Origin of the sequence: Asaia sp. W19 (assembly GCF_003994335.1) — a bacterium.
Classification (GTDB): Bacteria; Pseudomonadota; Alphaproteobacteria; order Acetobacterales; family Acetobacteraceae; genus Asaia.
Window position 1 is genome coordinate 115,344 of the sequence record NZ_PNQZ01000061.1, and the last position, 57,671, is coordinate 173,014.

Below are 57,671 nucleotides of genomic sequence, written 5' to 3' on the forward strand. Positions count from 1 at the left end.
AGACGATCGACGGTGCCCATGACATGCTTCAGCGTGTGCATGATCTCGGCTTGCCGATCCGTATCGGCTCGAACTCCTCCGGCGCGGAAATGGAAGCCAAATTCTCGAGCACCGGCCTCGACGAATTGCTCGAGGAAGAGCGTATCCATTCCGGCCGTGATCTCGACATGCCAAAGCCGCGCCCTGATCTCTATCTGCACGCTGCCGAGCTTGAAGGCGTAGGGCCCGAACATTGCATCGTGCTGGAGGACTCCGACACGGGCGCTGAAGCCGCGCGTCGCGCGGGAATGGCCTGTGTGCTGCTGCGCGATCTCAGCAAGCCTGCCCCGTCCTGGCCTGGATTGCTGCGCATCGGCCATCTGTCGGAATTCCCCGGTATCCTCAAGCAGATCTTGGATGTTCAGAGCGCGCGCAATCCGGTTGCGGCCTGATCTGCGTAGAAAAGAACACCCCAAAAGCCGCCCCTCACCGGGCGGTTTTTTTTTATGCCTCGGTCCTTCGGTTGTGAGGCAACATCGTGCCCTGCTGCCGCGTTCGGCCTGTTCACCCAAAGGCTCTCGCATGGGCGAGGCCTGCTCAAGGCAAGGACAGGCATCATGTCGGCAAAGGACTTCAAGAAAGGTGACGATGTCACCTGGAAGACGAGCAATGGCGAGACCGAGGGGCACGTGGTCAAGACGGTGACCAAGCCCATGAAGATCAAAAGTAATGAGATCAAGGCCTCGAAGGACAACCCCAAGATCCTGGTCGAAAGCGACAAGACGGGGGCAAAGGCCGCCCATAAGCCTGACACGTTGCACAAGAAATGAGCGCCGCTTCCAAAGGGTTTCCGCTTCACCCGATTGAGACGGATTCCCGTCGCCGAACCGGTTCCTTGATCGGTGCATCGGGCCTGGCTGTGCTGGGCCTGGTGATCTTGGCCGGAACCCCTTTTGCGCGGGCGCAAACCGTGGGAGGGGCGCCGACCGGGTTAGCCCCGACCCAATGCGACAACCGGAAGTTTCTGTCAGATCAGGCGGGATTCATGCAGACGGGACCCACACGCGTGGATCTGCCCGAGCATATCTGCGGGCAGGTGGTCTCCGTTACGCGGCGTTCGCGCAGGACACGCAGTGGGGTGCATGGTTACTTTATCCTACAAACTGCGCCCGGTCACAGCATCCGTATCGTCTCGGATCTGGACAGGATGAATGCACCGAACTGGCCTTGGGTGAAGCCGGGCGATCAGGTGGACGTCGTCGGGCGCTATTATTTTGATTCAGAGCGAAGCCAAGGCATAGACTGGACGCACCATGGTGCGGGGCGTCACTGGGCACTCCCCGGTTTCGTGCAGGTCAACGGCACACGCTACGAATGAGAAAAGGCGGTGGGGTAACCCACCGCCTTTTTCGTGCCGCACTGACTAAGCGCCTCAATTGTCGCTGGTTGCCTCCGATTTCTCATCGGAGTCTTCCTCTCCACTCTTGGGGGCGGAGGGGGTGACTTCGAGGAAATCGAAATGCAGGGCGTTATCCTTGAGACCGATGCGTACTGCACCGCCATTGGCCAGAGCGCCAAACAGAAGCTCTTCCGCCAGGGGCTTCTTGATCGTGTCCTGAATGACACGTCCAAGTGGGCGTGCGCCGTAATGGCGGTCATAACCACGCTCTGCCAGCCATTCCTTGGCCGCCGAGGTGATCTCGATGGTCACGTGACGATCTGCGAGTTGCGCCTCAAGCTGAAGCACGAATTTTTCTACGACACGGCCAACGGTCTCTGGCGTCAGATTAGCGAACGGAATGATCGCGTCCAGACGGTTGCGGAACTCGGGGGTGAAAAGACGCTTGATCGCATCCTCATCCTCGCCCACGCGGTCCGTCCGTCCAAAGCCCACTGCCTCCTTGCTCAGATCGGCGGCGCCCGCATTGGTCGTCATGATCAGGATCACATTGCGGAAGTCGATCGTCTTGCCGTTGTGGTCCGTCAGACGGCCGTGATCCATGACCTGGAGCAGGATGTTGTAGAGCTCCGGATGCGCCTTCTCGATTTCATCGAGCAGCAGCACGGCGTGAGGGTGCTGGTCGATGGCATCGGTGAGCAAGCCGCCCTGATCGAACCCGACATAACCCGGCGGGGCACCGATCAGGCGTGAAATGGAGTGACGCTCCATATATTCGGACATATCGAAGCGGATCAGCTCGACGCCGAGAGAGGCCGCAAGCTGCTTGGCCACCTCGGTCTTGCCCACGCCCGTCGGGCCGGAGAACAGGTAATTGCCGATCGGTTTTTCCGGATCGCGCAGACCAGCCCGGGCCAGCTTGATGGCCGAGCTGAGGGCTTCGATGGCCCGATCCTGACCGAACACCATGTTCTTGAGATCGCGCGACAGCAGGCGCAGTGTCTCGCGGTCATCGGTCGAAACTGATTTGGGCGGAATGCGCGCGATCTTCGCGACGATTTCCTCGATATCCTTGAGTGTCACCGTCTTGCGACGCTTGCTTTCGGGCAGAAGCATGCGGGATGCCCCGGCCTCGTCGATGATATCGATCGCCTTGTCCGGCAGCTTGCGGTCATGCATGTATTTTGCCGACAGCTCGACGGCCGCCTTCAGCGCGTCATCGGTGTAACGCACCTTGTGATGACGCTCGTAACTACCCTTCAACCCGCGCAGGATCTTGATTGTGTCGCTGATTGAGGGCTCCGGTACATCGATCTTCTGGAAGCGCCGGACCAGAGCGCGATCCTTCTCGAAATGCTGGCGGTATTCCTTGTAGGTGGTCGAGCCGATGCAACGCAGCGTGCCTGCAGCCAGCGCCGGCTTGAGCAAATTCGATGCGTCCATAGCGCCGCCGGAGGTTGCGCCTGCACCGATCACGGTATGGATCTCGTCAATGAACAGAATGGCGCCTGGCGTCTGGTCGAGTTCGGTCACGACGGCCTTGAGACGTTCCTCGAAGTCACCGCGGTAGCGGGTTCCCGCAAGGAGCGCGCCCATGTCGAGAGAGAAGATCGTCGCATCGAGCAACACTTCAGGCACATCGCCCTCGACGATGCGCTTAGCCAGGCCTTCGGCGATAGCGGTCTTGCCCACCCCCGGATCGCCGACATAGAGCGGGTTATTCTTGGTACGGCGGCAGAGGATCTGGATCGTACGCTCGACCTCGCCGTCACGGCCGATCAGCGGATCGATCTTGCCTTCTTCGGCGCGCTTGTTCAGATCGACGCAATAAGCCGCGAGGGCTTCCTGCGGCTTGGCGGCTTTGCCCTGCTTTTCCTCGCGCTCACCCTCTTCCTTGTCGCGCGACCCGGTTGGGGTGCGGCGGCTGGAGCGGTCAGGTGCCTTGGCAATGCCATGCGAGATGAAATTGACCGCATCAAGGCGCGTCATGTCCTGCAATTGCAGGAAATAGACAGCATGGCTCTCGCGCTCGGCAAACAGGGCGACGAGCACGTTGGCACCCGTCACTTCATCGCGGCCAGTAGATTGTACGTGAATCGCCGCGCGCTGGATCACGCGCTGGAAGGCCGCAGTCGGTTTGGGTTCGGTGGGGCGGTCCGAGGCCAGCCCAGCCAGATCCTTGTCCAGAAACTCCGTCAGGTCGGCACGCAGTTTCTCAAGATCGATGCCACACGCCTTGAATACTGTTACCGAATCGGTGTCTTCGGTTAGGGCAAGAAGCAGATGTTCGAGCGTGGCGTATTCGTGGCGTCGCTCACCAGCCAGGGTGAGGGCGCGATGGAGCGTCTGTTCGAGCATACGAGACAACATGAGGGCGCTCCTTTGGGTCAGGCGTGACGGGCCAACGAGACAGGATGTAAGCAGATCTTGATTTTGTAAAAGGGTCTCATGCGCTGTTTCTGCGCCAGCTTCTGGTCGGGTCTGAGGTTCAGGCCTTCTCGATCATGCATTGCAGCGGATGCTGGTTCTGCCTGGCGAGGTCCATCACCTGCGTTACCTTGCTCTCTGCCACCTCGAAGGTGAAGACGCCGCAAACGCCGACACCCTTTTTGTGGACATTGAGCATGATATTCGTCGCTTCCTCCCGCGACTTCGAGAAAAAGCGCTCGAGCACATGAACGACGAACTCCATCGGGGTATAATCGTCATTCAGCATCAACACCTTGTACATCGCCGGACGGCGCGTCTCGGGTCGGGTCTGGGTCACCACGCTTATGTGCGAGTCGTCTCCGGTGCCATTCTTGCCAGGGGGTTCATCGGGGCCGGAATCCTGCGCGCCGCGTACGAAAAGGGGGACTTCCCGGACGAGAAATGGCGCGCCGGGTGCAACACCAGGCGTTGTGGAGGTTTCAGGAGGTGTTGCGCGGGTATCCATGGTCACGACCATATGGGATCGAAATAGGGATCGCAAAGATCTAACAGGCCACAAAGCAGCAAATTACCGGATAAGCCATTCTTTACCTTATTTTTCCCGCAATTGAGTCAGATGATCATGGACGACAGGAAATGCGTCTGTCTATGATGGGAAAACCGCCAGAAATCCGGGGGCACGAGTGACCTACTGCACGCAGTCCGAAAAGAAGAAGAGCCTGTCGAAGGCGAAGCGAACGGGCAAGGCGCGCAAATGGACCGTGTTCACCCGGACCGCTCTCGGCATCGGCCTGAGCGTCGGCATGGTCGCGACGCCCAAGTTGGCTCGTGCCCAGTATGCAGGGCATGTCAGCTCCTATGTTGTCGATGTGAATAGCGGTGCGGTGCTGTCGCAGGTCGACCCCGATCTCCAGCGCTACCCGGCCTCGCTGACCAAGCTGATGACACTCTACATGGCGTTTCGCGCTTTGCGCGCCGGGGATATCACGCCGGACACCGCCGTGCCGGTCTCGATCCACGCCTCTACACAGGCACCCTCCAAGCTTGGCCTCGTTCCGGGTACGCGTTTCACCGTGCAGCAAGCCATTCTAGGCCTGGTCACCAAATCGGCCAATGACGCTGCCTGCGCCCTCGGGGAACTCATCGGTGGGGGCGACGAGGTGCGTTTCGCCAACATGATGACGCAGCAGGCCCGTGCTCTCGGTATGTCCAACACGACATTTCGCAATGCCTCGGGTCTTCCGGACCCCGATCAGGTGACGACCGCGCGTGACCTCTCGATGCTGGCGCAGCATCTGGTTCAGGATTTTCCTGAATACTATCATTACTTCTCGACGCCGATGTTCGCATTTCACGGCCGCATGATTCCGAACCACAACCCCATGCTCAAGACCTATGCCGGGGCTGATGGCATGAAGACCGGGTATACCGATCTTGCTGGCCATAATCTCATCACCTCCGCCATGCGCAGCAATGTGCGGCTGGTCGGAGTAGTGCTGGGCGCACGGTCGAACCCGCAGCGTAATGCCATGATGGCCTCGATCCTCGATCAGGGCTTTGCGGCTGAGGGCGTAGCGCCCATGGCCCCGCTCCACCCTCCCGTGGTGCTGGCTCGGAATGCACGTCGTCACGGTCATGTGGCCGGAGGATCGAGCGCAGTGTTCGAGGTGGCCGAGGCACCTACGGGGCCGCGCCGCTATCAGCCCGTCAGCCATGGCGCGAAGCGTCACAGTGTCGCCTCAGCCAAGCTGCGCATGGCCACATCGCGTCATGTCGTTTCAACCAAGAAGACATCGCGTCACCAGAAGGGCTAATGAGCCAGGGCTGAATAGCCTGGCTTTTGGGGGTGGCACGGAAAAACCGCGCCATCAGCCTTGCTCCTTGCGCTGTCAAAGCGCATTTTCACTCATCTCCGATAATTAGAGACAATGAGTGGAGGCAGGAACAGGGCATGGATAGTATGGCGCATGATCACGGTATCACCATCTACACCGAAGAGGATTTCGTCGGTCTGAGAAAAGCGGGTCAGCTTGCCGCGGCGACTCTCGACATGATCACGCCTCATGTGGTGCCGGGCGCCAAGACAGATGACCTTAACCGCCTTATTCACGCGTTTACCCTGGATCACGGAGCGATTCCTGCGCCGCTGAATTATCGCGGCTTCCCCAAATCCTGCTGTATCTCGATCAATCATGTCGTTTGTCATGGTATTCCGGGTGAGCGCTGCCTGAAGGATGGGGATATCGTCAATATCGATGTGACCTCGATCCTGGAGGGCTGGTACGGCGATACGTCGCGTATGTATCTGGTAGGCAATGTCCCCAAGAAGGCTGTCAATCTCGTTGAGGCAACGTACAAGGCGCTGATGCTCGGCATCGCAGAGGTGGCGCCGGGCAAGACGCTTGGCGATGTCGGTCATGCAATCCAGAGCTTTGCGGAAGGCAAGCGGCTTTCGGTCGTGCGTGATTTCTGTGGTCATGGCATCGGGCGCGAATTCCATGCCGAGCCGCAGGTCGTGCATTACGGTACTCCAGGCAAGGGATTGAAGCTGCGCGAGGGAATGGTCTTTACCATCGAGCCCATGCTCAATCTGGGCAAGGAAGGCACAAAGACGCTCGAAGATGGATGGACAGCCGTTACGCGCGACCGCTCTCTCTCTGCACAGTTCGAACATATGCTTGCCGTAACAAGCGATGGATGCGAGATTTTCACGCTATCGCCCGCTGGCTTTACGAAGCCGCCTTACGTCTGAAGCTGATTGCTTCTGCCTGATCTGCAAGGAACGATCCACGTGAAGCATGTCTGCATCCGGACGGCAGCCCTGTCGCTCCTCCTCGCTGGAGTTTCCCTGCCGAGTCTCGCCTCGGCAGCTCCTGCATCTGCGGCATCCCCCGCTCCCATGCCCTTCGACCCTCTTGCTTTCGGGACGGTCAATCCTGAGCTCAAGCCGGTCAAACCCGTCATGGGCACGCGCGGCATGGTGGTTTCGGCCCAGCATCTTGCCTCCGAGGCGGGCCGCAAGATCATGGCATCAGGCGGTAACGCGGCCGATGCCGCCGTTGCGGTAGGCTACGCGCTTGCAGTGGTCTATCCGGCCGCCGGTAATATCGGCGGCGGCGGTTTCATGACCCTGCGCCTGCCGGATGGCAAGACAACCTTCATCGATTTTCGCGAGCGCGCGCCTCAGGCCGCGACACCCACCATGTATCAGGACGCGCAGGGCAAGGTGGATGCGAAAGCCTCCATCGAGGGCTGGCGCGCCATAGGTGTTCCGGGCACGGTCGCGGGCCTGGACGAAATTCATCGTCGCTGGGGCAAGCTGAGCCGCGCCAAGGTGATGGCGCCCGCCATCGAACTGGCCGAGAAGGGGTTCGTGATTGGCCAGGGCGATGCGGATCTGCTGCATACCAGCACCGACGCGTTCCGCAAGGACCCGCACGCTGCAAAAATCTTTCTGCGCCCTGATGGCACGCCGCTTCAGCCGGGGGACCGACTGATTCAGACCGAACTGGCCCGCACATTGCGCAGCATCGCGAGCAAGGGGCCGGATGTCTTCTATAAGGGGGATATCGCCCAGCGCGTGGTGGCGGCCAGCCAGAGCAATGGCGGCATCCTGACCCTTGCGGATTTCGCCGCCTATCATCCGCGTGAATTTGCGCCGATTCATTGCCAGTATCGCGGCTATGATATCGACACGGCCCCTCCGCCGAGCGGGGGAGGCGTCGCGCTGTGCGAGATGCTCGATATCCTCTCGGGCTATGACATGAAGCAACTCGGACTGAGAAGCGTCGCGGGGGTGCAGCGTCAGGTTGAGGCCATGCGTCACGCCTATTCCGATCGTCGCGATCTGGGCGATCCGGATTTCGTCAAGAATCCCGTGGCTCATCTGATCGACCCGGGTTACGCAGCTGAAATCCGCAAGGGTATTCCCCTGGATCACGCCCTGAACTCCGATGCGCTCGTCGCCGGTGCTGCTTTGCCAGGTGCCACGCAGGCACAGCCAGCCGCAGATCGTGAAAAGCACGAGACGACCCAGTTCTCCGTGGCGGATCGTTCAGGATTTGCCATTTCGGCCACCTACACGCTCAATGGCTGGTTCGGGGCTGGGGTGATTGGCGGCGATACGGGCTTCTTTCTCAATGACGAGATGGATGATTTTGCCGCCAAGCCGGGCAGCGCGAACATGTTCGGCATTGTCGGATCGGAGGCGAACGCCATCGCGCCGGGCAAGACGCCGCTTTCGTCCATGGCCCCCACCATCATTTCCCATGAGGGCAAGCCGTTCATGGTAATCGGCAGTCCGGGCGGCTCACGCATCCCCACCATCGTGTTGTCTGTGGTGCTGGGCGTGATCGATGGCGGGCTCGATATCCAGCAGGCCGTCGATCTGCCGCGACTCCATGAGCAGTGGAAGCCCTCCGCCATCGAACTCGAGCCGCGCGCGCTCAGTACGGATGTCATGCAGCAGCTTCAGCTCGAGGGATACGCACTCTCGCCGCATCGCCCCTGGGGCGTGGCGGAAGGGATCCTCTTCGGGCGGCCCTCTGTGGCGGCCCCCGCAACCGGCAAGCTCTATGGCGGCTGGGATCGTCGTCATGAGGGTGGCGGAGCGAGCGGATTGTAAAAAACCTGATTCTGCCTCTTGCGTAGCAGAGGCAGAATGGTGTTAACCCTGCACCGGGAGGTCGGCCTTGGACGGACGGCTTGCGAACCCGGTCAGGTCCGGAAGGAAGCAGCCGCAGTGAGTTTTGTACGGGTCATGTGTTCGGCCTCCCACCCTCTGAAGCAGCCGGTCGCGCCACGCGCCTCATGACGCCCTCAGACCCCCCTCTTCATGACGATGAAATTCCGCTCCCCCCGGCCGAGGCGGGAGGGTTTTTCGATGAGCCCCCTGCAGCCCCGTCGACGCCGACGCCTGCTGCTCCTGCCAGGACAACATCCGAGCGGAGCGGGCCATATCGCGTTCTCGCGCGCAAATACCGTCCCCAGCATTTTGATGACCTGATCGGACAGGATGCGACGGTACGTATCCTGCGTCGCGCTTTTCAGCTCGGGCGTGTGGCGCATGCCTTCATGCTCACCGGCGTGCGTGGCGTAGGCAAGACCACCACGGCCCGTATCATTGCGCGTGCACTGAACTGCATCGGGACAGACGGGCAGGGCGGCCCCACGGCCGATCCATGCGGCGTCTGCGCCAATTGCACGGCGATTCTGGCAGACCGTCATCCTGACGTGCTGGAAATGGACGCCGCCTCGCGTACCGGCGTGGACGATATTCGTGAAATCATCGAGGCGACGCGATTCCGCCCGATGCAGGGGCGTATGAAGGTCTTCATCATCGATGAGGTCCATATGCTCTCGCGCAATGCGTTCAATGCATTGCTCAAGACGCTGGAAGAGCCCCCTGAACAGGTCACGTTCATTTTCGCGACCACCGAATTGCGCAAGGTACCGGTTACCGTGCTGTCGCGCTGCCAGCGTTTCGATCTGCGTCGCGTGCCGCAGGAAATGCTGATGCAGCATTTCGCCGGGATTGCGGAGAAGGAAGCGGTCGCGTTTTCTGAAGAAGCGCTTTCTCTCATTGCACGGGCTGCGGATGGTTCGGTGCGCGACGGTCTCTCGCTGCTCGATCAGGCGATTGCGCAAGGCGAGGGCGAAGGCGCTGCGCAGATCGAAGCGCCGATGGTCAGCGCCATGCTGGGACTGGCCGATCGTCAGCTCGTTTTCGACCTGTTCGAAGTACTTATGCAGGGCAAGGCCGACGAGGCGCTGTCCATCTCGGGGCAGGCCTACGCGCAGGGAGCCGATCTCGGTATCCTGCTGGCAGATCTGCTCGACCTGATTCATGTGATTTCGCGCCTCAAGGCGATTCCGGCGTTGCGTCACAGCCGTGAACTCCCTGAGGCCGAGCGCGATCGTGGGGCGTCTCTTGCAGACCGCCTGCCCAATGCCGAGCTCGGTCGTGCCTGGCAGATCCTGCTGAAGGGCATTCAGGAAGTCGAACAGGCCCCGGATCGTCGTGCTGCTGCCGAGATGGTGCTCATCCGCCTTTGCTATGCGAGCACCCTGCCCACGCCCGATCGTGTGGCGCGGATGGTCCTTCAGATGCCCGTCGAGAAGCGCGCATCCGATCCGTCCAGCGTCGGCGGTGAGGCTATGCAGGGCGGTACTTCCTTGGGCTCGAACGGCGCGTCTTCGGTTTCCGGCCCTTACGCTGCTGCGCAGCACGGGGGAGATGCCGGGGGGGATGATCGCCCCCGCGCAGCGCTGCGGCTCGTGGCCAATGGCGGCGTTGCTTACGATCCCGTGACCTCCGCACCGGCGCAGGCTCTGGCACCTACCCCTGTACTGGCCCCTGTCCCGCCGGTCCCTGAGGGAGAGACATCCGAAGCTCCGCCACCCCCTTTGAGGTCATGGCGGGAGATGGTTGCTTTCGTGGCGCGCCAGTCCGAAGCCATGCTGCATGGGACATTGCGTCACTCCGCCCATCTCGTGCGCTTTGAGCCGCCTCACGTGGCTTTGCGCATGGCGCGCGGCACGCCGCCCCGTATCGAGACGCGTCTTCAGGCCTTGCTGGAGAAAACCTATCCCGGCCAATGGCATGTCGAAGCCTCGCAGGAAGAAGGCGAACCGACACTCGATGAGCAGGGCGCCGAGATTGTGGCGCTTCGGCGTGAAGAGCTTCACGCCCACCCTCTGCTGCGCGCCATTCTTGATGTGTTTCCCGATGCTCGTGTCGGCGAGCCCAAGGATCTTTCGCTCGATGAGTATGGACTTCCCCCTGAGGAGCTGGAGGAACCGGCGAGCTGGACAGCAGAACCCGCCGCGCCGGATCTGGACTTTGCCCCGCTGGATGCCGATCTGATGGATGACGATGACTGGCACGATTTCGGTGGCGGCTCCTCTTTCTGATTCGAAGGAAATGAACAGATGAAAAATCTTGCCGGTCTCATGAAGCAGGCCTCCCAGATGCAGTCGCGCATGGAAGAGGTGCAGAACACGCTCAACGCCCTCACTGTTGAAGGGTCGTCGGGGGCGGGTCTGGTCAGCGTGACGCTGAGTGGCAAGGGCGATATGCGGGCGCTGCGCATCGATCCCAAGCTCGCCGATCCGAATGAGGTCGAGATGCTTCAGGATCTGATCGTAGCTGCTTTCGCCGATGCGCGGAGCAAGGTCGAGGCCGCCAATGCCGAGGAAATGCGCAAGGTGACTGGCGGGATCGATCTGCCTGCTGGGCTGAAATTTCCGTTCTGATCACCCCGGACAGGAGGCAGCAGCCATGATGGGTGGTGGGGATGTCGAAAGGCTGATCCAGCTATTGTCCCGCCTGCCCGGGCTGGGGCCGCGCTCGGCGCGTCGCGCGGCACTCACCCTCCTGCGCGCCCCCCAGACACGGCTTCTGCCTCTGGCCCATGCCATGGAGCAGGCGGCCCAATCAGTACGAACATGCTCCGTCTGCGGCACACTCGACAGTAGCGATCCCTGCTCTATCTGCGCCGATCCATCGCGGGATCACGGGTTGATCTGTGTGGTCGAAACCGTGGGGGATCTCTGGGCGCTCGAGCGCTCTCGTCTGCATCCGGGGACCTATCAGGTTCTTGGCGGTGTGCTCTCGGCGCTTTCTGGGATCGGTCCCGAGGACCTTAATACGGCTTCCCTCCTGTCTCGCGTGTCTTCGGGTGAGGTACGCGAGGTCATTCTGGCGCTGGGAGCCACGGTCGAGGGGGCGAGCACCGCGCACTGGCTCCAGGAGAAACTGGCGGCCCATGAGGTGACCGTCACGCGTGTGGGTCATGGTGTGCCGATCGGAGGCGCATTGGACGTGCTTGATGACGGGACCTTGGCCGCAGCGCTTTCAGCACGGCGTCCGGCCCTATGAAGTCTGCTTCACCATTCGCGCCTGTGCCGTCTGATATCCCACGCGTCGCGTTGATCACAGGGGGCGCGCGTCGTATCGGGCGTGCGCTGGTCGAGGCGCTTGCCCATGAGGGCTTTGCCATTGCGCTGCATTGCCGCAGCCATGCCGATGAGGCGCGTGCGCTTCTGGCCACTCTCGATGTAACTGGTTGTGTGCTCGAGGCTGATCTGATGCGGGAGCACGAGACTGCCCGTCTGGTGAGCGATGCGACGAAAGCGCTTGGACCGATCGGCGTGCTGATCAACAACGCCTCCGCTTTCGAACGCGACGAATGGCAGGATGTGACGCGCGAGTCCTGGGACCGTCATCTCGAAACCAATCTGCGTGCCCCGTTCATCCTGATGCAGGAATTCGCCCGCGCCTTGCCGAAAGACGCTCGGGGCTTGATTCTCAACCTGCTCGACCAGCGTGTCTGGAATCTCACCCCTCATTTCGTCAGCTATACCCTCTCCAAGGCGGGGCTCTGGACTCTGACCCAGACCATGGCGCTCGCACTCGCGCCACGCATACGGGTCAATGCCATCGGCCCCGGTCCGGTTCTGCCCGCCATTGGACAAAGTCAGGAGCATTTCGAGGCGATGCGTCTCAGGGCACCGCTCCAGACCGGCGCCGACCCGCAGGAAATCGTCACAGCCGCGACAGCTTTATTGCGAATGCCTTCAGTAACCGGGCAGATGATTGCGCTCGATGGCGGCCAGCACTTACAATGGCGCGCTTAATCAAGAAAAAGAGGCGTACAGGGCGAGATGGCATCAATGACCTGCCGGATGGCAGATGGTGAGCGCATGACCTGCACCATTTTCCGCGTTGTAACCCATCATCGGACACTGATCTCTCTCGACCCGCAGACTCGCGAAATGGCGCATCTGGCTCCCGGGGCTGTAACGAGCCAGACGATTGCCATGCGCTGGTCCGGCCATCCGGACTTTGCGCTGCTCATCGGTTATGACGGTGACTGGCCGACAGAGGCATCGGAGGTCCAGCGAGGGGGCTGGAGTCCAGCCTTTCGAGCCTGCACCGTGATCGATTTCGGCGAGGGTCGCCACGCACTCAAGCCATATCGTGGCCCGCGACTGCTCAGCGCGGAAGAGGGCACCGGCCGGATATACGATAACCGCGAACTCATTTCTGATTGGGAGCTTTTCCTCTTCGATCCTGTGAGCCATTCCGAAAGCCCGTTTCCCGGTGACCTGGCCGAGCACGGTGCCCGGCTTTTGGGCGCTCTGGATAAGCCGCAGGCACTGGCGGGCGCTCTGGCGGCCTGTCCTCCCTCCTTGCAGCCGCCTCTTCTTGAGATGCTTTGCGACATGCTCTCGACCGAGAGCGGTCAGGCGTTCGCGTCTCTTTTCGTCACCGATCTCGATATGCCGGGAAATGCGTGCGCCCGGTATTGTTCCTCGATCCTGGCGACCTTGCCGGAGCCTGAATGGATACGCGACGGCTTCAGAAACCTGCATCAGTGGCAAAACGGGTATGCCGCCCCGATCCGATCTGCCGATGCCCGTTATGATTTTCTGGGATTTGGCGCCAATACGGTAGCCTACGGCCATTACAGTTTCGGCGCGCGTCTGCTCGCGATGGCGCGTCAGGCTGTCAGGCCGGGCAAGACCCTGGCGCTTCTCGCAACGGCCCGGGATGAAGGCCTCTATCTGATCGAGTGGATTGCGCACCACCGTCGCATAGGCGTCGAGCAGTTCTTCATCTACACCAACAACCTGACCGATGGATCGGACGTGCTTCTGCGCCGTCTTGCCGAGGCGGGCGAGATCATCTGGATCGATAACACGGGCGCCTCGCCTGAGCGGATCAATATGCAGGACAAGGCGTATCATCACGCCTTGATGCTGATCCCCGATTTGCTGGACTATCGCTGGTGCCTCGTGGTGGACCTGGATGAAATGGTCCTTCCCGCTGCGGGTTTCGACTACAAGCTGCCACCCCTCCTTGCTGCCCGTGAACGCGAGGGGGCGGAGGTCGTGACATTGTCCTGGCGCGTGTTTGGCGCTAATCGTCGTCTGGTATGGGCGCCTGGCCTGTCATCAGAGCGCTTTGTGGAAACCGAGCCGAATCCGTTGGTGAAAGCCGTCTTCAGAACCAGCCATTTCTCCGGAGCCTCGCCCCATCATCCGCTCACGCGAGACCGCCGCACGGTTTCCTACATGACGATCGATGGTGAGAAGCATAGCTCGGGAGATCCCGGTGATCACGATCGCAGCTTCTCAGTCAAACCTACGATCAATGGCCGGATTTGCCATTATCATGTGCGCTCGCTGGAAGAATATGTCTGGAAATTCGCCCGGGGCGAGAATGACGGCAAGGGTGTCCTGATCGACAAGAGCTTCCGGTACAATACGCCTGCGATCTTCGAGATATTCCTCAACCGTCTCGAGAGCTCGGGCGGTCAGCCTGCCTTGCCGCTGGTTGAGGATATACAGCGCGGCGTGAGGCAACTCATGCGCCTTCCCGGCGTGCAGGATGCCTGCGAGCAGATCGTGCAGCGATTCAAGGCGCAGATACGGGACTTCGTCGAGCAAAGTGATCAGATCATGCAATGCGACGATCGTATCGACAGCGATGTGCGGGCGCGATGGGCGGCTTTGGTAGAGATGTGGCGTGAAGGGGCGACGACGGTCTGAAAACCTCCCGGTCGTCGGTGTCTTTCAGTCGCTGGTATCCTTGAACCGGGCGAACCCGGCGATCAGGTAGTTTTCCTCGACAAGTGAAAAGGGCATCTGGTCGCTCTGGCGGGTGAGCATGGCCGTGTTGCGGAGCAATATGCCTGGGGGGAGTCCTTCAGAGACGCTCGACAGCGGCACGCGAGTGAAGTGCAACGGGGCCACCACCCGGCCGAATGGAATATCGGTCGTCTGGAGCTGATGATTCATTTCCGGTGTGAGGCGCTCCGGCACATACCAGTTCCAGGCATCCGACAGCACGAGCGTTCCACATTGCAGGCTCACATGCCGGGCGCGTAGCGTTTCTTTCGCACCCAGATGGAACGTAGTGCCGAGAAGGGCCGGGGGCGTGCGGTCATTCTGGTCCGGCTGGGCAATCGCCGTGACGGGAACGCCCGGAGCGATGCGCGCGCAATAGGCCTGCAGCACACGGGTCGCGCTGGGCTGACTGGCCAGCGCGTGTTTCAGGTGAGCGGCTGTCTCGGCGAGGGCAGGAGAGGAGGCCATGCTCAAAAGAAAAAAGCCGGTCAGACCGGCTTTTCTCAGGGACATCAGTTTTCGTTATCGTCGTTGTCGGTGGTGACTTCGATCTCGGAACCGAGATCATCATCGTCATCATCGAGATCTGACGCATCTTCCATCACGTCATCATCGCCATCATCATCCGCATCGAGATCGACATCGATATCATCTTCGTCGCTCTTGGGATCATTCTTGGTCTGATCTGCGGGGATCTCGCCACCGCGCTTAGGAAGGGGCAGATCGCTGGGCTGTTCTGCGCCACATTTCGGGCAAATCGCGGGAGCGCGATTCAGGTCGTAGAAACGCGCGCCGCAAGAGACGCAAATGCGCTTCAGACCGAGTTCTGGTTTTGCCATGATGACTACCTGTCGATCCTGAACCGGTTGAAAAGGGAAACGGCTTGCGCCGCGAAGCACGGGGCCATGCCAGCTTGCGTTCGTGATGTCAAATGCAAGCTGGGTTTTTGATGTTAAAACCCGCCGGGAATCAGGTCGGGGCGATTGACAGGGACCGGCGCGCATCGGAATGAACGCTATCATGGAACATCATCCTTCTGCCCCTGTCATTCCTCTCTCCGTTGCGCGCAATCCCGGCCCGCTGCGGGGAACGATTCGTGTGCCCGGTGACAAGTCGATCAGTCATCGCGCCCTGATGCTGGCTTCTCTTGCGGAAGGACGTACCGTCGTCACGGGTCTGCTCGAGGGCGAGGACGTGCTGCGCACCGCCGATGCGATGCGCGCGCTTGGCGCCACCATCACGCGTGAAACGGACCGCTGGGTGATCGATGGCAAAGGGGTTGGCGCGCTGGACGAGCCCGCCGATGTACTCGATATGGGAAATTCGGGAACAGCAGCGCGTTTGCTGTCCGGTATTTTGGCCAGCCATCCCATCACGAGCTTCATGACGGGCGATGCGTCGCTGCGCGGACGCCCTATGCGTCGTGTGACCCAGCCTCTCTCGGGCAATGGCGCCTGTTTTGCCACGCGTCATGGCGAAAAGCTGCCCATGGCCATCATCGGAACGGGCGATGCGGCGCCACTTTCCTATTGTCTGCCTGTCGCTTCGGCTCAGGTGAAATCCGCCATCCTACTGGCCGGTCTGAACGCGCATGGCAAGACGCGTGTGGAAGAGCCGGTAGCGACGCGCGATCACACGGAAAACATGCTGCGTCATTTCGGTGTCGGCGTGGATGTGGGCCTTACGCCTGCGGGCGGGCGCATCATCACCCTGGAAGGCCCGACCCGACTCGTTGCGCGTGATGTGGTCGTGCCTGCCGATCCCTCTTCGGCAGCTTTTCCGATCGTGGCGGCCTCTCTCGTGCCCGGTTCTGAAATCCGTCTGCCGAATGTGGGGCTGAATCCGCTGCGGACAGGTCTGTTCACGACGCTGCGCGAAATGGGCGCGGTTCTCGATATCGAGAATGAGCGTGTCGAGGGGGGTGAACCCGTAGGCGATCTCGTCGTGCGTAGTGCCGCGCTGCGTGGCGTCGATGTGCCCGCCAACAGGGCACCGTCGATGATCGATGAATATCCTGTTCTGGCCGTCGCCTGCGCCTTCGCGACCGGAACCTCGCGTCTGCGTGGCCTTGAAGAACTGCGTGTGAAGGAAAGCGACCGTCTTTCCGCCACTGTGGCGCTGCTCAAGGCCAATGGGGCCACGGTGCGCGTCGAGGGGGATGACATGATCATCGAAGGGCGCGGCAGCGCCGAAGGACTTGGTGGGGGTCTGGTCGAGACGCGCATGGATCATCGCCTTGCCATGAGTGCCATTGTATTCGGTCTGGCCGCGGAAAAACCGGTCATGGTGGATGATACCGGCTTCATCAATACGAGCTTCCCGGGCTTCGTATCCCTGATGGCGGCTCTTGGGGCAGCGCTCTGATGCGTCTGATCATAGCAGTCGATGGCCCTGCCGCTGCGGGCAAGGGCACATTGGCCAAGGCGCTCGCAGCCTCGCTTGGCTTGCCGCATCTCGATACCGGGCTGCTCTATCGCGCGGTGGCGCGGCAGATGCTGATTGCCGGACTCGATCCCTCTGCCGATGATGGCGAGAAGACTGCACAGAGCCTGCAGCCCGCTGATCTGCTACGAGACGATCTGCGCGTTCCCGAGATCGATCGCGGCGCCAGCTCGGTGGCCACGCAGCCGCCCGTACGCGCCGCTTTGTTGAAGCGGCAGCGTGAGTTCGCCACTGCGAGCGGTGCGGTGATCGATGGGCGCGATATCGGTACGGTCGTGTTTCCCGATGCCGATCTGAAGTTCTTTGTCACGGCCAGTGCCGCGGTGCGCGCTCTGCGGCGTTATCAGCAACTCCATGGCGTCAGTGCGCATGACGAAGCGGCCCTTTCTGCCCTGACGGCTGAAATCGAGGCGCGTGACCGCAAGGATGCAGAGCGACCGGTTTCCCCGCTGCGTCAGGCGGAGGATGCCGTTCTGGTCGAGACGGATCATCTCGATGCCGAAGCCGTGCTGGCCCAGGCGCTTTCGGTCGTCAGGGCGCGTTTCGGCGCCTGATAATTGCTTCACGGCGCTCGCCGGGGCGGATAGTGCCGTCCCGGTAGCGAGGTTGGCTGGAGCAGTATGCCAAAGCTGTCTCTGTAGTACGGCCCTCACGGCCTGAGGCGTCCACCCGATTTACTATCCCGAGGGAGGCGATCGGATCGGAATTCTCCCCGAAAACAGGCCTGAAACCGAGGTTTGTGTTGACAAGCACCCCGCTGCGGGTGTCTGACGTCAGCCAGCGTAATGTCCCCTGCGCGCGCCCGCTTCCGGATACTGGTCGGGTCGGTTCTCATCGAAGGCTCATGGGTGGACCAGGATCATGAGCACGTCGTCCGGGCAAGATGCCGGGCGCAGACATTGGCTCGATCATCACGATCGGCCCAGGATTACGAAAACACATGGCTTCAGCCACCAACACCGTCGAAGACTTCGCAGCTCTTCTTGACGAGACCCTCGGCCAGGACACGGGCTTTGACGGCTCCGTCGTTACCGGTCGCGTCATCCGTCTGACGGATGAATATGCGATCGTCGATGTCGGCCTCAAGAGCGAAGGCCGCGTTTCGCTCAAGGAATTCGGACCGCCGGGCGTTGCGCCTGACGTGCGTCCGGGCGACGTGATCGAACTCTATGTCGAGCGCTACGAAGACCGTGACGGCTCCATCGTGCTGTCGCGCGAGAAGGCTCGTCGTGAAGAGGCCTGGACCTCGCTCGAGCGTGCATTCGCCAACAACCAGCGCGTCAACGGCACGATCTATGGTCGCGTCAAGGGCGGCTTCACGGTTGATCTGGGCGGCGCCATGGCGTTCCTTCCGGGCAGCCAGGTCGATATCCGCCCGGTGCGCGATGTCGCTCCGCTCATGGGTCAGCCCCAGCCTTTCCAGATCCTCAAGATGGATCGCGCCCGTGGCAACATCGTTGTCTCGCGTCGTGCCGTTCTTGAAGAGACCCGTGCAGAGCAGCGCTCCGAGCTGATCCAGGGCCTGAAGGAAGGCATGATCCTCGACGGCGTGGTCAAGAACATCACCGATTATGGTGCGTTCGTTGATCTCGGCGGCGTTGACGGCCTTCTGCATGTCACCGACATTGCCTGGAAGCGCATCAACCACCCGTCCGAAGCGCTGCAGATCGGCATGCCGGTTCGCGTTCAGGTCATCCGCTTCAACTCCGACACGCAGCGCATCTCGCTGGGCATGAAGCAGCTTGAGGCTGATCCGTGGGAGAACGTGGCGATCAAGTATCCGCCGGGTGCTCGTTACTCGGGTCGCGTCACGAACATCACCGATTACGGTGCATTCGTTGAGCTCGAGCCGGGCGTCGAAGGTCTGGTGCACGTTTCCGAGATGTCCTGGACGAAGAAGAACGTCCATCCGGGCAAGCTTGTCGCGACCTCGCAGGAAGTCGACGTCATGGTTCTCGACGTGGACAGCGCCAAGCGTCGTATCTCGCTCGGCCTGAAGCAGGTTCAGCGCAACCCGTGGGAGCAGTTCGCCGAAGAGCACAAGGTCGGTTCGACCATCGAAGGCGAAATCCGCAACATCACCGAATTCGGTCTCTTCGTGGGTCTCTCTGCCGATATCGACGGCATGGTGCACATGTCCGATCTTTCCTGGGACGAAGCCGGCGAAGCTGCCATGGCGAAGTTCGAGAAGGGTCAGGTCGTTCAGGCCAAGGTCCTCGACGTGGATCCCGAGAAGGAGCGCATCTCGCTCGGTATCAAGCAGCTCCAGGAAGACCCTGCAGCCGACACGCTGTCGCGCGTCCACAAGGGCGATATCGTAACCTGCGTTGTCACCTCTGTTCAGACCAACGGTATCGAAGTGAAGGTGGACGACGTCCTGACCGGCTTCATCCGTCGCGCCGAACTGGCTCGTGACAAGGCCGAGCAGCGCCCCGAGCGCTTCGCGGTTGGCGAGAAGGTCGATGCGAAGGTCGTGTCTGTCGACCGTGCCTCGCGCAAGCTGGCCCTGACCATCCGTGGCCGTGAGGTCGAGGAAGACAAGGCAGCGATCAACGAGTATGGCTCGTCCGATAGCGGCGCATCGCTTGGCGATATCCTCGGTGCAGCGATCCGTCGCCGCAATACCGAAGTGTAATCGACAGTTAATCTGTTGAAACACTATGAAAGGGCTGCCTCGGCAGCCCTTTTATTTTTTGTGTTCGGTTTGACACGCTACATCATCTGAAAACAGCCTCACGAAGACTTTTAGGTTTCCCGCATTTGGGTTAAAGCCAAGGTAATCGACGGGTCCGGTCACGCCGGTCAGTCACTGAAATCGGCAGGCGGGGTCTACATGGCTGTTATTTACAATACGAACTACACCCATAACCCCAATTCCTATCTGACCCTGGCGGTCGAGAGAGCCGCACGTACCCTGTTCGGCGCCGAACAGATTGTTCTGGCCGATAACATGACCCTGGCGGCGGCAGCGGCTTCAGGTGAGCATGACACGCTGATCTGCATCGATGGACAGCGCATCAATACCCAGCTCATGCGGCGTATCCGCCCGGCCTTCAAGACGATGATCCTCTGGACATTCGAAGATCCCTTCATGCGGGATTTCAATGTCGAGAACTCCCATCTCTTCGATTACGTCTTTACCAACGACCCGTCCTGTGCCGATCATTATAAGGGCAAGGGGCATTATCTGCCCCTGGGGGCAAGCCTTTCCATCCACGAGCGCGAGATCAAGCCTGCCGAGGCGCTGGATTACGACATCTTCTTTGCTGGAACGATGTGGCCCAATCGCGTCGAGACCCTGCGCCGCATCATCGCCGCCTTTCCTCAGGCGCGTCTCAAGCTGATCTGTCCGGGCAATGAATATCTGCCGCCTCTTCCCGCAGATCTGGCGGAGCTGGCGATCCAGCGCCCGGTCAGCCACGAGGCATTCATCGATTTTGCCAATGCGAGCGCGGTCACCCTTACCATGTTCCGCGACTATGCGAGCCATGGTGATGTCAGCCAGGCAACCGCTCCTGGACCGCGTTTCTATGAGCTGGCCCTCGCCGGTGCTGCCCAGGTGGTCGAAGCACCCGAGAGCATGGACACCAAATATTTCGCCGAGGTTGGCGGGACTTTTCTGGCACGTGATATCGATGGCGTGGTCAGTGCCGTCGCGGCTTTGCTGAATGATCGCAATCTGCGTCGCGAGGCCGCCTCTGCCGCCCAGAAATCCGTGCTCGAGGGCCATCTTTACGAGCATCGCCTGCGCCGGATTGCCGAGGTAACCCAGGCCAATTTCGGTCGTACCCTGCCTGGAGCGGCCATTGCGCCGCGCCGCCGTCGTCTGCGTGTGCTGATGTGCACCCACTCCACCATTCATGAAGCCGCATGGGGTGGTGTCGAGGTCTATCAGCAGACGCTGTGTTCCATGCTCGGGCGCGAGATCGAATTTTTCTACTGGCTGCGTCGTGGAACCCATTGCCGTCTGACAACCGCCAATGGTCAGGAGGTCGAACGTTACGATGTGCCTGAAGTCGGCTGGATGGACGCCATGTGCGATGGTCCGGAAGAGATGGCGTTCTCAAACGCTATCAGCCAGTACAATTTCGATATCGTCCACTTCCAGCATCTCGGCCATCATGCTCTGTCGCTACCGATCATCGCCAAGGCCTGCGGGGCCGGGGTGGTGTTCTCGGCACATGATTTCTGGCTGATCTCCTCGCGCTACAACCTCCTCAACCAGGATCTTCGTTATATCGAGGATGAAGTGAAATCGGTCGTTGCGAGCGACATCATTCTGAAGGTCGCCGAGAATATCGAATATGGCGGCGAACAGACGCGACGCGCCTTCATCGCGAAGATGCTTCATTCGGTCGATCTGATCCTGTTCGGGACCAAGCATTCGCGCAACCTGACCCATGAGATCTATCCGATCCTGGATCAGAAGAGCAGCCTCATCCTCGGCATTCCTTCGCCCGAGAACACGATTCCCATCGTGCCCAAGGCCTATGAGCCGCTGGGCGAGCGACCGCTCAAGGTCGCGATCGTAGGTAACTTCCTGCGTACCAAGGGCGCGGATACGATTCTGAACCTGATCGAGATCGCCCATCCCGATCATTTCGAATTCCATATTTTCGGCTATATCCACCCTGAATATGACGCGGTGATCAATGGAAAGCCGCGCCCGAACGTGAAGGTTTACGGGCGGTACACCGCCGGGGACATCGCCGCGCTGCAGGTGGCAGACGTTGCGCTCAACCTGTCGATCTGGCCCGAGACCTATTGCATCTCCCTCTCCGAGGCCTGGCAGAACGGGCTTATCCCCATCGTCACCGATGTCGGCGCGCTGGGTGATCGCGTCGAGGATGGGGTGAACGGCTTCAAGGTGCCTATCGGGCGCGCCAATATGGTGCTCGAGCGCCTGGAACTGCTGCGTTCCTCCGAGGTCATTCGGCGCAAGATCATGGGCGCTATCAGCCCCGCGCTCTGGACCCAGGCTGAAACCTACGCGAACGACATGCGCGAGGTGTATCAGCAGGCGGCTCCCGTACGTGAACTTGGCACGGCCGAGATGCAGATCGATGCCGGTCAGGTACACCTGCTCCCGCATGCGTCCTGGCGTCATCAGGCGCCGCCGCGCCATATTTTCGATCCGCCGACGATTCGCGATCTGACGGTTGAACTGCCAGAGCCCGTGACGGACTGGTTCTCGATCCAGGGAGCCGAATACTACATCGACGATGTCTGTAATTTCGTCCTTGCCGAAAACGAGCCCGAAGATTTCCCCGGTGCCTACGAGTTCCATATCCGAGGCTGGCATGTCCTGCCGGGCGTGAGCTCGGCCGGCTCGATGTATGCGGTGCTGATCGGCGACGAAACGACGCCAATGATCTTCCTGCCCTGCATTCGTGAGGCGCGCGGCGACGTTGTGTCGATCTACCCCAATGCACCTCGCCGCTCGGGCTTTGCCGGTCAGGCGGCCCTGCGTGGTAAATGGTGTGAGGGCGTGTTCCGCGTTGCCCTGGTCAACATCGTCAACGGTGCCGGTGCCTTTATGGTCACCTCCGCCGAGATCACGGTCAAGGATGGGAAGATCAGCGAACTGCGGATCGAGCGCCCATCGAATGATCAGATCATGCTTGATTTCGCGCGTGTTTCCCATGCGGATGGGAATTTGCGTGGTATCAAGCTCAGTGCCTTGCAACGCCGCAGCGGTTTCCACCCCGCCGCTACGGATTTCCAGCATTATATCGACTCACTGAGCGGATTGATCGGTGATCCGGCACCGCTGCTGACCGATGATGCCAATCTGTTCATTCGTGGCTGGGGCTTCCTGCGTCAGCTGCAACGGGCTGGGACGATGTCGGTGGCTCTGGTGGGCGGTCATCGGGGCGGGGTATTCTTCTTCGCGCTCAATCGCTTCCTGCGTCACGACGTGAAGACGATCTTCGATGATGCACCGCTCTGCGTCGGCTTCGAGGGCTGGCTCTCTCTGGCATCGGGCTATGCCGATGACATGGATGGCCCCTACAGGCTCTGCCTCGTCAACGCGGTGGGTGAGCAGATCGGCATCAAGACGCTGGATATCGTCGTTACGGTCACGGGCGGGATCATTGCCTCGGTAGCCCATGCCGAGGTGACGGACGCGATCGTGCACGAGGTCAATCAGATGATCGAAGCGAGTCTCGTGCCCGAACTGGCCCTCTGAACAGGACGCGGAACCGTCTGATGCAGTATGAGCGCAAACCAAAATGGCGGGTCATCGATGAGGAGTGGTACCTGCGCGAGAACCCGAAGGCGGTTGACGAGATCGATGCCAACGGGTTGCGCGGGGCCGAGGAGCATTATGAGACGATCGGCAAGTCTTATGGATTGTCGCCGAACCGCTACTTCGACGAGACGTGGTACAGACAGGCCTATCCCGAGATCTACGCGCAGATCTGCCGCGGAGAGATCGCGTCCGGTTTCGATCACTACTGCAGGAAGGGTTTTGCAACTCATGCGCCTCACTGGCTGTTCTCGGAGGATTATTACCGGTTCCATCACGCGACGCCGGTCATCGCTGCGGTCGCCAATGGGCTTTATGTGAATGGCTACGACCATTTCCTGGAAACGGGCGATGCTGACGGACTGAGCGGTCACTGGTTTCTGGACTCGGGCAGCTTTGCCGCGATCGGTGAGGCGGAGCCGAGTGCATTGCTGGGGGGGCATGGTGCGTTTGACACGCTGATCGTGCATCATCCGGAACTTGCAGATCAGTTCCGCCTGTCGTGGTACTTCGACCCGATCTGGTATGGGCAAACCTATCCCGAGGCGGTTCATGAGGTGGCAGCCGGGCGATATAAGTCACTCTTGCACCATTATCTTGCGAACCAGACCCCCCGTCAGTTCAGTCCGCAATCCTATTTTGACGAGCAGTACTACTGTCGGATCAATGTGGATGTGCTTCCGAGCATCGAAAACGGCACGTTCCGCAACGGCTACGACCATTTCCTGCGCAATGGCGTTTCCGAGGGGCGCAATCCCATCGACGGGATCGAGCTCAAGGTTGTCACGAACCGCCCCCATATCCGCGCGCTGATCGCTGCGGGCGTCCATAACGACACTTTTGCCTGCTGGGTCGCGCAGCGGGTGAGATACGGCACCAGCATCGATCTGCCTCCCCCAGATGAGGCGCAGACCCGGCTTCATTTCGAGGCGGAGGCGCGTATCCTGCTCCGGGCAATGGGGCAGGCCAATCGTCCGGATTTCACCTATGGTGGCGAGCCCGAGCTCTCGGTCATCGTAGTGCTGCATAACAAATTCACGCTGACGATGCAGGCCCTGGCCTCGCTACGGGCCAATTACCCGGGCGCGATACAGCTCATTCTGGTAGACTCCGCCTCGACGGACGAGACCATCCGGATTGAGCAACATGTGCTTGGTGCCGAGATCCTGCGCTATCGTTATAATATCGGCTATCTTGATGGCTGCAACGCGGCCCTCGAACGCGTGCGTGCGCCCCATCTGCTCTACCTCAATAATGATTTGCGCCTTTTTCCGAACGCGATCCGCAATGCCTTGTCGCGGCTTCAGGCTGCTGAGGATATTGCTGCGGTCGGGGCGAAGCTGGTGCGCAGCAACATGAAGCTGCAGGAGGCGGGGTCGATCGTCTGGCGTGGCGGCGCGACCTATGGCTATCGCCGTGATGACGATCCCAATATTGCCGAAGCGAATTTTGTCAGGGACGTGGATTACTGCTCCGCCGCGTTTCTGCTCGTACGGAGTGGTATCGCGCGGGCTCTGGGCGGGTATGACCCGATCTATCGACCGGCCTATTTCGAGGATACGGATTTCTGCCTGCGGATCACGCGCTCGGGGCAGCGTATCGTCTATGATCCGACGGTCATGGTCGAGCATCTCGAATTCGGCAGTTCCGGGACAGCTGGCTCTCACGCACAGATGCAGATCAATCATCGCATCTTCGGGCGGCAGCATCAGGATTATCTGCGGCACAAACTTCCGGCCCATCTGAGCAATGCCGTCCTTGCACGCTCGCCGCGCAGCACGCGTCGTAAGATCCTGTTCATAGAAGATCGCATCCCGTTGCGGTCGCTCGGTTCAGGTTATGTGCGTTCCAACGATCTTGTCTGGGCGATGAGCGCGCTCGGCTATCAGGTTACCGTTTTTCCTGTCCTCCCGCGTGCTGTCACCTATAACGATCTTGCTTCGGATTTCCCCGACGATGTCGAGGTCATGGCACAGAGCGATCTGGCTGATCTTGCCGGCTTCATCGAGGAGCGCGCTGGATATTATGATCTGGTCTGGATCGGGCGCACGCATAACCTGATACGCCTGCTGCCGGTGCTCTCCGAGTTGGGCCGTCATCTCCCCACTGGCAGCATCATTCTGGACACCGAGGTCGTTGCAGCGCCGAGGACGATCGAGAAGGCGCGGTTTCACCCACCGAAGGAGGCGCTTCCGTCTCTGGATGAGATGGTGTTGCGCGAGCTCGAGGCGGCTCATTACTGTCAGCAGATCATTGCGGTGTCTGCACATGATGCCGGGCTCATACGTGGCGCCGGCTATGGCAATGTCAGCATACTCGGCCATTCCATGCCCTTGCGCCCCGATGCGGCCTCTTTTCATGAGCGCAAAGATTTCCTGTTCGTGGGTGCGCTGCATGAGCGCGATGCGCCGAATTTCGATAGCCTCATCTGGCTCATCGAGGATGTATTGCCCGAGCTGGACGAGCATCTCCCCGAGGATGTGAAACTGACCGTCGCGGGATATGTTCACCCAGCTGTGGATACGACGTTGTTACGGGCGTCGAAGCGCGTGAACTGGCTGGGACCGGTCGAGGACCTTTCGGCCCTTTATGCCACGCATCGCATCTTTGTGGCGCCGACGCGCTATGCGAGCGGTCTGCCCTACAAGGTTCATGAGGCCGCGTCATTCGGCCTGCCGGTGGTCGCGACGCGGCTCTTGGCTACGCAGATGGCCTGGCGCGACGGTGCAGAGATCGTCAGTGTCTCGAGTGAGGATCCGATCGCTTTCGCATTTGCGATGGCCGAACTCTACGAGAACGAAGAAAAATGGAAGATGATTCGCAGCGGCGTCTTGCACGCGGTGGAGCGCGACTGCGATCCTGCGCGGTTCAGGACAGCGCTGGGAGCGATTGTTGAAGCCAGCATTGAGCATGCCGGCGGCCATGTCTGAGACAGGATCAATAGTGCGAATGCCGCTATCGGTCGGAATGAAGAACGGATTGAGAATTCATGTCAGCAGTTAAGAAAACCAGAGAAACGCAGGCTGCTGGCAGGACGCAGCGTGTGCTCGTGTGCAGTGGCGGTCGCTACGAGTCCCAGGCCAACGCTCAGATTCGTGAGTCGATCATGGATGGCTGGGCGGAATGCTTCGGCGATGAGAACGTGATTGCCGTGCATATCAGCGGTGCCGCAGCCTCGATCGAGCGCCTGCAACCGACGATCGTCTTCGCTATCGGCTCCTATCTCCCGGAGAGCACCTATTTTGGGGAGGTATGCCGTGAGGCAAAGAAGATCGGTGCCATTACCGTTTTCTGGGCTACAGAAGATCCCTATGAGCAGGATGCGAATTACCGCATCACCGATGATTTCGATGTGGTGTTCTCCTGCGATCGCTGGGGCCATAATTTCTACCAGCGCGAGCGCGTCTATCATCTGCCTCTTGCGGCGAGCCGAAAGCTGCATTACGCGCCGATCGAGGCTGAGGTAGAGAAATCGATCGACGTCTTGTTCTGTGGCGTGGCGTTCACGAGCCGCAAGGATATCGTGCGCAACCTGATGCCGACACTGCGCAACCTGAACGTCAAGATCATCGGTCCGGGCTGGGGTGAGTTTGGTATCGGCTTTTCCGATGCGCGTATCGAGAAAGCTCAGCTGATCGAACTCTACCGCCGCTCCAAGCTCGTTCTGAATCTTGGCCGCTCGCTTCATTTCGAGAACAAGCGCTTCATGATCGCTCCCTCCACGCCGGGGCCGCGCACGTTTGAGGCGGCAGCAGCGGGGGCGTTCCAGGTCTTCCATGAAGACACGTACGAACTGCGCCGCTATTTCACGGCTGAAGAGATCCCGACTTTCTCGAACAAGATCGATTTTGACCGTCTCGTGGCGCGCTATATCGACGATACGCCGCTCTGCATCGAAATGGCCCGTCGCGCTCAGGAGCGGACCATGAGCGAGCATACCTACGGCCACCGTATCCGTGCGGCCATCGAGGTTCTGAAGCGTGAGGGGTTCCTCGAGGTCTGAATCTCTCGGTTTCATGGGCAGGGCGATGAGAGTCCCTGTCCGTGAGCGCGCCTCATGCGCTCGCAAGCGCGAGACGCGCGGAAGAACGCGCGGTGAGTTATCCTGTGGTTACCATGGATACCGCATGCTTTGCCGCAGATGCGGCTCAGGAATGCATCCTAAATTACGCTCGTTGATCCGCTATCGCTGATTGTCTTCGCGGTACCGCATTTTCGCGTCGGCTGGGACAAGACCGTGCCCATGTGTCTTTCTGCACAGGATATGCTGCCAGGGCGAGTAGGGAAGATGAGCCCCTTACGACAAGGCATAGCGGACTACGTTTTATGCCCTGCCGGATGGGTACAGCCGGATCGATTCCGTCAAGCGGAGGACGAGTCACCTCCGCGCAGATGCCCGCTCGTAGTGAGCGGGCAGAGCCTTAGCCACGCACAAGATGATAGTGGCTGCGCAGATCGGCCTCGATCTGATCGGCATGGGTGCCGTCTCGGGCTTCGATCATGATCTCCAGCTCCGCCGTCTGAACCGAAGGCGCAGCGAAGAGACGCTGATGAGATACCTCGATGATATTACCCCCCGCATTACCGATGCGGGTCGAGATGTCAGCCAGAACGCCGGGGCGATCAGGTATCTGCAAGGTGAGCGACAGCAGGCGACCGTCGCGGCGCAGCGCGCGTAGCAGCGTATTGGCGAAGATACGCGTGCCGATATTCCCGCCCGTAATTGGCAGGGCCACACGCTTGCCCTCAAAGATTTCGGGATAGGCCATGACGGCGGCGAGTGCTGCGGCGCCAGCGCCTTCAGAGACCTGCTTCGCCTGCTCGGCCAGATGGGCAATAGCGGATTCCACCTGCAACTCGGTCACGACCAGGACCCGATCCAGGAGTGGGCTGACCGTCTCGAAACAGGTATTGCCAATCTGCATGACGGCGATGCCCTCGGCGATGGTAGAGCCGCCGCGCGCCTGAACCGCTGCTTCGGGGAACGCGGAGAGCGAGGCATGGCTCTCGACCTGGACACCGATGATCTTCGTGTTGGGGCTGAGAGCGGCCGCCGCGATGGCGGAGCCACTGATCAACCCGCCGCCGCCAATGGGCAAAACAAGATAATCGAGCGCCGGACTATCTTCTATCAGCTCGATGGCGAATGTCCCCTGACCGGCCATGACGGCTACGTCATTGAAGGGATGCACCAGAACGAGGCCGTGCTTCTGACGGATCTCTTCGGCGACGAGTGAGGCCTCGGCGAAATCCTCGCCATCGGTCACGACATGAGCGCCCCAGCCGCGTGTGCGTTCCACCTTGGCGGAAGGGGTATGACGGGGCATGACGATGGTGGCATTAATGCCGAGCAGGCTGGCATGACGCGCCACGCCCTGAGAGTGATTGCCCGCCGAGACGGCAATCACGCCGCGCTTTTTCTCATCCGTGCTCAGGAGCGCCAGCTTGTTGGCAGCGCCACGCTCCTTGAACGAGGCCACAGCCTGCAAATTCTCGAGCTTCAGCCAGATATCCGCGCCCGTCATCTTGGAGAGCGCGGCGCAGCGAATGCTGGGCGTACGCATGATATGCGGGGCGATCCGCTCATGAGCGGCAAGGATATCGGCGAAGGAGAGGGTGAGGCTTTCAGACACGGTCTTCTTTTCTTGCTTTGGGGCCGGCCGCCCGAAACAGCCAGACGCCAGCCCGTGCTGATGCTGATCCGCTTATTTGAAAACGACGGTCAGGATCTCATAGCTTTTGTCGCCACCGGGCGTGGGTACGGTCACGCTGTCGCCCACGGATTTGCCAATGAGCGCCTTGGCAAGCGGCGAGGAAACGGAGAGACGGCCCAGCTTGATATCGGCCTCGTGGACGCCCACGATCTGATAGCTGCTTTCCTTGTCGGTTTCCTCATCGACCAGTTCGATATGGGCGCCGAACTTCACCGTATCGCCCGAGAGCTGCGAGGGATCGATGACCTCGGCGGTCGAGATCAGTTCCTCAAGTTCGAGAACGCGTCCTTCGATGAATGACTGGCGGTCGCGTGCGGCGTGGTATTCGGCATTTTCCGAAAGATCGCCATGGGCGCGTGCCTCGGCAATGGCGCGGATGACGGCAGGACGGTCTTCGCTTTTCAGCCGACGCAGTTCATCTTCTAGACGGGTCAAACCTTCACCGGTCATCGGAATCTTCTGCACAGCGCATTCCCCAAAACGAGTTCAGCCCTCGCGCAGGGCCCTGAGACAAGATGTCCCGGGGCCCTGCACGGGGCATGGATGGGCATGAGACAATCCCCGCCCGCAATTTGATCAGATAAATTAGGGCTTCCGGGGCGTGAATTCAAGGCAAGCCTCAGAATGAGACCCTGTTTTGTACAGAGTTGATCAATGGGGGAAGGGAAACAGGTCTCCGTCCTGAGACCCGTCAGAGGGCGGTCGCCCTTTGGAGATCCTCTACCGGAGGTGGCGACGCAGGAATGCACGGCACCCGTGGAATAAGGATGAGAGGGGCGACCCCCTTTCCGGAGCACGTGGCAGAGCCTCGCCAAACCCCCACCCGGTCAAAAAATCGGGCAGGGGAAAGGGACAAAGCTCCGCCGCCTCAGAAGGCGCGTTTGAAGTAGGATTGAAGCGGCGCCACATCCAGCCCGCCATCCTTGATGGCCGAGATGGCATAGATCGCCGCCCGCGCGCCCGCGAGGGTGGTGAAATGGGGTAGGCCCCCGAGCAGCGAGGAGCGACGGATATCGAAACTGTCGCGTACGGCCTGGGCGCCCTGAGCCGTGTTGATGACAAGCTGCACGTCACCCGAGCGGATGGCATCCACACAGTTCGGGCGGCCTTCCAGCACCTTGTTCACGCGCTTGACGGGAATGCCTGCCTCTTCAAGGCGGGCTGCCGTGCCGCGTGTGGCAAGAATGCTGAAGCCCATCTCGATCAGCTTGCGACCGAGCGCTTGGACCTGGGTCTTGTGACCATCGCGCACCGAAAGCAGCACGGCGCCCGACTGGGGCAGCACCACGCCGGCAGCAAGCTGTGACTTGGCAAAGGCGCGCTCGAAGCTGCTGTCGAGCCCGATGACTTCACCCGTCGAGCGCATTTCCGGCCCGAGGATCGTGTCGGTATCGGCAAAGCGATGGAACGGGAAGACGGCTTCCTTCACCGCCACATGGGGCGCAATGGCATCGCCATCGAGCTTGAAGCTCGAAAGCTTGGCGCCTGCCATCACGCAGGCGCCGATCTTGGCCACCGGCACGCCGGTCGCCTTGGCGACGAAAGGCACCGTGCGCGAGGCGCGCGGGTTCACCTCGAGCACGAAGACCTCGTGGTCCTTAATGGCGTATTGCACGTTCATCAGGCCGACGATGCCCAGCTCACGCGCCATGGCTTCGGTCTGGGCCTTCAGCTCGGTCACAATGGCGGGGGAGAGGGTATAGGGCGGCAGCGAGCAGGCAGAGTCACCGGAATGGATACCGGCTTCCTCGATATGCTCCATCACGCCCGCCACATATACGTCCTGTCCGTCGCAGATGCAGTCCACATCGGCTTCGATGGCGTCGTTCAGATAGCGGTCGAGTAGGATCGGGCCGGAAGAGACCTCGGCCCCGGCCAGAACGAGCGTATTGCGCAGATAGCGCTGGAGCCCTGCCGGATCATAGACGATCTCCATCGCACGGCCGCCCAGCACATAGGACGGACGAACCACGACCGGGTAGCCAACCTTTTCGGCCACGGCTTCGGCTTCACCCGGCGTACGGGCAATGCCGTTTTCGGGCTGACGCAGGCCAAGCTTGCGCAGCAGGGCCTGGAAGCGTTCGCGGTCTTCTGCACGGTCGATGGCGTCAGCCGGGGTGCCGAGCAGCGGAATACCAGCGGCTTCAAGCGCACGCGACAGTTTCAGCGGGGTCTGGCCACCATATTGCACGATGCAGCCCAGAATCTCGCCACCAGCCTGTTCGGTGCGGATGAGAGAGATCACATCTTCATCGGTCAGCGGTTCGAAATAGAGACGGTCCGACGTGTCGTAATCGGTCGAGACAGTCTCGGGGTTGCAGTTGACCATGATGGTCTCGAACCCGGCCTCGCGCAGCGCATAGGCAGCATGGACGCAGCAATAATCGAACTCGATACCCTGTCCGATACGGTTCGGGCCACCGCCAAGAATGATGATCTTCTTGCGGTCGGTTGGACGGCTTTCACATTCCGGCACACCGAACCCGCCCTCATAGGTCGAGTAGAGATAGGGTGTGTCGGAGGCGAACTCGCCTGCGCAGGTATCGATGCGCTTATAGGCCGGAGTCACGGCAAGCTTGAGACGGAATGCGGCGACGTCCTCGGCACTCTGGCCCGTCAGGCGGGCGAGCTGGCGGTCGGAGAAGCCCTGCGCCTTGATGCGGCGCAGATTGCGGGCATCTTTGGGCAGGCCATTGGCGGCAATCTCGTTCTCGGTGACGATGATATCGTGCAGCTGACGCAGGAACCAGGGCTCGAAGCGGCAGGAAGCGTTGATGTCTTCAAGCGACAGCCCGGCGCGCATGGCCTGTGCGGCCATGAGGATACGCTCGGGGCGCGGCTCGGAGAGCGCGGCGCGATAGGCATCGAGCGAGCCGTCGCCCGGGGCTTCGACGGGGTCGAGGCCTGTCAGCCCCGTTTCCATCGAGCGCAGACCCTTCTGCAGGGCTTCGGCGAAGGAGCGACCGACCGACATGGCCTCACCCACCGACTTCATCGAGGTCGAGAGCAGGGCAGGGGCACCGGGGAATTTCTCGAAGGTGAAGCGCGGAATCTTCACCACGACATAGTCGATGGTCGGCTCGAAGCTGGCGGGCGTCGTGCCTGTAATATCGTTGGCGAGCTCGTCCAGCGTGTAGCCCACGGCCAGCTTGGCCGCGATCTTGGCGATGGGGAAACCCGTCGCCTTGGAGGCCAGCGCCGAGGAGCGTGACACGCGCGGATTCATTTCGATGACGACAATACGCCCATCATCGGGATTGATGCCGAACTGCACGTTTGACCCACCCGTCTCGACACCGATCTTGCGCAGACAGGCAATCGAGATGTCGCGGAGCTTCTGATACTCCTTGTCGGTCAGGGTGAGGGCCGGGGCGACGGTGATGGAGTCACCCGTATGCACGCCCATCGGGTCGATATTCTCGATGGAGCAGACGATGATGCAGTTATCCGCCTTGTCACGGACGACCTCCATCTCGAATTCCTTCCAGCCCAGCACGGATTCCTCGATCAGAACCTCGGTGGTGGGGGAGGCATCGAGACCGCCAGCGACGATCTGGTCGAATTCCTCACGGTTATAGGCGATGCCGCCACCAGCGCCACCCATGGTGAAGGAGGGGCGGATGATGGCGGGCAGGCCGACCGAGTCCAGTGCCGCACGGGCTTCTTCCAGGGTATGGGCGATGGTGCTGCGCGGGGATTCCACGCCGATCTCGTCCATGGCCTCGCGGAATTTCTGACGGTCTTCCGCACGGTCGATGACTTCGGCATTGGCGCCGATCAGTTCGACATTATGCTTCTTGAGGAAGCCGGACTTGTCGAGCGCCATGGCGGCGTTCAGAGCCGTCTGGCCACCCATCGTCGGCAGAACCGCGTCGGGCTTTTCCTTGAGGATGATGCGCTCGACGAATTCCGGGGTAATCGGCTCGACATAGGTCGCATCGGCCAGACCCGGATCGGTCATGATGGTGGCCGGGTTGGAGTTGATGAGGATGACGCGATAGCCTTCCTCCTTCAGCGCCTTGCAGGCCTGGGTGCCGGAATAGTCGAACTCGCAGGCCTGGCCGATCACGATGGGGCCGGCGCCGATGATGAGGATCGACGAAATATCTGTACGTTTCGGCATGGATCAGGCTGCCTTCTTGTCCATGAGCGCGACGAAGCGCTCGAAGAGATAGAATGAATCGGACGGTCCCGGGCTGGCCTCGGGATGATACTGAACCGAGAAGGCATCGAGCTTGGTGCTGCGAATGCCCTCATTCGAGCCGTCGAACAGGCTGGTATGGGTGATGATCACGTCTTCTGGCAGGGATTTGTCATCTACCGCAAAGCCGTGATTCTGGCTGGTGATTTCCACGCGACCTGAAGCCAGATCCTTGACTGGCTGGTTCGCGCCGCGATGGCCGCGCTCCAGCTTGTAGGTCTTCGCCCCAAGAGCCTGAGCCAGAAGCTGATGGCCGAGGCAGATGCCGAAGACGGGGATGTCCGCATCCAGCACGCCCTTTATGGCGGGAACCGCGTAGATTCCGGTCGCGGCCGGGTCACCGGGACCATTGGAGAGGAACACGCCCTCGGGGTTGTGGCGCAGGATCTCTTCCGCCGTTGCGGTAGCAGGCACCACGGTCACGTCGCAGCCTGCCGTCACGAGGCAGCGCAGGATGTTGCGCTTGGCGCCATAATCGACAGCCACGACGCGTCGGCGTGTGCTGCGCTCCGCGGCAGGCTTCTGCCAGACGCCCAGCTCCCAGGAGTAGCTCTGGGTGCAGGTCACGTCCTTGGCCAGATCCATGCCTTCGAGGCCGGGCCATGAAACGGCTTGGGCGCGCAAGGCACCAAGGTCGAACTGGCCGTCCTTGGGGAAGGCGAGGACGGCGGTCTGGGGGCCGCCATCGCGCAGGCGGCGGGTGATCAGGCGCGTATCGATGCCCGAGATACCGGGCAGGTTCTGGCCGATCATCCACGTGGCGAGGGTCTGAGTCGAGCGCCAGTTGGCGGGCAGGGTCACGTCTTCCTTCACCACAACGCCGCGTGCGGCCACGCGCTGGGCCTCGTCATCCTCGGCATTCGTGCCGACATTGCCGATATGTGGAAAGGTGAAGGTCACGATCTGCCCGGCAAAGGACGGATCGGTGAGCGTCTCCTGATAGCCGCTCATGCCGGTATTGAAGCAGAGCTCGCCAATGGCGGCGCCATCGGTATGGGCGCCAAAGCCGACGCCCCACAAAACGGTGCCATCGGCCAGAACGAGGGCGGCATTCGCGCCTTCAGGGCAGGTATCGGTCACGGTCGGTCTATCCTCCTGAGGCGTCTGCGGATCGAGGTCCGAGAGGGAAATGCCGGGCAGGCGCAGCAGTGCCGCCCAGTGCTTGCCGGGGATGGCGCGCGATTGGCGCCATTTGCGTATGGCCTCGGTGCCGACGCCGGTCAGGCCTGCCAGCGCCTCGGCGCCGCCTGCCTTCTCGATGATCTCTTCGATGTCCATGGCTGTCCTCCCGTCCTTTTCTCTCGGACGCTCGTGGTCTTGGTGCTAGATAGGCGCTTGAGAGGGGAATGGGAAGTTTTTTCCCACTCCTTCAGGTGGCCCGAAATGTGGGAAAAATATTCCCGCGCGCTGAGGGCGAGAATGCGGACTGGCCGTTGCGCCAGAGCCGGGAAAGGAAAGACTATGTCCCTGAGAGAGACGATCTCGAACGACCTGAAGACTGCCATGAAGGCCAAGGAAATGGACCGCGTGGCGCAGATCCGTGGCATCACTGCGCGCATCAAGGACCTTGATGTTGCGGCGCGCGCCAATGGCAAGGAAGTTGGGGATGAGGATATCCTCCCGATGCTGCGCAGCATGATCAAGTCGCGCACCGAATCGGCCACCATGTATCGCGAGGGCGGTCGCCCCGAACTGGCCGAGAAGGAAGAGGCCGAGATCGAGACGATCAAGACCTACCTCCCGCCTGAGATGGACGAGGCGACGCTGAATGCCGAGATCGACGCCGCCATCGCCGAGGCCGGTGCCACCAGCATGAAGGAAATGGGCAAGGTCATGGGCGTGCTCAAGGCAAAGTTCGGCAGCGCGCTCGATATGGGCCGCGTGAATCCCGTCGTCAAAGCCCGCCTCTCCTGAGCGCAGGCTGAAGCATGGCGTTCGATCCCGGTTTTCTGGACGAGCTGCGCGCCCGCACCCCCATCGCGGCGGTGATCGGGCGTCGCACCAAGCTCAGCCGTTCGGGCCGCAACTGGAAGGCATGCTGCCCCTTCCATGGGGAAAAGACGCCGTCCTTCTATGTCTATGACGATCATTTCCATTGCTTCGGCTGTGGGGTGCATGGCGATGTGATCTCCTTCGTCATGCAGAGCGAGGGGCGCAGCTTTCCCGAGGCGGTCGAGCAACTGGCCAATGAGGCCGGGCTCGACATGCCGCGTCAGGATCCGAGGCAGGAGGCCCGCTCCCGCGAGGCACGCTCTTTGGGCGATGTGCTGGAGGCGGTGCAGAACGTCTATCGTCAGGCGCTTTACGCCCCGGCCGGACGTCAGGCTCTGGCCTATCTGCGTCGTCGCGGCCTGACCGATGCCACGATCGAGCGGTTTGGCCTGGGCTGGGCGGGGGAAGGGCGCGGCGCCCTGCTCGAAGCCCTGCGCGGGCAGGACATCACGGCGGATCAGCTCATGCAGGCCGGGTTGATGCGTGTGGATGAGCATGGCGCACCGAGGGGCGAGCTGTTCTTCTCACGCGTGATGTTTCCCATACGCGACCGCCGCGGCAAGCTGATCTCTTTCGGAGGGCGGACGCTGGGTGATGCCCAGCCCAAATATGTGAACGGCCCCGAGACGGCGCTCTTTTCCAAGCGCCGCGCCCTCTATAATCTGGATCAGGCGCGTAACGCCTTACGTGACCTTGGTCAGACCCTGATCGTGGCCGAAGGCTATATGGATGTCATCGCCCTTGCTCAGGCCGGGTTTGAGGCCGCTGTGGCACCGCTCGGCACCGCGATGGGAGTAGAGCAGCTGGAATTGCTCTGGCGCGAAGCGTCCCACCCCGTTCTCTGTCTCGATGGCGATGCGGCGGGCGCGCGCGCCGCGCTGCGTGTCGCCGAACTGGCATTGCCCCTGCTATCGCCTGAGCGCAGTCTCAAATTCTGTCGCCTCGATCCCAAGGACGACCCGGATAGCCTCATCCGGCGTGATGGGCCTCAGGCCATGCGTCAGGTGATTGATGGCGCGCGTTCGCTTGCGGATGAGTTGTTCCAGCTCATGCTGTCTGGGGTGCAGCATGACGTGCCCGAACAGCGCGCGGCGCTGAAGAAGCGGCTTGAGGCTTCTGCGGCACTGATTGCGGACAAGGATCTGGCGTCCGAGTATCGACGCGCGCTGATGGATCGTTTTTTTGCCTCCGCCCAGCGCGGTGGCGGGCGGGGTGGCACCGGACGGGGTATGCCGGCACGGCGCACGTCCGGTCAGGGTGGGGCGGGAGGCGGCGCGCGGCAGAACAGGGCGCGGACAATCGAGGTCGGCAGCGGGGCGCTGGAGCGGCTGCGTCTCTTGACCACATTGGTGCTCCGTCATCCCGCCATCCTGCCGCAGATCGAGGATCCCTATGGGCGCCTTGATCTGCCTCATCCTCTGGATGAGCTGCGCGACGCCGTTCTGGACTGGTTCGGAGCGCGGGCAGACACGCATCCCGAGGCCCTCACGTCAGCGGCCTGTCTCGTAGCGCTGGATGATGAGGGGCTTGGTGATGAGGCCCGGGGACTTCTTGAGCGCGGCGTACTCCCCCCGGCTCAGGCGGAAAAGAACGGTCTGTTCAGCCTGGAGCCCATACAGCAGTGGTGGCATTTCTTCGGGCTCGTCAATTTCCCTGCCTTTGTGCGCGAAGTGGAGCAGGACATGCAGGCCGCGCTGGCCAATCCGTCCCTTGAAGGATTGCCTGACGCGCTGCTTGTACGCCTGCGTACCCTCGATCGCCTGCGCCGCGGGGAAGAAGGCGATGAGGATGAGGGATGAACTCTCCCTGAAAGCCTCAAATGTTCAGGGAGCGCGCGCCGATAGATAGGGATAACGGGGAATAACGCGGAGCCCAGCCAAAGGCGCGACTCGAAAAGAGCGACCCCTACCCTTGACTTCGGGGCGCGTATCGCCCACCTGCACGATGCCGAAATTGCTGGCGCTCGCGCTGGTGGATCGCAATTGGAAGAGAGGTCAGCCCTGGGGCTGACGGGCGGGTCGGCGTTCTGTGCTTGCAGAGCGCTGGCCAAGCGCGTTTCTTTCATGGCTGGTTTTATGCGTGGCGTTCGATAGGGCGTGCGGGAGCAGGGAGTAGGGTATGGCGACGAAAGCGGCCACGGGAACGGAGCGGAACGCGCAGGACCAGGACGGCGATACCAATGTCCTCGACACGCAATCCGGTGCGGTCAAGCGGCTCATCGCCAAGGGACGTGAGCGCGGCCATATCACGTTCGACGAGCTGAATGCTGTCCTGCCGCAGGACCAGATGTCTTCTGAGCAGATCGAAGACATCATGGCGATCTTCTCCGAAATGGGAATCCAGGTCGTCGAGAATGAGGAAAACGAGGATTCTGACGAACCCGAGGAGAAATCCGAGGAAAAGGAAGAAGCTGAGGACGCCGAAGAATCCCCAACTGGCAATGTGAGCGAGAGCGCAGGCCGTACCGATGACCCGGTACGCATGTACCTGCGCGAAATGGGCTCGGTCGAGCTGCTGTCGCGCGAGGGCGAAATCGCCATTGCCAAGCGCATCGAAGCCGGTCGCGATGAAATGATCGGCGGGCTGTGCGAGAGCCCGCTGACCTTCCGCGCCATCATCTCCTGGCATGACAAGCTGAAGGAAGGCGAGATGTTGCTGCGCGACATCGTCGATCTGGAGGCCATGCAGGGCGGTCCTTCCGAGGAGGAAACCGCCGAGAACGAGAATGGGGAAGAGAACGAGGATAACCTCGACGAGGAGCCCGCAAACGAGGAAGGCGGCGACCCGGAGAGCTCCGGTCTGTCCCTTTCTGCGCTCGAGGAAAAGCTCAAGCCCGAAATCCTGGCCCATTTCGAGGCAATCGAGCCTCTTTACGATACGCTGCGCGCGCTGCAGGTGCGCCGTATCGAGACCCTGACCAGCGGATCCGAAACCAGCGGCTCTTCCGAGCAGGAGTACGAGAAACTCCGCATGGAACTCGTGAAGATGGTCGAGCAGGTCCATCTCCACAACAACCGCATCGAGGAGCTTGTGACCCAGCTCAAGGTGCAGTTCCAGCGCCTGAACAACCTCGAAGGTCGCATGCTGCGCATGGCGGAAAGCTGCCGCGTATCACGTGACGACTTCCTGCAGAAATATCGCGGCTACGAGCTCGACCCCAACTGGTTGGCCTCCGTCTCGGCACTTTCCGGCAAATCCTGGAAGAATTTCACGACGCGCTATGCCGAGCAGATCATCGATCTGCGTAATCAGGTGGCAGATCTGGCGCATAGCACTGGCTTGCCGGTAGGCGAGTTCCGTCGTGTCTATGCCGTGGTCTCGCGCGGCGAGCGTGATACCACCCGCGCCAAGAAGGAAATGATCGAGGCCAATCTCCGCCTCGTGATCTCGATCGCCAAGAAGTACACCAATCGCGGTCTGCAGTTCCTGGATCTGATTCAGGAGGGCAATATCGGCCTGATGAAGGCGGTGGACAAGTTCGAGTATCGTCGCGGCTACAAGTTCTCGACCTATGCGACATGGTGGATCCGTCAGGCCATCACGCGTTCGATTGCCGATCAGGCGCGCACCATTCGTATCCCGGTGCATATGATCGAGACGATCAACAAGCTCGTGCGCACGTCCCGTCAGATGCTGCATGAAATCGGGCGTGAGCCCGCGCCTGAGGAACTGGCCGAGAAGCTGGGTATGCCGCTTGAGAAAGTGCGCAAGGTTCTCAAGATCGCCAAAGAGCCGATCTCTCTCGAAACCCCGATCGGTGACGAGGAAGACAGCCATCTGGGTGACTTCATCGAGGACAAGACCGCTGTCATCCCGCTCGATGCCGCGATCCAGACCAATCTGCGCGAGGCGACCACGCGCGTTCTGGCCTCGCTCACCCCGCGTGAGGAACGTGTGCTGCGTATGCGCTTTGGTATTGGCATGAATACCGATCATACGCTGGAAGAAGTCGGGCAGCAGTTCAACGTGACCCGCGAGCGTATCCGCCAGATCGAGGCAAAGGCGTTGCGCAAGCTCAAACATCCGAGCCGCAGTCGCAAGCTGCGTTCCTTCCTCGACGACAACTGATCGGCGGGGATGGCTCATGGAGCCCAGGTTTGAGACAGTACCGGAGCGTCCCACGACCGAAGTCACGGTCGAGGTGACGTTTCTCGAGCGTCTCAGGCCACCGCCATCGGCGCATATAGGCTGGCCCGAGAGTTACCGCCTCGAGCGTTGGCATCCCAGTAATGAGGACTATCTGGCGCTGTATCGTCTGGTCGGTGCGCCGCATTGCTGGTGGATGCGGTACATGATGCCTTACGATACCCTGCATCGTATCATCTCCTCGCGACACACCCAGATCTGGCGTCTGCTCGGACCTGAGGGGGTTGTGGGGTTCTTCGAGCTCGATTTGCACAAGCCTGAGACGCCTTATCTGTCCTATCTTGGCCTGGTGCCGGGCGCGCAGGGCAAAGGGCTCGGGCGCAAACTACTTACAGCGGCCATCAGCCATGGCTGGCAGAGGCAGACACGCGTGATGCGGGTCAATACCTGTACCGCCGATCATCCCAACGCGCTGCCGACGTACAAGGCTGCCGGGTTTGTGCCGATCATGGTTGAGGAAGAGCACTGGGCCGTGCCTGATGATCTGGGTCTGACGCTTCCAGCGCATCTTCTCACCCCCAGGATCTAAAATCCTCCGGCTCCCGGTTGGGCCCTGCTCAGAACTCAAGTGCGTGCTCCTGCAGGCAAATGCAGGAAAACTCTTGCCCCTGCATGAGCGTATGTGCTTTATGCCGCCTTTCCCTGCCGGACGAAGGCATCGTCCCGGCTATACCCGAGCCTTGTGGAAGAGGCGCTGATCCGACCGGTCCCGGTCGGATGGTTGGGTTGAAGCAATCCGAAGGGAGCTCATATGCCGTTGTACGAAAGCGTGCTCATCGCACGTAACGATATCTCGCAGGCGCAGGTCGAAACCCTCGTCGAGCAGATCGAAACCCTCCTCACCCAGGATGGCGGTTCCATCGAGAAGCGCGAGTTCTGGGGGCTGCGTTCGCTCGCATACCGCATCAAGAAGAACCGCAAGGGCCATTACGTCCTTCTCGGCCTGAATGCCCGCCCGGACCAGATCCGTGAGCTGGAGCGTCAGCTGAGCCTGAACGAAGACGTTCTGCGCGTTCTCACGCTGCGCGTTGAGGAAATCACCCAGGACCCGTCTCCGATCCTGTCCCGCAAGGGCGATGATCGTGGCGATCGCGGCAATTTCCGTGGTGGCAACTCCAAGCCTGCTGGTCGTTTCGACAGCGGCCGTGGCGGCCGTCGTGGCGACGATCGTGAAGAATACCGCGCCCGCGAGGGTGCCGAGATGGATGCGGAGTAATCGCGATGTCTGACGAGAACACCAACGAGATCAACCCGGCCGCCCGTCGCATTGCCGTCGGCGCCCGTCGTCCGTTCTATCGCCGCCGCAAGTCCTGCCCGTTCTCCGGCCCCAACGCGCCGAAGATCGACTACAAGGACGTGCGTCTGCTGAGCCGCTTCCTTTCCGAGCGCGGCAAGATCGTTCCGAGCCGCATCACGGCGGTTTCGGCCAAGAAGCAGCGTGAGCTGGCGCAGGCGATCAAGCGCGCCCGTTTCCTTGCCCTGCTCCCCTACGTGATGAACTGAGGAGACAGGCATGTCACAGACTGAAGTCATCCTGCTGCAGCGCGTTGAGCATCTGGGCCAGATGGGCGATATCGTCCGCGTCAAGCCCGGCTATGCCCGTAACTTCCTGCTGCCCCAGGGCAAGGCGCTTCGCGCCAACGCCCAGAACCGCCAGCGTTTTGAGACCGAGCGCGCACAGCTCGAGGCTCAGAACCTCAAGCGTCGTGAAGAGGCCGAGCGTCTTGCCGAGCGTATGCATGGCCTGAGCGTCGTCATCATCCGTCAGGCTGGTGACAGCGGCAGCCTTTATGGCTCCGTCACGACGCGCGACATCGCGATTGCCGTGACCGCTGCTGGCCTGACCGTCAGCCGCAACCAGGTCGTTCTTGCCGAGCCGATCAAGCTGCTCGGTCTGGTCGAGGCCCGCGTGGCCCTGCACCCGGAAGTGTCGATCCCGGTTACCGTGAACGTTGCCCGTTCGGAAGAAGAAGCCGAGCGTCAGGCACGTGGCGAAGCCATCGTCGCTGAAGAGGACGAATATGTCCTCGAAACCGAAGTCGAAGGCGAAGACGCCGCGACCGAAGGTGAAGTCGAAGGCGCAGCCGTCTGAAAAGACGTATCGCTCTGCGATTGACTGCAAAACCCGGCTGCCTCAGGCAGTCGGGTTTTGTTTTATTCGGCCCTGTTGACGATCTCCGGTTTTCCTCGTTCAATTACTTGAACTGACGAAAAAAGAGCGGGATCGACCATGATATTTCTGCTGGACCGGGTTCTGGAGCGATTCATAAGCGCCGGCGCATTTGAGGTCATCCTGCCCAGCGGAGAAAAACGCCTCTATAAAGGCACGCGTCCCGGCCCGAGCGCCGCCATTCATGTCAAGACGGACAAGGCGCTCAGGGCCTTGCTGCTGAATTCAGGTCTCGCTTTTGGTGAGGGCTGGATGGACGGCACGATCGTCTCGGTCGACTGTACGCTCGAGGATGTGTTGAGCGTCCTCATGCTCAATATCCACGACAGTCATCATATGCTCAGTCGCTTTGAGGAAAAGGCCCGTTTTCTCACGCGGTTCTTCAGGCAGTTGAATGGGCAGCGGCGTTCGCGTCGCAATGTCGCGCATCACTATGATCTGAACGGAAAGCTGTACGATCTCTTTCTCGATGAGGACCGTCAGTATTCCTGCGCCTATTTCACGTCAGATGACATGACGCTGGAGGAAGCGCAGCTTGCGAAAAAGCGCCATATCGCCGCCAAGCTTCTGCTCGACCGGCCCGGCCTCGATGTGCTGGATATTGGCTGTGGCTGGGGGGGCATGGCGCTGACTCTTGCGCGCGACTACGGAGCCAAGGTGACAGGCATCACGCTCTCCCAGGAGCAGCTGCAGGTGGCGCGTGAACGTGCCCGTGCCGCGGGATTGGAGGGCCTGGTCACGTTCAAGCTGATGGATTACCGAAAGCTCGACAGGCGCTATGATCGTATCGTCTCGGTCGGCATGTTCGAGCATGTCGGGATCGGCCATTACGACACCTATTTCCGCACCGTACGCAAGGCGCTCAAGCCTGACGGCGTGGCTTTGATCCATTCGATAGGGCGCATGGATGAGCCGGGCTCGACCAATCCCTGGATCGATAAGTACATCTTCCCTGGCGGCTATTCTCCGGCCTTGAGCGAGGTTCTGCCCTCGGTCGAGCGTGCAGGCCTCTGGGTGACGGATTGCGAGATCCTGCGTCTGCATTACGCCAAGACGATCAAGCACTGGCGCGCACGCTTCGCCGCAAATCGCGATCAGATCAAGGCGCTTTACGATGAGCGCTTTTGCCGGATGTTCGAATTTTATCTTGTCGGCGCTGAACTCTCCTTTCGTCTGCAGGGGCACATGAATTTTCAGCTTCAGCTCACGCTCGATATCGACGCCGTACCGCTGACCCGGGACTATCTTTGCCAACCCTGAGGTGAAGAGCAGTGAACCGCGCGAGCCCGGGCGGCAAGCGCGTCAGCGACGATCCCAAACAGGCCTAGTCATGATTTGTTAAGAAGAATGGACTCTCGAAACCGCGACTCACGGTTTCGTTATGTCACATTTCATGTCACGTATTAGCGAATGAGAAACATTCGCAACCCATATCGTGGGGCGATCCTGCCTGGCCCCGGTATCATCCTCATCGCAGCGCTTGGAGCCTTAGCGCCGCCTGATGCCTCGGCGCGCGACGCACCTGTTGAGGAGGATAGCCGCGTTGCCCCAGACAGCGTGGGCCATACCTCGCTTCGCAAGGGGGGCAGGACAGGACGGGTCGCCGCTAGCCTCGCAGGCCAGCGGCGCATGCAGGAGAGCGCCGGGCGAGTCCGTCGGCGCCATGAAGTGCTGACCGTCATCGGTGAGCGCGGAAGCTATGCCGCGTCCGACAGCAGCATGGGCGATAAGCGTTCCACACCCTTTTTACAGCAGACGCAGACAACCAATGTCGTTACCCGTCAGACTCTGGCTGATTTCTCGCCCCAGACCATGGAAGACATGGCCAAATATGTGCCCGGCATGGCGATTGGCAATAATTTTGGCGGGACGCAGGATGCCCTTGTCAAACGTGGCTTCGGGGCGATCGATGACGGATCGATCCTGCGCGATGGCATACGCATGCCCATAGGGCGTAATTATCAAGGCGACACCGCCGAGCGGGTGGAGATACTCAAGGGGCCAGCGTCGCTTTTCTATGGGATGCAAGAGCCGGGCGGCGTGATCAATGTGGTGACAAAAGCGCCCGATTTTAGGCGCTGGGGCGGCGGGTTCGGCACACAGTGGAGTTCACTCGGTGGCGGAAATGGCCATGTCGACGTCACCGGACCGCTTGGGAAGAGGTTCGCTTTCCGCCTGATCGGAAGTTACAGGAACGAGAATTACTGGCGTAATTTCGGCTCCAACAGGCAGATACTCGTGGCCCCGACACTGAGCTGGCGTCAGGAGCGCTGGGATGGCGCGCTAGCCTATGAATTTGTCGATTACAACAATGTCCTCGATCGCGGTGCTGTCTTTATGGGGAATAATCCAATATCAGGCCCGCAAAAGCGTGTGGACGAACCCTGGACCGCTTCTTTCGGCACGCGTCACCTTGTCGCGAGCCATTTAGGCTATCGCCTTGGCGCCCATGACCGCCTGCGTCTGTCTGGTGGGTATAACCGCGACGATTATCACGACAGGCAGGCCGATCCATCGAGCTACTCCCCCCGCACAGGCGTGCTGTTGCGCCGGTATCGTGCCAATGGAGGGACCATCCGTGCGAATGGCAGTGTGGCGCTTGATTATCTGGCCGATCACATGTTATGGCGCATGCGTCACGAACTCACGGCTGGGATCGATTACGAGAACCGCAACCAGAACCAGGGCGCTTTCTACCAGTCAGCCAATCAGGGGGGATTCTTCCCGGCCAATCCGGTCTATGGTGGGCTGGCCCCCGTCGGCCGCGTGAATGCGGCGAACAGCAATCTGCAGCAGAATATCAATTCCGCCTCGGGGTATCTCAAGGACAATATTCACCTGACCAGCAGTCTGATTGCCAGTGGCGGTGTGCGCTATCAGTGGTTCGGGCTGCACTATGGCAGTGGTATTCCATTTGTTCGAACGACCGATGCCTCCTATACGAAACCACTCCCCTTCGCCGCATTGGTGTGGCAGCCGTTCCGGACCCTCTCGTTTTACAGTGATTACTCACAATCCTTCGGGGCTAATCAGCTTTCGGCGGGTAGTGTGCTTGAAGGTGGATACAAACCGACAACCGGACGCGAGTTCGAACTGGGTGGGCGGTATGAGGATCATGGTCTGACCGCCGATGTCGCGCTGTATCATATCCGCAAGAAGAATGTTCTGCAGACGGCAGGGCTCGATGCAGACGGCAACATAGTGCAGCGCTTGACCGGGTTGGCAGGATCGAAAGGGCTTGAGGCGAGCTTGAGCGGTGCACTGACTCGCCATTGGAGCGCCATTCTCTCCTATGCCTGGACGGATGCGCGCACGTTGCGCGACACGCCAGCCACCGAGGGGCATCAGTTGATCGGCGTGCCCAGGAACAGTGGCAGCGTCTTCCTGACCTGGAGTGGAAATCTCCCCTGGCGCAGCGTCGGGATGCGCGTTGGCGGGGGCGTTCATCTTGTAGGAACGCGGGCAGCAGCGCTGGACAACAGTTTCCAGGTCCCGGGTTACGGCACGATTGATGCCTTCGCATCCTGGACAGTTCCACGGCTCTTCGCCCGACAACTGAGCCTTCAGCTCAACGCGGTCAATCTGCTCAATCAGGGATATATCATCGCCCCTACCGGTTCTGCCTATCGTAATAGCTGGGGTCAGGGGCGCAGCTTTGCTGTGGCGACATCAGTGGCATTCTGAACGGGTCACCGCCGCTATGCGGAATAGTGGGATATTTTCGAGGGGGGAGGAGGCAGTCCTCCCCGGCCGGAAACGGATCAGGGCCGGGCGCGGTCCTGGGAAGGACATGCCCGGTAGTCCGAAACAGGGCGGGCTGCGCCGCTCTGGGAGATGCGCGAGACCCTGTTTTCCGTTACGGCTGCAAACTCAGCTCAGCTTGAGAGCGACTGCCGAGGTCTTGCCGTTGCGTCCAACTTCGGTCTCGTAGGAGAGCGCCTGGCCGTCATTGAGGGAAGTGAGGTTGGCCTTCTCGACCGCCGAGATGTGCACGAACACATCGTCGCCACCGGCATCCGGCTTGATGAAGCCATAGCCCTTGGTGGAGTTGAACCATTTTACGGTGCCTGTTGCCATAACAAGGCTCCTTGATACCATGACGGCTACGCAGAAGAATTATGCGTGCAAACATGCTCCTGCGGGACTGGTCTTGGCGCCACATGCACCCGAACGCCCGGGCAAGAGCACCCGTCTTCACCCTGTATGGGCGCTCGCTCGACGCTCTGCAAGCGCCTCGCAGCATCAGTTTTCGCGAGCGACCAGTTTTGCGAGCGTTGCGAACTCCGCGATCGAAAGGGTTTCGGCGCGTCGCGTGGCGAGGATACCAGCTTTTTCGAGTAGGGCTTCCCCCCCGATTGGCCGGAGCGAAGCGCGCAGCATCTTGCGTCTCTGGCCGAAAGCCAGATGGGTGACATGCTCCATGGCCTTGAACAATATCGCAGAGGGCTGCTCGGCATGTGGCACGATGTCGACGACTGCGGAGTCCACCTTGGGCGGGGGCGAGAACGCACCGGGGGGGATTTTCATCACCATGGCGCAACTTGCGCACCATTGGGCGAGTACGCCCAGACGCCCATAGGCTCCGGTATCCGGCGCCGCACAGATACGTTCGGCTACCTCGAGCTGAAACATGAGCGTCATACGCTCCCAGGAGGCAGCCTGACGCAACCAGCCCACCAGAAGCGGCGTCCCGACGTTGTAAGGGAGATTCGCCACGATCTTGCGGGGTGCCGGGCAGAGCGTGGTGCAATCCAGTGCCATGGCATCGGCCCTGACCAGATTGAGCCGCCCCTCGGCATGGGCCGCAAGCTCATCGAGCAGAGGCCAGGCGCGCTGGTCGATCTCGACCGCATGGACTGCGACGGCCTTGGTGTCCAGCAGGGCGCGGGTCAGGCCGCCAGGGCCAGGCCCGATCTCGACGACGTGACGTCCCGCCATATCGCCGCCAAGTGCGGCGATCCGGGCCACGATGCCCGGATCGAGAAGAAAATGCTGTCCGAAGGACTTCTTGGCGTCGAGTCCATGTATGCGGATGGAGTCCCGCAGTGAGGGAAGGGTCATCCCTGGCCTGAGGCCTTCTTCCCGTGTGGCTTGGCCGGTGCGGTGTCGTCCTCGACCGCGGGCGCATCGTCCTTTTTGGCCGTGGCCGCCTTGTCGTCCTTTCGCATCTCGATGACCGAGCGGCGTTCCAGATCGCGTTCGAGCTGACGCGAGGCCTGCTCGACGCGCTCGTTCATGAGGCTGTCTGCAATCTCGCTGGGGCTCTGCTGGGCGATATTCTTCTGCCCTTTGGAGCATACGGCGAGAAGCGCGATGCCATCGCTGGAGACGAGCGGACGGCTGGACTGGCCCACAGGCAGATCCGAGAGAACCTGACGCATCTGCGGGTTCAGGCGCTCCAGAACCAGCTGGCCGCCCGGATCAGAGGGATGCTTTTCGCCGATGCTGCGGTTGAGTGCCTCCATGGCGTCACATCCATGAACCGACTGAGCTGCCGACGTCGCCTTCTGGAGAGTCAGCTTCTGCTGATCCGTCGGCTGCTGCGGATTGAGAGGCGAGGAGAAGGGGAAGAAAGCCTGGCGCACGGTGACCATGGTCACGTTCTGATGGCCGATCGTGCGCTTGCCATTGACCGTCACGATGACGTAGCCCCCCGCGACCTTGACCGGATTCGAGATGGCGCCGATGGGCATCTGGCGCACGATCTCGACCACTGGGGGGTCAAGACTGTCTTCCTGTACCCAGCCCATGGTGCCGCCATCAAGCGCGGTCTGGGCCTGCGAGAACTGTGCTGCCACGATCGGGAAGGGGGCACCGTTACGCAGCTGGGTAATGATCGTCTTGGTGAATTCGAGTTCCGTTTCCGAATGGCGTGGATCGGCAACGGGGATGAAGATTTCGCTCACATTGTACTGTGCTCGGCCTTCCTCGGCGCGCAGAGCCTCTTCGCGCTGCGTGATCTCGCGCGCGGTGATGCGGCCGCGGCCCGAGATTTCCTCACGCAGCACCTGCATCCACCCGATCTGCACCCGGATCTGGTCGATCAGCGTGGTGAGCGAAACGCCGTCCTGGGCCAGGCGGTCGCGCAGGGCATTCTTCGGCATGCCGTTGCGCGCTTCGATATTGTTGATGGCCTGGGCAATCTGCTGCGGCTCGACGTTGATGTGACGCTTGAGAATTTCCTGCGTCTTGATTCGTTCATCGACGAGCTGGCGAATGATCTGCGGGCGCAAACGCTGCATCAGGTCGGGGCTGATGTTCAGGCCGGTCGAGAGCGCAAACAGCTTGCCGCGGTTATCGACATCGCGTTCGGTCAGGACCTGCCCGTTGATCGTGCCCAGAATGGCATCCTCAGGCGGGATCGCGGCAGGGGACACGCTGCCATGGCCGGGGTGGGCACGCTGCGCATGATGAGCCGGCGCAGCCTGGGCCGAGAGGGCCGGCAGGGCCAGACAGGTGGCAAAACCCAGAAGCATCGCACGCATCGAGCGGGGCGTCCCGGTATGCGGGACAGCCCGAAGGAAGGGAGCGGAGAAGATCATTGCGCGTCCGTCAGCCATTGATTCCGAAGGTACCGATTGTCTTGAAGGTAAGGTTGAACAGCACGGTCGTGTTGCGCTGCTGACCACCGATCGAGGTATATTGCTTGATCGCAAGGATGTCCAAGCCGAAGCAGTCATTCGAATAGCCGATATCGCCACCGAGACTGACGAACTCGTGGCGCGACAGCGAGCGACGGCCGTAAACCGACGCGTGGTACTGCTTGTAGGCGGTCGAGAAGCCTGCCGTGACTTCATTGGTCGGGGTGTAATAGACCTGCGCCGGACCACTGACGCGGTAGTTTTCCGCGTAGAAGTAATAGGGCGTGACCGGCTCGTAGATATAGCCTGCATTGACGTGGAAAACCGGCACGCCGACGCTCACAAGCCCTTCGCCATAATCGAATTTCTTGCGCCAGGGATCGTAACGGCCACGGGCGGTCAGATCGAGATATTGATTGGGGCTCACCCGTACACGCGCCACGGGCGAGGAAAGATGGTGCGACAGGCCGGAATAGGGAATGCGGTTCTGGGTGATATGCTGCTGGATGCTTTCACCCACGAGGAAATCAACCGCATGGCCGCGCCACGTCCAGTTGCCGTGCACGCCGACATTACCGCGCAATCCGCCATCGAGACGGTCCGTACCGGTGTAGCGATTCAGGGAGAAAAGCGTGCTGTCGGTGAATTCGTATTGCAGCGAATCTTCATTCGGGATCATGCGCGTCGCGCTGTTGCCCATATTGGGGGCCGCAATGGCTTGAACGATCGGCTCGATGATCTGCGAGCCATGCCCATGGGCGAAGCTGCGCATGAACGGCCAGTTCATTTTCAGCGCTACAGTCGGGAGGACCCAGCCTGTCGTATGGGTGCCGGTCTCGGTGTAATAGAGCGGTTGTTCCGTCAGATGGCTGGCCTGATAGACCGTTGCATCGACGCGTGCGGTCAGGAGCCAGATTTGTCCCAGAACGTTATGAAAGGGGCGGTTCCAGTTCATCTGGATCTGCCCGCGCTGATCGCGCGTGCCCTGGGGGCGATAGACGTTGAAGTCGTTCGTATTCAGCGAGAATGTGCCGCCCAACGGGTCCGTCTCGGCCTGGAAGGCATAGGTGAAGCGCGGCAGGACGAAAGGCAGGTTCGAGTTGCGGATGACGCCCTGGTTCAGCCCCTGATAGAACTGACCGTCGAGACGCGCATAGGAGCCAACGCCGAAGCCGTCGATATAGGCGGTGGAGCTCAGCGTTTCATTGCCGTAACCGGTGATGCGATAGTCGCGCATGTAGTTGGCTGATGAGGCGAGATTCAGGTTTGCCCCTGCGCGCCAGTGCCGGTCGATATCGAATATTGCCGATCCGCGCACATAGCCCTGTATGCCGTTATCATTGGTACCACTGACAGTATTGCCGAACGTGTTGACGTAGCTGCCTTCCTTATGGGTGCTGTAGGCGATGCCGCCCGTCAGGTTCACCTTGCCGAAATTGAGCTGGTTTCGATACTGCCCACTGATCTGGGGCCCGGTGCGGGTCGAGACGAGACCCTGCACGGTCAGATCCTGCTGGTCGTCGATTGCCCAGAAATAGGGAATGGTGAAATAGGTGCCGAGATAGCGGTCATGCGGGTTGATGCCCGGCATGAGGAAGCCGCTCTGACGTTTCACACTCGGATCGGTCATCGAGAAGATCGGCAGATACATGATGGGTAGGCCGAACATGTCGAGATAGGCATGGCTGAACTCGATGCGCTGATGCTCGGCGTCCTGCGTCGCGTTATAGGCGCGCAACTGCCAGAACGGCGCGCGCGTCGGGTCCTTCGCGCAGATTTCGCAGGCCGTGTAGACGGCCTTGGCCATGTCGTTGATCTTGCCGTTGGTGCGCCTCATGCCATTCGCAGCAAGCTTGGCATTGTCTTCCATGCGCAGGAAAATGGCCCGCGCGATGCCGTCATGCATGCCGTTGCTGAGCTCGACATACTCAGCAAAACTCGTACTGCCATCGGGCTCGACCATGGCCACATGGCCCGTCGCGGTCATGACCCCGGTATTGCGGTCATAGACGATCTTGTCGGCGCGCAGGGCATGATCACCCTGCCAGACCTGCACATTGCCGGTCCAGGTCGCAACGCCGCTGCGCGTGTAGCTTTCCTGGTCAGCGAGATAGGTAACCGGATCAGATTGCGATGACGGCTTGCCAACGGCCACGCGCGGACCGGTCTGGCGCTGCATCGTGGCATCGGCCTCCGGGATCGTGCTGAAACTTGCGGTGCCGGCAAGCATGGACGCGGCCAGCCAGGACCTGCGCCTTCTCTGCGCAACGCGCCGTTTCGACATCAACCATCCTCCAGATGCAGAAGCAACGCTACTGCCAAGCATAGACCTGCGCCAGTTGGTGCCCAGGCCGCCATGACAGGCGGGAGGGCACCGGATTCACCAAACTGCGCTGCCACTTTCGAAATGGTGAACAACGCGAAACCCGCAGCGATTCCCGAGCCCAGCATACGTGCCACACCGCCGCGTCGCGTGGGACGCATCGAAAAGCCGGCCGAGACGAGCGCCATAGTACCGCACAGGATCGGAAGAGCTAACAGAGTCTGGAAGTGCAGTCGATGGCGTATGGATGAAAAACCGGACCGCTCGAGCAGATGGATGAAACCGGGCAAGGTCCAGACCGACAGCGTATCGGGAGACGAGAAACTCTGTTCGACGCGGGTCAGGGAGAGGTTGGTCGGCAGAAGGTAATCGCCGATCCGCACCGGCAGGTGGTTCGGCCGCACAGTCGCCGCATCCTCGAGTTTCCACGCTCCCTGCACGAGCTCCCCCCGCGGGGATTCGATGCGGATCACAAGCTGGTCGCGCGCGTCGAGACGAAAGACACTGATATCATTGATGCGCAACGCACCGTCTCGCAGGAACACGTGGCGGGCATGCAGAATGGCCACGCCCTTTGCGCCCTGTTCGTCATCGAGCTGGCGCAGCCACAGCGCGCCGCCATTGAGCGAGAGTGGGCCGCCTCCTGTCTTGAGATAGGCCTCATCCAGCAATTCCGCCTTGCGAAACATCGAGGAGGAAAGAGGCGAGAGCGCCATGGTGCCGAACGCGCCGAGCAGAATGGCGCAGGCCAGCGGGGCGGCCAGGAATTGCCAGGCTGAAATCCCGGCAGCGCGCGCCACGATCAGTTCGGACGAGCGAGTCAGGCGCCAGAAGCATACGATCCCGCCGAGCAGAATGCCGAAAGGCATGATCATGATCATGAAATAGGGCACATGCAGCCCCGCGATCTCGGTCACGAGGCTGGTGGGCACATCCGGCTTGGTCGCCACGCGGCGCAGCAGATCGATGAAGTCGAACAGTGAGACGAGCCCTGTCAGGGCCGCAATCATCGCCAGGGCGAAAAGCGTGAAGATGCGCGAGATATAGATCGACAGCGTGACCGACACGCCAGCGGATGACCCCTTGAGCAGGGAGAGGGGATTAAGCGCCATTCGATTTCCGCCTTCCGGCATTCAGGGCTTCGCGGCCGAAAATCCAGAACCCACATCCGATGGCGGGCAGGATGGCGACCAGCCAGAGAAGCGGGACGAGGGCAAGGTTACGCCCTGCGAGATTCTGGAGCATGAGCGACAGCGCCATGAGCCCGACAACGCTGAGAATGGCCGTCATGGGGCGCTTGATATTGCCATGGCGCGAAAAAGCGCCGCTCAGTACGGCCACGAGCGCGATCATGCTGAAGGACAATGTGGTCAGCGGTGCGGTCAGGCGGCGCCACCCTTCCACGGCAAATTTGCCCCAGTCGCGCTGCGAGACGTAGTTCGGGTCAGGGTGGAACAGTTCGGGCAGCGACATCTCGGCAGCATCGCGGTTTTCGCTTTCTGCCTGCTTGCTGCTCGAAAGGTCGATCGTGTTGCGTTGAAAAGTCAGCACGTTCAGCCGACCGGTATGATGGTCGATTTCCTGACGAGAACCGTTGAACAGGACCACGCGCGGCTGGTTGTCGATGACGACCATGTTGCCGCGCTCGGCAATGATCGTGGCGCGGGCTTCAGGCTGCCTGTCGTCTTCCACGAAGACGCCATGCATGACGCCGTCACGATCGCGTTTGCGCACATAGACGGTCATGTCCTTGGAGAGCTGCGCAAACACGCCGTCCTGCAGGAGAAACGCGGCCATGCGGTTGCGTATCTCGAATTCGTAGCGCCGGAACGCATGATAGGAGACGGGAACGAGCCAGAGATTGAGGATATACCCGAGAACAGTGGTAATCAGGGCGCAGGCCATGGCCGGTCGTGCCAGCTGGAACGGCGAGAGTCCGGCTGCCTGCATCACCGTAAGCTCGCGATCGCCCGACATGCGCTGATAGCCGAACAGGACAACAAGAAAGGTTGTGATGGGCAGGATCACCGCCAGAAAGGACGGGATCATGAGCGAGGTCAGCTGAAGGAACACACGCAGCGACAGGCCGCGATCAACGACCAGCGAGACGAAGCGCAGCGATTGCATCAGCCAGATCAGCGCGATGGCGCCGCTCGTGATCCCGACCAGCCCGAGAAAAAGCTGACGCAGGATATAGCGTTCGCGCAAGAGCAGGAAGGAACGGCGTTTGGGGCGTGAAGCCGACTCAGACATGGGTATTGCCCTTAGCGTTTCGCCAGACTTGCCGAAAGCTGCATCATGTTACGAAATCTGCGATCTAGCGCGGGTCGCGAAGCCAGCGATCGCCGCTATGCCGGCTATGGGCGACGAAAAAACCGGCCAGGAGCCCCACCACGGCGAAGGCGCCGGTCCAGAAAGAGGGGCGTATGAGCAGCAGGGACAGGGCGGGCGCTGCCACAACGCCGATCATCGTGCTGACAAGCGTCTCCTTGCGCGTGGGGCCGAAATGCCGTTCGGCATGACAATGCGGGCATTGCTCATCCGTGCGCTGCATTTTGCCGCGACATGCGGGACACAGCACGACCGAATCCTGCGCAGGGGGGCGTGGAACGGGCAGATAATTTCCTGTCAGGACGGATCGCTGACGGGGCAGGGGGGAGAGACGCACCATGGAGAGCACATGCCGCGAAGCACAGGGACGATGCAATATGAAAATGGACTTGAGGCTACGCGCCCTGTTTTGAACACAAAGGATGACTGCTTGCGGCGTGACATGGTTTTCATGCTCTTCCGGCTCATTCCAGAGGCGTTTTACCTTGGCGATACGACCGATGAGCCTGCGATGGTCCACGCAAGAAGACACGCGTCCACCGGTGCGAACGCCTGCCTCGTTCATCGGCAGAGGCATCGACACAACAGGCAGCCGCCTGCGCGAGGAGGCTTCACATGAAACCTTGCTCGGCGCGCAAGGGCATCGGGGCCGGTATTCTCGGTGCCGTGCTCGTTCTTGTCGCCGTGGGGGGCTTGGGGGCGTGGACTGGCCTGTTGCCTCCCGCCCGTGTCCTGTCCTTTTCGCCCGTGCGGCTCCCCTCCGATGCCTATATCTGGCAACGCGTGTGGAGCGACGCGCTGGTCCAGGCGATCAGGACAGCAGACCCAGCTCTGGAGAGGTGGCATGTGCTGGCCTCCGAGCGCGATCAGCGCGGGATCTGGCATGATGCACAGCTGACGGCCCCGCCTGACGGGACACTCGCGCAGGTTTTTGCGGCGCATCCCGTCCTTGCCGTCTTCCGGCTCAGCGGCCGTCGCGCCGATCTCGATCCTGCCGCATTCGCTGCGCATATCACCGCAATAGTAGCCGAATGGCGCTCTCTCGGGATCGTCGTGCAAGGGATCGAGCTCGATCATGACTGCGCGACGGCGCGGCTCGACGCCTATGCACGCTTCATCGCCGCACTGCGTCCGAGCCTGCCGCCGAAAACCGAGCTGTCGATCACGGCTCTCCCCGCCTGGCTCGGTTCGTCCGCGCTTCCCGAATTGCTCGGGGAGGCCGACAGCGCCGTGCTGCAACTCCATGCGGTACGCAACCCTGTCGAAGGGCTGTTCAGCCCGGTTCACGCGCGAAACGCGGCGTCTCTTTTCGGTCCGATCGCGGCCCGTACCCTGCGCTCGGGCCGGTGGTGGATTGCCCTGCCCAGCTATGGATCACGCATCCTTTGGGGGCAGGATGGCCAGGTCGCCGCAATAGAGAGCGAGGGGAGCCAGGGCATCGGCCCTGGTAACGGGCAAGAACTGATCGTTGCCCCGCGGCAGATTGCCGCCTTCATGCAGAGCATCGAGGCTCGCCCCCCGATCGGACTCGAAGGCTGGATCTGGTTCCGCCTGCCGGTTTCCGGCGACCGGCGCTCATGGAGCCTGGGATCGTGGTTGAGCCTCGTCCGGCACGAGCCGATCCGCGAGGCCATGACGCTTGAGGCTGCGCCGGCGGGCAAGGGGCTGTATCATATCATTGTCAGGAATACGGGAACGGTTGACGCCCTGCCGCCGCCCGTCCTTCATGTTACAAGTCCGTGCCGAGGGGCAGGGGCCCAGGGACCGTATCGTCTTGATTACGACCGTGCAGGGCTGTCTCTGACCCGTACGCAGACCAGTCTGCTCCCCGTCGGTCAATCGCTCATCGCCGCCTGGCTCAGCTGTCCGCAGGAGGAAGCGTCCATCCATGTCACGCCCTAATCAACTCTTCAGGCGACCGGTTTCCTTGTCGGGGATTGGGCGCAGGCGGGTGTCTCTGGTGGTCCTCGCTCTGGCCTCCACCACCATCGCGGCCGTCTTCGCCTGCGGACCCTTTTTCCCAGAGCAGCTTCTCGATGATCGCAAGAATACCCTTGCGAGCCTGCCCGAATTCTCTTTCTCCCGTGAAGTCACGCGCCTCATGCCGAGCACGCCTTCACCCGGCAAGAGAGCCGCTGACGCTGCCGATTCGTCAGCGGCGTCCGTGCTTTATGCGCGCGGGGCACGCGCCTATCGCGACCCCCAAAGCGAGGATCGGGGACTGTCGAGCTTTGATGCGATCGGCCCCTTGCCCGATGCAGGAACGGACAGCGTGCGAGTTAAGGCAGCCTTCATGAGTGGAAAGGTCCATGAAGCGCTTGCTTTTGTCGCTGGTCATGACACCGACGAGGAACTGGAGGACGCAGCTCGTGGCTTTGCCGCTACGCGGCAATTAGTCGCACAAGGCTGGAGCGATCCCGATGGCCTCGGCCCCGCTTCCTGGGGGGAAGAGGCGCGACTGGCGCTTCATGCACAAGGCAGGTTGTGTGGATGGACCGAGATGGTGCGGCACGATCCCTGCACGGAGGCCCTGACGAGCGCACAAATCGCCAAAGCGCTCACACTGTACACTCACCAGGCTGTGGCTGGAGCCTCCTCCGGAGTGGACTCGCTGAGCTTCCTCCTCGAATGGGTTTCTCGACATCCTGCGCAGCTTGAAGCGCTCGCGCAGGACAGCCTCGGGCGAGACTTGCTGAGCCTTTACGTGCTGGCTTACGATGATGGCAGCGCACCCGGTCATGCGGCCATGAAGGCGCTCGCACGTTCCGCCTCGGACATAAAAACCGGACCGGGGGGGAGGAATGCTCTTCTCGCACTTGCCGCCTACAGAATGGGCCAGTTCGATCTCGCCGCGCAGTTTGCTGGCGATGATCCTGCGCCTTATGCTGCCTGGGTACGGGCCAAGCTTGCCATGAGAGTCAATGATCTGCCAGGTGCCGCGCGTGCCTACGCTCAGGCTATCAAGGGTTTCCCGACAAATACCGCGTCTGGAGACCCGGTAATGGCATCGCGCATACGCAGCGAGAGCGGTATCCTCCAGCTGTCGCGGGGAGAATTCGTTCAGGCATTCATCGCCCTCTATGACGCGGCGCGAAGCGGAGGGGCCTCTGCTGACGGGGCCAGTGATGCCGCCTATCTCGCCGAACGGGTTCTTACGGTCGAGGAACTTCGTGCCGAAATCGACCGGGCCATTCCCGCCAGCCCCAAGCCGCCGCCGCCCCGCGAAGGCGATCTCCTTCCCGCGATCTCGCTAGGCGATACGATGCGCCAGATCCTGGCCCGCCGCATGGTCCGAGAGGGGCGTCTCGACGAATCTCTGGCCTATTTTCCCGAGGACGATGATCCGCGCTTTCGCTCCGAGAGCGAGGGGGGGCATGCGGTCGATCGGCCCTACCGCCAATGGGTGCGCGCCTATGCGAAGGCGCTTGCCGAGGCGCATTCGGGATGGACGCGTGTCAGTCGGGCGCGAGGATGGTTCGAGGCAGCGCGCATTGCACGCATCCATGGCATGGAGATCATGGGCACTGAGCAGGGGCCGGATTACACTGCCTATGAGGGCGCCTATGAGGGGGGTGCGGGACGGAGCTTGTATTCGAGCAATCCCCAGGATCCTCCGGAAGGCAGCCTGACGCGCCAACAGCGCGTCGATCGGGCGCTGAAGGGGCCATTCATCACGCCGGAAGAGCGCAAGCGCTATCAGGCCAGCGAGGTGGTGCCTTTTGCCCGATATCATTATCGATGGGTCGCGGTGGACTACGCCGAGAAAGCGGCAGATCTGCTGCCCCCGCGCTCCCAGGCCTTCGCCGCCGTGCTTTGTCAGGCCGCCTCGTGGCAAACGGACCGGACGCCGATTTTGTACGCGCGCTACCTCAAAGAGGGGGCACTCGTGCCTTTCGGACGCGATTTCGGCAATCGTTGTGAGATTGCTCCCGACTTCGAGGCCGCGCGTCATTACATGCTGCGTACGAAATGGCGTCATCTCCGCGATCGGATCGCCCGGTATCTCTGAGCGTCCGATGCGACGAAGCCTCAGCGCTCCTGGTCGTGCTCGCCCGTTGCGATACGCGCCTCGACGGCAAGCCGCCACGGGGCATCGGCGGGGGCCGCATCGAGCGCCTTGCGGTACAAAGCGAGGCTGTCCGCAGAGATATGGCCGTCCCGCTGTGTCTGTAACTCCGCAATCTGAACTGCGAGCTCGGGGATGAAGCGTATGGCCAGCGCCTGTCGATAGGCCCGAAGGGCCTCATCGATCCTGTCCATATGTTCGTCCACCTGTCCCAGAAGCACGGATTGACGCACATAATCGGGGTCGTCTGGCGACATGGAAGCGACCTGGCGGGCCAGCTTGTCGAACAGGGCCTGCATTTCGGCTGTGACCGCAGGGCGCGTCGACTGATGGGGTTGCGGTGGCAGGGACGGATGTCCGTTGACCAGATAGAGCGCAAAGCCGAAGGCGGGCAGAAACAGGAGGAGAAGGAAAAGGCGTTTCTTCTCGCTCCGTGTCGTCATCTTTCGCTCGACGATCGTGTCGGCGGATAGAATGCGCCTCTGGATTTCCAGCTCGGCATGGGCGCGTTCGGCTTCCGCAATCAGTCCGGCCGCGCGATCACGTTCCAGATCGCGCAATTGCTCCCGATAGAGGGTGAGGGCCGAATGGCGCGCGCTCACAGGGAGGGGCGCCTGTCCACGGCGCCAGAACAGGGCCAGGAGGGGCGACAGACTGATCAGCGTGACAAGAAGGAAGCCTGAAACACTCACTGGCTGTCCTCCCCCTCACGCAGCAATTGCGCCAGACGCCTTTGCTCGGCAGCGTTGAGTGTCTCCCCCATCCCGGCGGGAAGGGCCCGACGCCGCATCATGAGTGCGGCAGCCACAAGACCAGCCATCAGGGCCAGAGCCGGCATCGCCCAGAGGAGCAGCGTCGCAGCCGAGAGACCAGGGCGCAGACGGATGAATTCGCCATAGCGTTGGGTCATCCAGGCCATGATTTGTGGGTCGCTCTCCCCCGCTGCCACGCGCTGTCGCACGACATGGCGCAGGTCGCGCGCGAGCTCTGCGCTGCTGTCTTCGATGGACTCATT

The 57,671-nt window shown here is 61.1% G+C and carries 45 protein-coding genes and 1 other RNA gene (2 of these 46 cut by a window edge); 29 read left to right on the forward strand and 17 right to left on the reverse strand.

Going from position 1 to position 57,671, the window contains the following annotated elements; translation table 11 throughout:
- The 3 genes from C0V97_RS11695 to C0V97_RS11705 form a co-directional block, all read left to right on the forward strand.
- A protein-coding gene (locus tag C0V97_RS11695) for an HAD family phosphatase (RefSeq protein WP_127102770.1) crosses the window boundary here: on the forward strand, positions 1-431 show its 3' portion. Its footprint begins 310 nt before the window's first position; only the last 431 of its 741 coding nucleotides appear in the window; its start codon lies off the left edge, out of view; its stop codon occupies positions 429-431.
- Between the two features lie 165 nt (positions 432-596).
- Entirely contained in the window at positions 597-809 is a 213-nt protein-coding gene (locus C0V97_RS11700) for a DUF2945 domain-containing protein (RefSeq protein WP_127102771.1), read from the forward strand.
- Positions 810-1,024: 215 nt separating this feature from the next.
- Positions 1,025-1,357, forward strand: coding sequence for a DUF3465 domain-containing protein (locus C0V97_RS11705; RefSeq protein ID WP_370265542.1), 333 nt, complete (start codon positions 1,025-1,027; stop codon positions 1,355-1,357).
- Between the two features lie 54 nt (positions 1,358-1,411).
- Here C0V97_RS11705 and clpA read toward each other — a convergent pair whose 3' ends face one another.
- Complete coding sequence (gene clpA, locus C0V97_RS11710) at positions 1,412-3,748, reverse strand: ATP-dependent Clp protease ATP-binding subunit ClpA (protein WP_127102773.1); 2,337 nt, start codon at positions 3,746-3,748, stop codon at positions 1,412-1,414.
- A 118-nt stretch (positions 3,749-3,866) separates the two neighbouring features.
- Positions 3,867-4,313, reverse strand: coding sequence for an ATP-dependent Clp protease adapter ClpS (gene clpS / locus C0V97_RS11715; RefSeq protein WP_127102774.1), 447 nt, complete (start codon positions 4,311-4,313; stop codon positions 3,867-3,869).
- Positions 4,314-4,491: 178 nt separating this feature from the next.
- On the opposite strand from clpS, the gene C0V97_RS11720 reads away from it, so the two are divergent.
- The 9 genes from C0V97_RS11720 (at position 4,492) to C0V97_RS11760 (ending at position 14,362) form a co-directional block, all read left to right on the forward strand.
- The gene (locus tag C0V97_RS11720) at positions 4,492-5,622 is read left to right on the forward strand and encodes a D-alanyl-D-alanine carboxypeptidase family protein (protein WP_370265546.1); all 1,131 of its coding nucleotides are present in this window, start codon (positions 4,492-4,494) and stop codon (positions 5,620-5,622) included.
- Between the two features lie 146 nt (positions 5,623-5,768).
- A complete protein-coding gene (gene map, locus C0V97_RS11725; protein WP_127102905.1) occupies positions 5,769-6,560 on the forward strand; it encodes a type I methionyl aminopeptidase in 792 nt (263 codons plus the stop codon).
- A gap of 147 nt (positions 6,561-6,707) precedes the next feature.
- Positions 6,708-8,432 carry a gamma-glutamyltransferase gene (ggt, locus tag C0V97_RS11730; protein WP_127102906.1) on the forward strand — a complete coding sequence of 575 codons (1,725 nt, stop codon included), beginning with the start codon at positions 6,708-6,710 and terminating at the stop codon, positions 8,430-8,432.
- Positions 8,433-8,488: 56 nt separating this feature from the next.
- Positions 8,489-8,585, forward strand: an RNA gene (gene ffs / locus C0V97_RS11735) — signal recognition particle sRNA small type.
- 32 nt (positions 8,586-8,617) lie between these two features.
- Complete coding sequence (locus C0V97_RS11740; RefSeq protein ID WP_127102775.1) at positions 8,618-10,720, forward strand: DNA polymerase III subunit gamma/tau; 2,103 nt, start codon at positions 8,618-8,620, stop codon at positions 10,718-10,720.
- A gap of 18 nt (positions 10,721-10,738) precedes the next feature.
- Positions 10,739-11,062 carry a YbaB/EbfC family nucleoid-associated protein gene (locus C0V97_RS11745; RefSeq protein WP_127102776.1) on the forward strand — a complete coding sequence of 108 codons (324 nt, stop codon included), beginning with the start codon at positions 10,739-10,741 and terminating at the stop codon, positions 11,060-11,062.
- Between the two features lie 28 nt (positions 11,063-11,090).
- Entirely contained in the window at positions 11,091-11,687 is a 597-nt protein-coding gene (recR, locus tag C0V97_RS11750; RefSeq protein ID WP_199751864.1) for a recombination mediator RecR, read from the forward strand.
- Entirely contained in the window at positions 11,684-12,445 is a 762-nt protein-coding gene (locus C0V97_RS11755) for an SDR family oxidoreductase (RefSeq protein ID WP_127102778.1), read from the forward strand. Before recR ends, C0V97_RS11755 begins: the two co-directional genes overlap by 4 nt.
- 36 nt (positions 12,446-12,481) lie before the next feature.
- Positions 12,482-14,362, forward strand: a complete 1,881-nt coding sequence (locus tag C0V97_RS11760; protein WP_158625407.1) for a glycosyltransferase family 2 protein — start codon at positions 12,482-12,484, stop codon at positions 14,360-14,362.
- 24 nt (positions 14,363-14,386) lie between these two features.
- Here the strand turns inward: C0V97_RS11760 and C0V97_RS11765 are convergent, their stop codons facing one another.
- Positions 14,387-14,953 carry a hypothetical protein gene (locus tag C0V97_RS11765; RefSeq protein ID WP_127102780.1) on the reverse strand — a complete coding sequence of 189 codons (567 nt, stop codon included), beginning with the start codon at positions 14,951-14,953 and terminating at the stop codon, positions 14,387-14,389.
- On the reverse strand, positions 14,953-15,279 hold the full coding sequence (locus C0V97_RS11770; RefSeq protein ID WP_127102907.1) for an FYDLN acid domain-containing protein: 327 nt from the start codon (positions 15,277-15,279) through the stop codon (positions 14,953-14,955). Before C0V97_RS11770 ends, C0V97_RS11765 begins: the two co-directional genes overlap by 1 nt.
- 181 nt (positions 15,280-15,460) lie before the next feature.
- Here C0V97_RS11770 and aroA point away from each other — a divergent pair, with 181 nt between their 5' ends.
- The 6 genes from aroA to C0V97_RS11800 all read left to right on the forward strand — a co-directional run bounded on the left by aroA (position 15,461) and on the right by C0V97_RS11800 (position 27,135).
- Entirely contained in the window at positions 15,461-16,804 is a 1,344-nt protein-coding gene (gene aroA, locus C0V97_RS11775) for a 3-phosphoshikimate 1-carboxyvinyltransferase (RefSeq protein WP_233582123.1), read from the forward strand.
- Complete coding sequence (cmk, locus tag C0V97_RS11780; RefSeq protein ID WP_127102782.1) at positions 16,804-17,436, forward strand: (d)CMP kinase; 633 nt, start codon at positions 16,804-16,806, stop codon at positions 17,434-17,436. The genes aroA and cmk overlap by 1 nt, the downstream gene beginning before the upstream one ends.
- A 386-nt stretch (positions 17,437-17,822) precedes the next feature.
- On the forward strand, positions 17,823-19,517 hold the full coding sequence (rpsA, locus tag C0V97_RS11785) for a 30S ribosomal protein S1 (RefSeq protein ID WP_127102783.1): 1,695 nt from the start codon (positions 17,823-17,825) through the stop codon (positions 19,515-19,517).
- Positions 19,518-19,715: 198 nt separating this feature from the next.
- The gene (locus C0V97_RS11790) at positions 19,716-23,072 is read left to right on the forward strand and encodes a glycosyltransferase (protein ID WP_127102784.1); all 3,357 of its coding nucleotides are present in this window, start codon (positions 19,716-19,718) and stop codon (positions 23,070-23,072) included.
- 20 nt (positions 23,073-23,092) lie between these two features.
- Positions 23,093-26,062 carry a glycosyltransferase gene (locus C0V97_RS11795; RefSeq protein ID WP_233582124.1) on the forward strand — a complete coding sequence of 990 codons (2,970 nt, stop codon included), beginning with the start codon at positions 23,093-23,095 and terminating at the stop codon, positions 26,060-26,062.
- A 59-nt stretch (positions 26,063-26,121) separates the two neighbouring features.
- Positions 26,122-27,135, forward strand: a complete 1,014-nt coding sequence (locus C0V97_RS11800; RefSeq protein WP_127102785.1) for a glycosyltransferase — start codon at positions 26,122-26,124, stop codon at positions 27,133-27,135.
- Between the two features lie 418 nt (positions 27,136-27,553).
- On the opposite strand, the gene C0V97_RS11805 is transcribed toward C0V97_RS11800, so the two are convergent.
- The 4 genes from C0V97_RS11805 to carA all read right to left on the reverse strand — a co-directional run bounded on the left by C0V97_RS11805 (position 27,554) and on the right by carA (position 34,325).
- Entirely contained in the window at positions 27,554-28,765 is a 1,212-nt protein-coding gene (locus tag C0V97_RS11805; RefSeq protein WP_127102786.1) for a threonine ammonia-lyase, read from the reverse strand.
- Positions 28,766-28,837: 72 nt separating this feature from the next.
- Positions 28,838-29,311 carry a transcription elongation factor GreA gene (gene greA, locus C0V97_RS11810; protein ID WP_127102787.1) on the reverse strand — a complete coding sequence of 158 codons (474 nt, stop codon included), beginning with the start codon at positions 29,309-29,311 and terminating at the stop codon, positions 28,838-28,840.
- Between the two features lie 403 nt (positions 29,312-29,714).
- Positions 29,715-32,969 carry a carbamoyl-phosphate synthase large subunit gene (carB, locus tag C0V97_RS11815; protein ID WP_127102788.1) on the reverse strand — a complete coding sequence of 1,085 codons (3,255 nt, stop codon included), beginning with the start codon at positions 32,967-32,969 and terminating at the stop codon, positions 29,715-29,717.
- 3 nt (positions 32,970-32,972) lie between these two features.
- Complete coding sequence (gene carA, locus C0V97_RS11820) at positions 32,973-34,325, reverse strand: glutamine-hydrolyzing carbamoyl-phosphate synthase small subunit (protein ID WP_127102789.1); 1,353 nt, start codon at positions 34,323-34,325, stop codon at positions 32,973-32,975.
- Positions 34,326-34,508: 183 nt separating this feature from the next.
- Here carA and C0V97_RS11825 point away from each other — a divergent pair, with 183 nt between their 5' ends.
- The 9 genes from C0V97_RS11825 to C0V97_RS11865 all read left to right on the forward strand — a co-directional run bounded on the left by C0V97_RS11825 (position 34,509) and on the right by C0V97_RS11865 (position 45,039).
- On the forward strand, positions 34,509-34,961 hold the full coding sequence (locus C0V97_RS11825) for a GatB/YqeY domain-containing protein (RefSeq protein WP_127102790.1): 453 nt from the start codon (positions 34,509-34,511) through the stop codon (positions 34,959-34,961).
- 14 nt (positions 34,962-34,975) lie between these two features.
- The gene (gene dnaG / locus C0V97_RS11830; protein WP_127102791.1) at positions 34,976-36,838 is read left to right on the forward strand and encodes a DNA primase; all 1,863 of its coding nucleotides are present in this window, start codon (positions 34,976-34,978) and stop codon (positions 36,836-36,838) included.
- 319 nt (positions 36,839-37,157) lie between these two features.
- Positions 37,158-39,107 (forward strand): RNA polymerase sigma factor RpoD, encoded by a 1,950-nt coding sequence (rpoD, locus tag C0V97_RS11835; RefSeq protein WP_127102792.1) that lies wholly within the window; start codon positions 37,158-37,160, stop codon positions 39,105-39,107.
- Positions 39,108-39,123: 16 nt separating this feature from the next.
- On the forward strand, positions 39,124-39,714 hold the full coding sequence (locus C0V97_RS11840) for an N-acetyltransferase (RefSeq protein WP_127102793.1): 591 nt from the start codon (positions 39,124-39,126) through the stop codon (positions 39,712-39,714).
- 222 nt (positions 39,715-39,936) lie between these two features.
- Positions 39,937-40,401, forward strand: coding sequence for a 30S ribosomal protein S6 (gene rpsF, locus C0V97_RS11845; RefSeq protein WP_023977643.1), 465 nt, complete (start codon positions 39,937-39,939; stop codon positions 40,399-40,401).
- A 5-nt stretch (positions 40,402-40,406) separates the two neighbouring features.
- Positions 40,407-40,688 carry a 30S ribosomal protein S18 gene (rpsR, locus tag C0V97_RS11850; protein ID WP_023977644.1) on the forward strand — a complete coding sequence of 94 codons (282 nt, stop codon included), beginning with the start codon at positions 40,407-40,409 and terminating at the stop codon, positions 40,686-40,688.
- A 10-nt stretch (positions 40,689-40,698) separates the two neighbouring features.
- A complete protein-coding gene (rplI, locus tag C0V97_RS11855; protein ID WP_127102794.1) occupies positions 40,699-41,277 on the forward strand; it encodes a 50S ribosomal protein L9 in 579 nt (192 codons plus the stop codon).
- 138 nt (positions 41,278-41,415) lie between these two features.
- A complete protein-coding gene (locus C0V97_RS11860; protein ID WP_127102795.1) occupies positions 41,416-42,615 on the forward strand; it encodes a cyclopropane-fatty-acyl-phospholipid synthase family protein in 1,200 nt (399 codons plus the stop codon).
- 150 nt (positions 42,616-42,765) lie between these two features.
- A complete protein-coding gene (locus C0V97_RS11865; RefSeq protein ID WP_233582125.1) occupies positions 42,766-45,039 on the forward strand; it encodes a TonB-dependent siderophore receptor in 2,274 nt (757 codons plus the stop codon).
- Positions 45,040-45,225: 186 nt separating this feature from the next.
- Here C0V97_RS11865 and C0V97_RS11870 read toward each other — a convergent pair whose 3' ends face one another.
- The 7 genes from C0V97_RS11870 to C0V97_RS18700 form a co-directional block, all read right to left on the reverse strand.
- Positions 45,226-45,432 carry a cold-shock protein gene (locus C0V97_RS11870; protein ID WP_127102796.1) on the reverse strand — a complete coding sequence of 69 codons (207 nt, stop codon included), beginning with the start codon at positions 45,430-45,432 and terminating at the stop codon, positions 45,226-45,228.
- Between the two features lie 165 nt (positions 45,433-45,597).
- A complete protein-coding gene (gene rsmA / locus C0V97_RS11875; protein ID WP_127102797.1) occupies positions 45,598-46,416 on the reverse strand; it encodes a 16S rRNA (adenine(1518)-N(6)/adenine(1519)-N(6))-dimethyltransferase RsmA in 819 nt (272 codons plus the stop codon).
- Positions 46,413-47,840 (reverse strand): peptidylprolyl isomerase, encoded by a 1,428-nt coding sequence (locus C0V97_RS11880; RefSeq protein ID WP_127102910.1) that lies wholly within the window; start codon positions 47,838-47,840, stop codon positions 46,413-46,415. The genes rsmA and C0V97_RS11880 overlap by 4 nt, the downstream gene beginning before the upstream one ends.
- 67 nt (positions 47,841-47,907) lie before the next feature.
- Complete coding sequence (locus tag C0V97_RS11885; protein WP_127102798.1) at positions 47,908-50,220, reverse strand: LPS-assembly protein LptD; 2,313 nt, start codon at positions 50,218-50,220, stop codon at positions 47,908-47,910.
- Positions 50,220-51,371 carry an LPS export ABC transporter permease LptG gene (lptG, locus tag C0V97_RS11890; RefSeq protein WP_127102799.1) on the reverse strand — a complete coding sequence of 384 codons (1,152 nt, stop codon included), beginning with the start codon at positions 51,369-51,371 and terminating at the stop codon, positions 50,220-50,222. Before lptG ends, C0V97_RS11885 begins: the two co-directional genes overlap by 1 nt.
- Positions 51,361-52,512, reverse strand: coding sequence for an LPS export ABC transporter permease LptF (gene lptF / locus C0V97_RS11895; RefSeq protein ID WP_127102800.1), 1,152 nt, complete (start codon positions 52,510-52,512; stop codon positions 51,361-51,363). The genes lptG and lptF overlap by 11 nt, the downstream gene beginning before the upstream one ends.
- 64 nt (positions 52,513-52,576) lie before the next feature.
- Positions 52,577-53,173: a hypothetical protein gene (locus C0V97_RS18700; protein WP_233582126.1), complete on the reverse strand. Its 597-nt coding sequence runs from the start codon at positions 53,171-53,173 to the stop codon at positions 52,577-52,579.
- A 32-nt stretch (positions 53,174-53,205) separates the two neighbouring features.
- Here C0V97_RS18700 and C0V97_RS11905 point away from each other — a divergent pair, with 32 nt between their 5' ends.
- On the forward strand, positions 53,206-54,492 hold the full coding sequence (locus C0V97_RS11905; protein ID WP_127102801.1) for a DUF3142 domain-containing protein: 1,287 nt from the start codon (positions 53,206-53,208) through the stop codon (positions 54,490-54,492).
- Positions 54,479-56,599: a hypothetical protein gene (locus C0V97_RS11910; protein WP_127102802.1), complete on the forward strand. Its 2,121-nt coding sequence runs from the start codon at positions 54,479-54,481 to the stop codon at positions 56,597-56,599. The genes C0V97_RS11905 and C0V97_RS11910 overlap by 14 nt, the downstream gene beginning before the upstream one ends.
- Positions 56,600-56,619: 20 nt before the next feature.
- Here C0V97_RS11910 and ccmI read toward each other — a convergent pair whose 3' ends face one another.
- Positions 56,620-57,348: a c-type cytochrome biogenesis protein CcmI gene (gene ccmI, locus C0V97_RS11915; protein ID WP_127102803.1), complete on the reverse strand. Its 729-nt coding sequence runs from the start codon at positions 57,346-57,348 to the stop codon at positions 56,620-56,622.
- Positions 57,345-57,671, reverse strand: the 3' portion of a protein-coding gene (locus C0V97_RS11920; RefSeq protein WP_233582139.1) for a cytochrome c-type biogenesis protein. It continues 144 nt past the right edge of the window; 327 of the gene's 471 nt are visible here — the last part of the coding sequence; its start codon lies beyond the right edge, outside the window; it ends in the stop codon at positions 57,345-57,347. The genes ccmI and C0V97_RS11920 overlap by 4 nt, the downstream gene beginning before the upstream one ends.

What these genes read in the sequence shown, in the direction of transcription:
- C0V97_RS11745 (WP_127102776.1), top strand. Translation starts at nt 10,739, where the DNA reads ATGAAAAATCTTGCCGGTCTCATGAAGCAGGCCTCCCAGATGCAGTCG.
- carB (WP_127102788.1), bottom strand. Translation starts at nt 32,969, where the DNA reads ATGCCGAAACGTACAGATATTTCGTCGATCCTCATCATCGGCGCCGGC.
- C0V97_RS11910 (WP_127102802.1), top strand. Translation starts at nt 54,479, where the DNA reads ATGTCACGCCCTAATCAACTCTTCAGGCGACCGGTTTCCTTGTCGGGG.
- map (WP_127102905.1), top strand. Translation starts at nt 5,769, where the DNA reads ATGGCGCATGATCACGGTATCACCATCTACACCGAAGAGGATTTCGTC.
- C0V97_RS11755 (WP_127102778.1), top strand. Translation starts at nt 11,684, where the DNA reads ATGAAGTCTGCTTCACCATTCGCGCCTGTGCCGTCTGATATCCCACGC.
- carA (WP_127102789.1), bottom strand. Translation starts at nt 34,325, where the DNA reads ATGGACATCGAAGAGATCATCGAGAAGGCAGGCGGCGCCGAGGCGCTG.
- rpsR (WP_023977644.1), top strand. Translation starts at nt 40,407, where the DNA reads ATGTCTGACGAGAACACCAACGAGATCAACCCGGCCGCCCGTCGCATT.
- clpA (WP_127102773.1), bottom strand. Translation starts at nt 3,748, where the DNA reads ATGTTGTCTCGTATGCTCGAACAGACGCTCCATCGCGCCCTCACCCTG.
- rpsA (WP_127102783.1), top strand. Translation starts at nt 17,823, where the DNA reads ATGGCTTCAGCCACCAACACCGTCGAAGACTTCGCAGCTCTTCTTGAC.
- rplI (WP_127102794.1), top strand. Translation starts at nt 40,699, where the DNA reads ATGTCACAGACTGAAGTCATCCTGCTGCAGCGCGTTGAGCATCTGGGC.
- C0V97_RS11865 (WP_233582125.1), top strand. Translation starts at nt 42,766, where the DNA reads ATGAGAAACATTCGCAACCCATATCGTGGGGCGATCCTGCCTGGCCCC.
- cmk (WP_127102782.1), top strand. Translation starts at nt 16,804, where the DNA reads ATGCGTCTGATCATAGCAGTCGATGGCCCTGCCGCTGCGGGCAAGGGC.
- C0V97_RS11740 (WP_127102775.1), top strand. Translation starts at nt 8,618, where the DNA reads ATGACGCCCTCAGACCCCCCTCTTCATGACGATGAAATTCCGCTCCCC.
- dnaG (WP_127102791.1), top strand. Translation starts at nt 34,976, where the DNA reads ATGGCGTTCGATCCCGGTTTTCTGGACGAGCTGCGCGCCCGCACCCCC.
- C0V97_RS11840 (WP_127102793.1), top strand. Translation starts at nt 39,124, where the DNA reads ATGGAGCCCAGGTTTGAGACAGTACCGGAGCGTCCCACGACCGAAGTC.
- ggt (WP_127102906.1), top strand. Translation starts at nt 6,708, where the DNA reads ATGCCCTTCGACCCTCTTGCTTTCGGGACGGTCAATCCTGAGCTCAAG.
- C0V97_RS11770 (WP_127102907.1), bottom strand. Translation starts at nt 15,279, where the DNA reads ATGGCAAAACCAGAACTCGGTCTGAAGCGCATTTGCGTCTCTTGCGGC.
- recR (WP_199751864.1), top strand. Translation starts at nt 11,091, where the DNA reads ATGGGTGGTGGGGATGTCGAAAGGCTGATCCAGCTATTGTCCCGCCTG.
- C0V97_RS11790 (WP_127102784.1), top strand. Translation starts at nt 19,716, where the DNA reads ATGGCTGTTATTTACAATACGAACTACACCCATAACCCCAATTCCTAT.
- C0V97_RS11700 (WP_127102771.1), top strand. Translation starts at nt 597, where the DNA reads ATGTCGGCAAAGGACTTCAAGAAAGGTGACGATGTCACCTGGAAGACG.
- C0V97_RS11760 (WP_158625407.1), top strand. Translation starts at nt 12,482, where the DNA reads ATGACCTGCCGGATGGCAGATGGTGAGCGCATGACCTGCACCATTTTC.
- C0V97_RS11825 (WP_127102790.1), top strand. Translation starts at nt 34,509, where the DNA reads ATGTCCCTGAGAGAGACGATCTCGAACGACCTGAAGACTGCCATGAAG.
- aroA (WP_233582123.1), top strand. Translation starts at nt 15,461, where the DNA reads ATGGAACATCATCCTTCTGCCCCTGTCATTCCTCTCTCCGTTGCGCGC.
- C0V97_RS11905 (WP_127102801.1), top strand. Translation starts at nt 53,206, where the DNA reads ATGAAACCTTGCTCGGCGCGCAAGGGCATCGGGGCCGGTATTCTCGGT.
- lptF (WP_127102800.1), bottom strand. Translation starts at nt 52,512, where the DNA reads ATGTCTGAGTCGGCTTCACGCCCCAAACGCCGTTCCTTCCTGCTCTTG.
- rsmA (WP_127102797.1), bottom strand. Translation starts at nt 46,416, where the DNA reads ATGACCCTTCCCTCACTGCGGGACTCCATCCGCATACATGGACTCGAC.
- C0V97_RS11885 (WP_127102798.1), bottom strand. Translation starts at nt 50,220, where the DNA reads ATGTCGAAACGGCGCGTTGCGCAGAGAAGGCGCAGGTCCTGGCTGGCC.
- C0V97_RS11870 (WP_127102796.1), bottom strand. Translation starts at nt 45,432, where the DNA reads ATGGCAACAGGCACCGTAAAATGGTTCAACTCCACCAAGGGCTATGGC.
- C0V97_RS11860 (WP_127102795.1), top strand. Translation starts at nt 41,416, where the DNA reads ATGATATTTCTGCTGGACCGGGTTCTGGAGCGATTCATAAGCGCCGGC.
- C0V97_RS11705 (WP_370265542.1), top strand. Translation starts at nt 1,025, where the DNA reads ATGCAGACGGGACCCACACGCGTGGATCTGCCCGAGCATATCTGCGGG.
- C0V97_RS11880 (WP_127102910.1), bottom strand. Translation starts at nt 47,840, where the DNA reads ATGCGTGCGATGCTTCTGGGTTTTGCCACCTGTCTGGCCCTGCCGGCC.
- C0V97_RS11800 (WP_127102785.1), top strand. Translation starts at nt 26,122, where the DNA reads ATGTCAGCAGTTAAGAAAACCAGAGAAACGCAGGCTGCTGGCAGGACG.
- C0V97_RS11795 (WP_233582124.1), top strand. Translation starts at nt 23,093, where the DNA reads ATGCAGTATGAGCGCAAACCAAAATGGCGGGTCATCGATGAGGAGTGG.
- clpS (WP_127102774.1), bottom strand. Translation starts at nt 4,313, where the DNA reads ATGGATACCCGCGCAACACCTCCTGAAACCTCCACAACGCCTGGTGTT.
- C0V97_RS11765 (WP_127102780.1), bottom strand. Translation starts at nt 14,953, where the DNA reads ATGTCCCTGAGAAAAGCCGGTCTGACCGGCTTTTTTCTTTTGAGCATG.
- lptG (WP_127102799.1), bottom strand. Translation starts at nt 51,371, where the DNA reads ATGGCGCTTAATCCCCTCTCCCTGCTCAAGGGGTCATCCGCTGGCGTG.
- rpsF (WP_023977643.1), top strand. Translation starts at nt 39,937, where the DNA reads ATGCCGTTGTACGAAAGCGTGCTCATCGCACGTAACGATATCTCGCAG.
- rpoD (WP_127102792.1), top strand. Translation starts at nt 37,158, where the DNA reads ATGGCGACGAAAGCGGCCACGGGAACGGAGCGGAACGCGCAGGACCAG.